General features: G+C 66.4%; 42 protein-coding genes and 2 riboswitches (2 of these 44 cut by a window edge). Of the genes, 15 read left to right on the forward strand and 27 right to left on the reverse strand.

Annotation, left to right across the window (positions count from 1 at the left end; translation table 11 throughout):
- Both F3I62_RS01285 and desA read right to left on the reverse strand, forming a co-directional pair.
- Nucleotides 1–1,255, reverse strand: partial view of an EAL domain-containing protein gene (locus F3I62_RS01285; RefSeq protein WP_160487881.1) — the 5' portion only. Its footprint begins 2,531 nt before the window's first position; 1,255 of the gene's 3,786 nt are visible here — the first part of the coding sequence; its start codon is at nt 1,253–1,255; its stop codon lies beyond the left edge, outside the window.
- Between the two features lie 190 nt (nt 1,256–1,445).
- Nucleotides 1,446–2,630, reverse strand: coding sequence for a delta-9 fatty acid desaturase DesA (gene desA / locus F3I62_RS01290; protein WP_160487882.1), 1,185 nt, complete (start codon nt 2,628–2,630; stop codon nt 1,446–1,448).
- Between the two features lie 176 nt (nt 2,631–2,806).
- Here desA and dibA point away from each other — a divergent pair, with 176 nt between their 5' ends.
- Nucleotides 2,807–5,065, forward strand: a complete 2,259-nt coding sequence (dibA, locus tag F3I62_RS01295; protein WP_160487883.1) for a phosphodiesterase DibA — start codon at nt 2,807–2,809, stop codon at nt 5,063–5,065.
- 46 nt (nt 5,066–5,111) lie between these two features.
- Here the strand turns inward: dibA and F3I62_RS01300 are convergent, their stop codons facing one another.
- The 4 genes from F3I62_RS01300 to F3I62_RS01315 all read right to left on the reverse strand — a co-directional run bounded on the left by F3I62_RS01300 (nt 5,112) and on the right by F3I62_RS01315 (nt 12,820).
- Entirely contained in the window at nt 5,112–7,700 is a 2,589-nt protein-coding gene (locus F3I62_RS01300; protein WP_256667580.1) for a LuxR C-terminal-related transcriptional regulator, read from the reverse strand.
- A 151-nt stretch (nt 7,701–7,851) separates the two neighbouring features.
- Nucleotides 7,852–9,216, reverse strand: coding sequence for a DUF1329 domain-containing protein (locus F3I62_RS01305; protein ID WP_160487885.1), 1,365 nt, complete (start codon nt 9,214–9,216; stop codon nt 7,852–7,854).
- Between the two features lie 17 nt (nt 9,217–9,233).
- A complete protein-coding gene (locus F3I62_RS01310; protein ID WP_160487886.1) occupies nt 9,234–11,021 on the reverse strand; it encodes a DUF1302 domain-containing protein in 1,788 nt (595 codons plus the stop codon).
- A gap of 434 nt (nt 11,022–11,455) precedes the next feature.
- Nucleotides 11,456–12,820 carry an MFS transporter gene (locus F3I62_RS01315; protein ID WP_160487887.1) on the reverse strand — a complete coding sequence of 455 codons (1,365 nt, stop codon included), beginning with the start codon at nt 12,818–12,820 and terminating at the stop codon, nt 11,456–11,458.
- Nucleotides 12,821–13,052: 232 nt separating this feature from the next.
- Between F3I62_RS01315 and F3I62_RS01320 the strand changes: the two genes are divergently transcribed.
- Nucleotides 13,053–14,600 (forward strand): FadR/GntR family transcriptional regulator, encoded by a 1,548-nt coding sequence (locus tag F3I62_RS01320; protein WP_160487888.1) that lies wholly within the window; start codon nt 13,053–13,055, stop codon nt 14,598–14,600.
- A gap of 93 nt (nt 14,601–14,693) precedes the next feature.
- Here F3I62_RS01320 and F3I62_RS01325 read toward each other — a convergent pair whose 3' ends face one another.
- Nucleotides 14,694–15,464: a general secretion pathway protein GspB gene (locus F3I62_RS01325; protein ID WP_160487889.1), complete on the reverse strand. Its 771-nt coding sequence runs from the start codon at nt 15,462–15,464 to the stop codon at nt 14,694–14,696.
- A 4-nt stretch (nt 15,465–15,468) separates the two neighbouring features.
- The gene (locus F3I62_RS01330; RefSeq protein ID WP_160487890.1) at nt 15,469–17,178 is read right to left on the reverse strand and encodes an ExeA family protein; all 1,710 of its coding nucleotides are present in this window, start codon (nt 17,176–17,178) and stop codon (nt 15,469–15,471) included.
- A gap of 181 nt (nt 17,179–17,359) precedes the next feature.
- Here F3I62_RS01330 and F3I62_RS01335 point away from each other — a divergent pair, with 181 nt between their 5' ends.
- The 3 genes from F3I62_RS01335 to F3I62_RS01345 all read left to right on the forward strand — a co-directional run bounded on the left by F3I62_RS01335 (nt 17,360) and on the right by F3I62_RS01345 (nt 22,207).
- Nucleotides 17,360–18,724, forward strand: coding sequence for a sigma-54 dependent transcriptional regulator (locus F3I62_RS01335; protein ID WP_160487891.1), 1,365 nt, complete (start codon nt 17,360–17,362; stop codon nt 18,722–18,724).
- A 137-nt stretch (nt 18,725–18,861) separates the two neighbouring features.
- On the forward strand, nt 18,862–19,092 hold the full coding sequence (locus tag F3I62_RS01340; protein WP_160487892.1) for a hypothetical protein: 231 nt from the start codon (nt 18,862–18,864) through the stop codon (nt 19,090–19,092).
- A 688-nt stretch (nt 19,093–19,780) separates the two neighbouring features.
- A riboswitch (cyclic di-GMP riboswitch) is annotated at nt 19,781–19,855 on the forward strand.
- A 63-nt stretch (nt 19,856–19,918) separates the two neighbouring features.
- Nucleotides 19,919–22,207: an Ig-like domain-containing protein gene (locus F3I62_RS01345; RefSeq protein WP_160487893.1), complete on the forward strand. Its 2,289-nt coding sequence runs from the start codon at nt 19,919–19,921 to the stop codon at nt 22,205–22,207.
- Nucleotides 22,208–22,467: 260 nt separating this feature from the next.
- Here the strand turns inward: F3I62_RS01345 and F3I62_RS01350 are convergent, their stop codons facing one another.
- Nucleotides 22,468–25,467, reverse strand: a complete 3,000-nt coding sequence (locus F3I62_RS01350) for a hypothetical protein (protein ID WP_160487894.1) — start codon at nt 25,465–25,467, stop codon at nt 22,468–22,470.
- 797 nt (nt 25,468–26,264) lie between these two features.
- Nucleotides 26,265–26,339, forward strand: a riboswitch (cyclic di-GMP riboswitch).
- Nucleotides 26,340–26,403: 64 nt separating this feature from the next.
- On the opposite strand from F3I62_RS01350, the gene F3I62_RS01355 reads away from it, so the two are divergent.
- The gene (locus F3I62_RS01355) at nt 26,404–28,671 is read left to right on the forward strand and encodes an Ig-like domain-containing protein (protein WP_160487895.1); all 2,268 of its coding nucleotides are present in this window, start codon (nt 26,404–26,406) and stop codon (nt 28,669–28,671) included.
- Nucleotides 28,672–28,769: 98 nt separating this feature from the next.
- Here the strand turns inward: F3I62_RS01355 and F3I62_RS01360 are convergent, their stop codons facing one another.
- The 13 genes from F3I62_RS01360 to F3I62_RS01420 all read right to left on the reverse strand — a co-directional run bounded on the left by F3I62_RS01360 (nt 28,770) and on the right by F3I62_RS01420 (nt 43,694).
- The gene (locus tag F3I62_RS01360; RefSeq protein WP_160487896.1) at nt 28,770–31,049 is read right to left on the reverse strand and encodes a hypothetical protein; all 2,280 of its coding nucleotides are present in this window, start codon (nt 31,047–31,049) and stop codon (nt 28,770–28,772) included.
- 915 nt (nt 31,050–31,964) lie between these two features.
- Complete coding sequence (gene gspD, locus F3I62_RS01365) at nt 31,965–34,160, reverse strand: type II secretion system secretin GspD (RefSeq protein WP_160487897.1); 2,196 nt, start codon at nt 34,158–34,160, stop codon at nt 31,965–31,967.
- 14 nt (nt 34,161–34,174) lie between these two features.
- Nucleotides 34,175–34,855 carry a hypothetical protein gene (locus F3I62_RS01370; RefSeq protein ID WP_160487898.1) on the reverse strand — a complete coding sequence of 227 codons (681 nt, stop codon included), beginning with the start codon at nt 34,853–34,855 and terminating at the stop codon, nt 34,175–34,177.
- Entirely contained in the window at nt 34,852–35,445 is a 594-nt protein-coding gene (gene gspM / locus F3I62_RS01375; protein ID WP_160487899.1) for a type II secretion system protein GspM, read from the reverse strand. Before gspM ends, F3I62_RS01370 begins: the two co-directional genes overlap by 4 nt.
- Nucleotides 35,442–36,551, reverse strand: coding sequence for a PilN domain-containing protein (locus F3I62_RS01380; protein WP_160487900.1), 1,110 nt, complete (start codon nt 36,549–36,551; stop codon nt 35,442–35,444). The genes gspM and F3I62_RS01380 overlap by 4 nt, the downstream gene beginning before the upstream one ends.
- A gap of 43 nt (nt 36,552–36,594) precedes the next feature.
- Nucleotides 36,595–37,452 (reverse strand): type II secretion system protein GspK, encoded by an 858-nt coding sequence (locus tag F3I62_RS01385; protein WP_160487901.1) that lies wholly within the window; start codon nt 37,450–37,452, stop codon nt 36,595–36,597.
- A gap of 22 nt (nt 37,453–37,474) precedes the next feature.
- Nucleotides 37,475–38,140 (reverse strand): type II secretion system protein J, encoded by a 666-nt coding sequence (locus F3I62_RS01390; protein ID WP_160487902.1) that lies wholly within the window; start codon nt 38,138–38,140, stop codon nt 37,475–37,477.
- Entirely contained in the window at nt 38,137–38,529 is a 393-nt protein-coding gene (locus F3I62_RS01395; RefSeq protein ID WP_160487903.1) for a prepilin-type N-terminal cleavage/methylation domain-containing protein, read from the reverse strand. Before F3I62_RS01395 ends, F3I62_RS01390 begins: the two co-directional genes overlap by 4 nt.
- Complete coding sequence (locus tag F3I62_RS01400; protein WP_256667585.1) at nt 38,522–39,073, reverse strand: GspH/FimT family pseudopilin; 552 nt, start codon at nt 39,071–39,073, stop codon at nt 38,522–38,524. The genes F3I62_RS01395 and F3I62_RS01400 overlap by 8 nt, the downstream gene beginning before the upstream one ends.
- Complete coding sequence (gene gspG / locus F3I62_RS01405) at nt 39,054–39,512, reverse strand: type II secretion system major pseudopilin GspG (protein WP_160487905.1); 459 nt, start codon at nt 39,510–39,512, stop codon at nt 39,054–39,056. The genes F3I62_RS01400 and gspG overlap by 20 nt, the downstream gene beginning before the upstream one ends.
- Before the next feature lie 14 nt (nt 39,513–39,526).
- Nucleotides 39,527–40,747: a type II secretion system F family protein gene (locus F3I62_RS01410; protein ID WP_160487906.1), complete on the reverse strand. Its 1,221-nt coding sequence runs from the start codon at nt 40,745–40,747 to the stop codon at nt 39,527–39,529.
- A gap of 2 nt (nt 40,748–40,749) precedes the next feature.
- The gene (gspE, locus tag F3I62_RS01415) at nt 40,750–42,471 is read right to left on the reverse strand and encodes a type II secretion system ATPase GspE (protein ID WP_160487907.1); all 1,722 of its coding nucleotides are present in this window, start codon (nt 42,469–42,471) and stop codon (nt 40,750–40,752) included.
- A 317-nt stretch (nt 42,472–42,788) separates the two neighbouring features.
- Nucleotides 42,789–43,694 (reverse strand): LysR substrate-binding domain-containing protein, encoded by a 906-nt coding sequence (locus tag F3I62_RS01420; protein WP_160487908.1) that lies wholly within the window; start codon nt 43,692–43,694, stop codon nt 42,789–42,791.
- Nucleotides 43,695–44,001: 307 nt separating this feature from the next.
- Between F3I62_RS01420 and F3I62_RS01425 the strand changes: the two genes are divergently transcribed.
- Complete coding sequence (locus F3I62_RS01425) at nt 44,002–45,426, forward strand: aspartate ammonia-lyase (RefSeq protein ID WP_160487909.1); 1,425 nt, start codon at nt 44,002–44,004, stop codon at nt 45,424–45,426.
- A gap of 257 nt (nt 45,427–45,683) precedes the next feature.
- On the opposite strand, the gene F3I62_RS01430 is transcribed toward F3I62_RS01425, so the two are convergent.
- Nucleotides 45,684–46,496: a helix-turn-helix transcriptional regulator gene (locus F3I62_RS01430; protein WP_160487910.1), complete on the reverse strand. Its 813-nt coding sequence runs from the start codon at nt 46,494–46,496 to the stop codon at nt 45,684–45,686.
- Nucleotides 46,497–46,673: 177 nt separating this feature from the next.
- On the opposite strand from F3I62_RS01430, the gene F3I62_RS01435 reads away from it, so the two are divergent.
- From F3I62_RS01435 to F3I62_RS01445, 3 genes are all read left to right on the forward strand, one after another.
- Nucleotides 46,674–48,125 carry a sodium:alanine symporter family protein gene (locus F3I62_RS01435; protein ID WP_160487911.1) on the forward strand — a complete coding sequence of 484 codons (1,452 nt, stop codon included), beginning with the start codon at nt 46,674–46,676 and terminating at the stop codon, nt 48,123–48,125.
- 103 nt (nt 48,126–48,228) lie between these two features.
- Entirely contained in the window at nt 48,229–48,675 is a 447-nt protein-coding gene (locus F3I62_RS01440) for a GNAT family N-acetyltransferase (RefSeq protein ID WP_160487912.1), read from the forward strand.
- Between the two features lie 4 nt (nt 48,676–48,679).
- Complete coding sequence (locus tag F3I62_RS01445; protein ID WP_160487913.1) at nt 48,680–49,672, forward strand: asparaginase; 993 nt, start codon at nt 48,680–48,682, stop codon at nt 49,670–49,672.
- A 100-nt stretch (nt 49,673–49,772) separates the two neighbouring features.
- On the opposite strand, the gene glsB is transcribed toward F3I62_RS01445, so the two are convergent.
- Entirely contained in the window at nt 49,773–50,696 is a 924-nt protein-coding gene (gene glsB, locus F3I62_RS01450) for a glutaminase B (RefSeq protein WP_160487914.1), read from the reverse strand.
- 136 nt (nt 50,697–50,832) lie between these two features.
- Here glsB and F3I62_RS01455 point away from each other — a divergent pair, with 136 nt between their 5' ends.
- The 5 genes from F3I62_RS01455 (at nt 50,833) to F3I62_RS01475 (ending at nt 55,721) form a co-directional block, all read left to right on the forward strand.
- On the forward strand, nt 50,833–51,828 hold the full coding sequence (locus F3I62_RS01455; protein ID WP_160487915.1) for an AraC family transcriptional regulator: 996 nt from the start codon (nt 50,833–50,835) through the stop codon (nt 51,826–51,828).
- A gap of 224 nt (nt 51,829–52,052) precedes the next feature.
- Nucleotides 52,053–53,084, forward strand: coding sequence for a histone deacetylase family protein (locus F3I62_RS01460; protein ID WP_160487916.1), 1,032 nt, complete (start codon nt 52,053–52,055; stop codon nt 53,082–53,084).
- A 24-nt stretch (nt 53,085–53,108) separates the two neighbouring features.
- The gene (locus F3I62_RS01465) at nt 53,109–54,221 is read left to right on the forward strand and encodes a polyamine ABC transporter substrate-binding protein (protein ID WP_160487917.1); all 1,113 of its coding nucleotides are present in this window, start codon (nt 53,109–53,111) and stop codon (nt 54,219–54,221) included.
- Between the two features lie 116 nt (nt 54,222–54,337).
- A complete protein-coding gene (locus F3I62_RS01470; RefSeq protein ID WP_160487918.1) occupies nt 54,338–55,144 on the forward strand; it encodes an alpha/beta fold hydrolase in 807 nt (268 codons plus the stop codon).
- Nucleotides 55,145–55,505: 361 nt separating this feature from the next.
- A complete protein-coding gene (locus F3I62_RS01475) occupies nt 55,506–55,721 on the forward strand; it encodes a DUF1127 domain-containing protein (protein WP_160487919.1) in 216 nt (71 codons plus the stop codon).
- A 74-nt stretch (nt 55,722–55,795) separates the two neighbouring features.
- Here the strand turns inward: F3I62_RS01475 and F3I62_RS01480 are convergent, their stop codons facing one another.
- The 3 genes in view from F3I62_RS01480 to oadA are tightly spaced (at most 29 nt apart) and all read right to left on the reverse strand, a layout consistent with a single transcriptional unit that may run on beyond the window.
- Nucleotides 55,796–56,098: a P-II family nitrogen regulator gene (locus tag F3I62_RS01480; protein ID WP_160487920.1), complete on the reverse strand. Its 303-nt coding sequence runs from the start codon at nt 56,096–56,098 to the stop codon at nt 55,796–55,798.
- A gap of 1 nt (nt 56,099) precedes the next feature.
- A complete protein-coding gene (locus F3I62_RS01485) occupies nt 56,100–57,059 on the reverse strand; it encodes a sodium-dependent bicarbonate transport family permease (protein WP_160487921.1) in 960 nt (319 codons plus the stop codon).
- A gap of 29 nt (nt 57,060–57,088) precedes the next feature.
- Nucleotides 57,089–57,671 carry the 3' end of a sodium-extruding oxaloacetate decarboxylase subunit alpha gene (gene oadA / locus F3I62_RS01490; RefSeq protein ID WP_160487922.1) on the reverse strand. Its footprint extends 1,226 nt past the window's final position, so only the last 583 of its 1,809 coding nucleotides appear in the window; its start codon lies beyond the right edge, outside the window; it ends in the stop codon at nt 57,089–57,091.

Below are 57,671 nucleotides of genomic sequence, written 5' to 3' on the forward strand. Positions count from 1 at the left end.
CGAAATGACTGACCTTGCCGCGCTCGTCGAGCAGCGGCGCGATGATCACCTCGTTCCAGAACTCCTCGCCATTCTTGCGGTAGTTGCGCAGCACCTCCTGGTGCGGCAGGCCGCGGCTGAGCGCCTGGCGCGCGCGCAGCAGGGCGCCATGGTCCTCCTTGCCGGCCAGCAGCAGGCGACTGGCGCTGCCGAGGATCTCCTCGCGGCGGTAGCCGCTGATCCGTTCCAGCGCCGGGTTGCAATAGATGAAGGGGTTGCCGGGGCGGCGCGCATCGGAAATCGACACGCCGAGCGGGCAGGCCTGCAACGCCAGGTTGGCCAGGGCCAGCTCCTTCTGCAGCGCAGCGCTGCTCTGCAGGGTGTGGCGCAGGTCGCTGAGGGCGCGCCCGACCAGCAGGGCGGCGACCACCAGCAGCAGCACGCTGAAGTGCATCTCCAGGCGCTGCGGGCTCTGCCAGTCGCCGCCCAGGCCCAGGCTGCCGACCAGCGGCAGGGCGAGCACCGACAGCGCGGTCAGGACTGCGCCGCAGAGCGCGCCGCTGAAGCCCCAGAGCAGCGCCAGCACCAGCATCATCACGCCGATCAGCGGCAGGACCAGCAGCGGCGGCAGGCTGAACAGCAGCAGCGGCAGGGTCAGCAACAGGCCGAGCAGCGCCCACCAGGGCGGCGCCGTCAGCGGGCTCGGCGCACTGGCCTGCGGCCCCGGGCGGGCCCAGCCATGCCGACGCAGCCAGGGCGTCAGCAGGGTCAGCAGGGGCAGGGCCACGCCGAAGCTGGCCAGGCTGTCGGCCAGCCACAGGGTCAGGGTGGCCGGCCACCACTGCCCGCCCGCCAGCACCCCGGTCAACAACAGATTGCCCTGCACGCCGAGCGCCACCAGGGCGACCGGCAGCAGCACGCCGAGCAGGATGAAACGCATCAGGCTGGGCACGCTGGCCATCGCGGCATCGAAATCGGGCCGGCGCAACAGCAGCCAGGCGAGGCCGACGCCCAGGGTTTCCGACAGCGCATACAGCGGCGCCCAGTGCCAGTCCAGGCCCCACAGGGGAATGCTGAGCACGGCATTCAGGTACAGCGCCGGCAACACCCGCGGCCCCCACCACAGCACGAAGGTCAGGCCCAGGGCGAACGGCAGGTACCAGAGCGCCGCACCACTGGCGAACTGGCTCGACAAGGACAACCAGGTTCCCAGGTGGAACAACGGTAGCGGCAACCACCAAGTCCACCCAGGCAGTCGATCCGAATCCACAGCCATGCTGACCTCGCGCCGATTCACTCAAGCAGCATAGATCAGCGCTACGCGCCCGGACCCAGGAGTTGACGGGCCCGGCAGCCGCCGATCGGAACAGCCTGGCAGCGCGCTGGAGCCCGGCGGCGCGCCGCCTGGGCATGGACGCCGGAACGAAAAAGCCCGCCAAAAGGCGGGCTGTTCGCTGCTGCCGGAGTCAGACCGTGGCCGGGCGCAGCGAGTAGGTCTTCAGCTGTTCGGCGAACTCGCGCAGCGACTGGATGCCGCTGGCCTCGGCCTCGTTCACCCACTGCTTGATCGCCTCGAGCATGTCGTGGCCGTTGCTGCTGGTCCGGACCCAGATCTGCTGCAGGGCCAGACGCTTCTCGTAGATCACCTTGAGTGCCTGGCTCTGCTCCAGCATGCGCTGGATGCGCGCCTGGTGACCCTCGTCGAGCAGGCTGGTCTCGCGCGACAGCAGGCGCTTGGCGCGGCGGAACTGGTGGCGTACCGACTCGTCGGCCTTGGCCAGCTCCTGCTTGACCAGCGGCGCGATGACCAGCTTGCGGTACTGCGCCATGATCTGGAAGCGGTTGTTGAGGATGGCCATGGCGGTGTCCATGTCCAGGCTGCGCTTGCCTTCGACGCGGTGGGCGATCGGCGCCACGCGCTGCACCTTGGCCAGGCGCAGGGCGCTGAACAGCTGGATCCAGGCCCAGCCCATGTCGAACTCCCACTTCTTCACCGACAGCTTGGCGCTGTTTGGGTAGGTATGGTGGTTGTTGTGCAGCTCCTCGCCGCCGATCAGGATGCCCCAGGGCAGCAGGTTGGTGGCGGCGTCGCGGCACTCGAAGTTGCGGTAGCCGACGGCATGGCCGAGGCCGTTGATCACCCCCGCCGCCCACACCGGAATCCACATCATCTGGATCGCCCAGACGGTCATGCCGAGCACGCCGAACAGGGCCAGGTCGATGATCGCCATCAGCACGATGCCGCCGGTCGGGAAACGCGAGTAGACATTCCGCTCGACCCAGTCTTCCGGGCAGTTCTTGCCGTAGATGCGCAGGGTCTCCGGGTTCTTCGCTTCCGCCTGGTAGAGCTCGGCACCGGTGCGCAGCACGGTACCCAGGCCCTTGATCACCGGGCTGTGCGGGTCATCCACGGTTTCGCACTTGGCGTGGTGCTTGCGGTGGATGGCGGTCCACTCGCGGGTGTTCTGGCCAGTGCTGAGCCACAGCCAGAAACGGAAGAAGTGCTTGAGCGCCGGATGCAGCTCCAGCGCGCGGTGCGCCGAGTAGCGGTGCAGATAAACTGTGACGCTGACGATGGTGACATGCGTCATCACCAGGGTGACCGCGACCAGCTGCCATACCGACAGGTCGAGAAAGCCGTTGTACCACATGAAGGGTGTTGCCTCGCAGGGAAGAGAGAGACGGCCCGCACGGCGAGCCTGGCCGCATTATCTCCTAGCGCCCGCAGAAAACCAGTGCGCCTTTAGACGGGAATACTCTGAATGACAACTCCCCTATAATGCGCACCAGTGCACACTTCCCCACCCCAGACCGAATTCCCCCCTTGATGAAATTCCGGCGCAGCCCGCTGCAACTGACCCTGTTCTATTTGCTGGCGGCCCTGCTCTGGCTGTTGTGCAGTGACGCCCTGCTGCTGTGGCTGGGGCTGGACCGCGACCACCTGGCGCGCTACCAGCTGCTCAAGGGGCTGGCCTTCATCCTCTTCACCGGCCTGCTGCTGTACGCCGCCCTGTGCCAGTACCAGCGCGAGCAACTGCTGATCCGCAACCATATCAAGCGCAGCGAGGAGCGCCTGACCCTGGCCCTGGACTCCGCCCAGGAAGGCCTGTGGGACTGGGACATGACCAGCGAGAAGGTGTTCTACTCGCGGCGTTACTGCAGCCTGCTCGGCTACACCCCCGAGCAATTCGGCGACAGCCGCGCGGCCTGGGAAGAACGCCTGCACCCGGATGACCGCGAGCAGGCCCTGCAGCGCCTGCAAACCCTGCTCGACGAGCGCACGCCCTACTACGAAGGCACCTATCGCCTGCGCCACCAAAACGGCGACTACCGCTGGCTGCTGGCCCGCGGCCAGCTGCTGCTCGACGAGGCGGGGCAGCCGCAGCGCTTCATCGGCACCAGCACGGACATCACCCAGCGCCGCGCCGACGAGGACAGCCTGCGCCAGGCCGCCGCCGTGTTCGACAGCACCCAGGAAGGCGTGCTGGTCACCGACCGCAACCAGCACATCGTCCACGTCAACCCGGCGTTCAGCCGCATCACCGGCTATGCCGCCGAGGAAGTGCTCGGGCAAACCCCGGTGCTGTTCAAGTCCGGGCGCCATGACCGCGCCTTCTACCAGAGCCTGTGGCATGCCCTGGGGCAACGCGGCTCATGGAGCGGCGAGATCTGGAACCGGCGCAAGAACGGCGAAGTCTTCCCCATGTGGCAGTGCCTGCGCAGCATCCACGACGAGAACGGCAACCTCAGCCACTACGTCGCGGTGTTCTCCGACATCAGCGCGCTCAAGCGCTCGCAGCACGAGCTGGACTACCTGGCCCACCACGACCCGCTGACCACCCTGCCCAACCGCCTGCTGTTCAGCGAGCGCATCGAGCAGGCCGTGCAGCGTGCCCAGCGCGGCGCCCTGCTGCTGATCGACCTCGACCATTTCAAGATCATCAACGAGAGCCTCGGCCACAACACCGGTGACCAGCTGCTCAAGCTGATCGGCGAGCGCCTGGCCGGAGGCCTCGGCAAGCAGCTGACCCTGGCGCGCCTGGGCGGCGACGAGTTCGGCCTGCTCAGCACCGACTGCGCCCAGGCCGAGCAGGCCTCGGCACTGGCCCAGCGCCTGCTCGACTGCCTGGCCGAGCCGTTCACCATCCAGGACGAGACCCTGTTCATCGGCGCCAGCATCGGCATCAGCCTGTACCCGGACGACGGCGACTCGGTCGAACAGCTGCTGCGCAACGCCGACTCGGCGCTGTTCCGCGCCAAGAGCAGCGGCCGGCAGACCTTCAGCTTCTACAGCCAGGACATGACCCTCCTCGCGCGCCAGCGGGTCAAGCTGGAAGCCGAGCTGCGCCAGGCCCTGGAACAGGGCCAGCTGCGCGTGTACTACCAGCCGATCCACCACCTGAGCGGCGACCGGCGCATGCTCGGCGTCGAGGCCCTGGTGCGCTGGCAGCATCCGGAGCGCGGCCTGGTGCCGCCGGGCGAGTTCATTCCGATGGCCGAGGACAGCGGCCTGATCGGCGCGATCGACGCCTGGGTGCTGGAGCAGGCCTGCGCCCAGATGTGCCGCTGGCAGGCCCGCGGCATCGAGCTGGAATTCGTCGCGGTGAATGTCTCCAGCCGCCTGTTCAGCCGCGGCGAGCTGGACCAGCAGGTGGCGCGGGTACTGGCACAAACCGGCCTCGACCCGGCGCACCTGGAGCTGGAAGTGACGGAAAGCGCGGTGATGGACGACCCGGATCGCGCCCTGGAACTGCTGCAGCACCTGCGCAGCCTGGGCGTGCGCCTGGCGATCGACGACTTCGGCACCGGCTACTCCTCGCTGGCCCGCCTCAAGCGTCTGCCGGTGGACAAGCTGAAGCTCGACCAGAGCTTCGTCCGCGGCCTGCCCTACGACCCGGAAGATGCCGCCATCGCCCGCGCCGTGGTGACCCTCGGCCGCAGCCTGGGCCTGCGCGTGCTCGCCGAAGGCATCGAGCAGGAGCAGCAGGCGCGCTTCCTCCTCGACCTCGGCTGCGACTTCGGCCAGGGCTACTGGTTCGGTCACCCGCAACCGGCCGAACAGCTGCTGCCGACGACGACCGCCTAGAACTCCGGGGTGCGCCGCGCGCCGGGCTTCGTCGTGACGGCGCCGCTCAGCCCAGCCAGCCCAGCGCCTTGGCCCGCGCCACCGCCTGGGTGCGGCGCTCGACGCCGAGCTTGACGTTGATCCGCCGCGCGTGGGTCTTCACCGTGTGCAGGGAGATGTACAGCTGCTCGGCGATCTGCTGGTTCGAGCAGCCCAGGGCGATCAGCTGCAGCACCGCCTCCTCGCGCTTGCTCAGCAGCGACTCGCTGGGCGTCACCCCCGCCACCCCCGCCGACGCCGGTTGCAAGCGGGCCTGCCACTGGGCTTCGGCCAGCACCGGCAGCGCCTGCTCCAGCCAGGCCGGCTGGCGCCGGTACAGCGCCAGCAGGGGCCGCAGCTGCTGCTGGCGTTCGGCTTCGGCCAGGGCCAGCTGCAACTCGGCAGCGGCGGCGGCCGGCTCGTCGGCCTGACGCAACGCCTCGGCCAGGCTGAAGCGGCATTCGCAGGCCAGGCCGCGGTGACCCAGGCGCAGGCTGTCGTCCAGCAGGCTGCGCAAGGCCGCGCTGGCCGCCTGCGCCTGGCCCTGGGCCAGTTCGGCCAGGGCCAGGGCATGCCGGCTGCGCAGCTGCAGGTCGTAGAAACCGGAAGGCGCCAGCAGGTCGTGGCCCTGCAGGCGCTGCTGCACCTGGAGGAAGCTGCCGCACGCCTGCTCCACGTCGCCCTGGCGCAGGCTGAGCAGCCCCGCGGCCATCTGCAGCACGCTGCGGTAGCGCACTTCCGGCACGCGCTGCCACTGCATCTGCCGCTCGGCCTTGCGCAGCAGCAGCTGGGCCTGGGCAAAGTCGCCGCGCTCGGCGGCCAGCTGGGCCAGGCCCTGGTAGCCGAACAGCACATAGGCATCGCTGCAGCTCTCGGCCTCGCGCAGGCCGGCGACAAACGCCGCCTCCGCCGCCTGGTCGGCCCCCTGGCTCGCCAGCAGGCTGCCGCGCAACAGCAGCAGGCGGGCCAGCACCGGGCCCTGCAGGCCGGCCTGCTGCAGGTGCTGCAAGGACTGCTCGACCAGCTCGGCGGCGCGCCCGCTTTCGCCGAGCATGCCCAGCAGGTGGATGCGGTCGACGCTGAGCAGCGCCTCGAACAGCACGCTGCCCTGCTCGCGCGCCAGCTTGAGGCCTTCCTGGCTGTAGTGCTGGGCCGCGCTCAGGTCGTTCTCGGCCATCGCCTGCTGGGACAGTGCCTGGTAGCACAGCACGTGCTGCGACCAGGCCGCCGGCGCCAGCACCGCCAGCGCCTCCAGGCAGTGCTGGCGCGCGCTGCGCAGGCCGCGCTGGCGCTGCAGCACGCCCTGGATCGCCTGGTACTGGGCCAGCCACTGCTGCTGGCGACGCGCATCGGGTTGCGGCAGGAAGCGCGCGAGATGTTCCAGGCAGGCAGCGGCCTCGTCGAGCCGGGCGCAGATGATCAGCGCCCAGGCCTGCTGGCTGACCAGCCGCGGCGTGCTGGAGAACAGGCTGGCCGGCAGCTCGTCGCGCCAGTGCAGGTACTGCGCCACGCTGTAGCCGATCAGCAGCTGCTCCTGGCCATAGCGTTGCAGGAAGTTGGCCGCCACCTCCGGCTGCTCGGCCCACAGCGCATGTTCCACCGCCGCCCGCACATCGCCGCGCGCGGCGAACCACTGGCAGGCGCGCACATGCGCCTGCAGCGGCACCGGGCTGTGCCGGCGCAGCATGGCGGCCAGCGGGCGCCACAGGCGGAACCATTCGCCGCAGCTGTCCAGGCCATGCAGGAACAGCTGGCGGCGGCGCAGCTCGGCGAGCAGGCCGAGCGCGTCCTCGCCCTCCAGCAGGTGCGCGCACAGCTCGGCGGAAAACCGCGGGATGTGCGCCAGCACCAGCAGCGCGCGCTTGAGCGCCGCGGGCAGGCCGTTGAGCACCTCGCGCTCGATGTATTCCTGCAGCAGCGCGGTGCCGGCGGCCAGGCGCTCCGGCAGGTTCTGCGCGGTGCCCTGGATCAGCAGCAGGCAGACCCCGGCCAGCCAGCCCTCGCTGCTGTGCAGCAGTTGCTGGCTGAGCTCGGCCGGCAGGCTCAGCTGACGCTGGTGCAGCAGGCCGTGCAGCTCCTCCTCGCGCAGCGCCAGGGCGTGCCCGTCGAGCTCCAGCAGGTCGCCCTGCAGCAACAGCCGCGGCAGGTTCCAGGCCGGCCGGCGGCGGCCGTTGATCCACCAGCGCAGGGTGTGCGGGGCGCGCTCCAGCAGGCGGTCGAGGCAGGCATCCAGCTCGGCGCAGGGCTGGCGCGGGTAGTCGTCGAGGACGATCCACAGCGGCTGCTCGACGCGGCCGAGCAGGTGCCCCAGCTCCGCGTCCGGCGCGCCGGCGGCGGGCGTCAGCTGCAGGGCCGCGGCCAGGCGCGCGAGCAGCTCGGCGGGGCTCAGTGCATGGCCGAGCAAGTCGAGCCAGACCAGGCGCGTGCCGGGCGGCAGCTGGCGCACGCATTCGTTGAACAGCACGCTCTTGCCGAAACCGGCCGGGGCGCACAGCAGGGTCAGCCGGCAGTCGCTGGCGAGCAGCGCCTGGGCCAGGCGCGGGCGCGCCACATGGGCGGCCGGCAGGCGCGGCAGCGCCGCCTCGGGCAACACGCTGCGCGGCGCGGGATGGAGCATACGAACCTTGTTCGGCATGGCGGCCTCGGCTCTTCTTGTTGTTGTCGGTCGGGCACTGGACGCCCGATCTTAACCAAGATCGGCGGCGCGCCGGCGCCCGGCGATAAAAAAGGCGACCACTGGGTCGCCTCAAGGGAGCAACCGGCCTGCCTCAGCGCACGCCGGCGTTGCGCAGGGCGGCCGGGGTGAAGTCGATGGCGGAGGCGGAGGTGCCGTACTCGACGGCGCGCTTCTCCTCGTTGCTCATGCCGATGGCCAGGTAGCGCCCGACTATCACGTCATACAGGGCCTCGAAGGCATACACCGGCGCCTGCACCTCGTAGTGCTGCATGAGCATGGCCTGGCCCACGCGCCACAGCTGGCCGCGGCCGTCGTAGTGCTCGGACACGGCGATCTGCCAGGTGTCTTCGTCGATGAAGAAGCGGCGCTTGCCGTAGATGTTGCGCTCGCCGGCCTTCAGCGTGGCCTCCACCTCCCACACCCGGTGCAGCTCGTAGCGCGCCAGGGCCTGGTTGGTGTGCCCGGCCTGGAGGATGTCGGCGTACTTCACCTCGGGGGTGGCGATCCGGTAGTTGTTGTAGGGGATGTACAGCTCGCGCTTGCCGACCAGCTTCCAGTCGTAGCGGTTGGGGGCGCCGTTGTACATGTCGAAGTTGTCCGAGGTGCGCAGGCCGTCGGCGGCGGTACCCGGGCCGTCGTAGGCCACCTGCGGCGCGCGGCGCACGCGGCGCTGGCCGGCGTTGTAGACCCAGGCCATGCGCGGTTCCTTGATCTGGTCCAGCGAGTCGTGCACCAGCAGCACGTTGCCGGCCAGGCGCGACGGCGCGGTGACGCGCTGCTTGAAGAACAGCAGGGCGTTGGCCGCCTTGGCCGGGTCGAGGTCGGGCATGCTGGTGGGCATCGCCACTTCGTCCTCGAAGTGCACCAGGGTGAAGTCGCCGTTGGTCTGCGGGGTGGCCTGGACGATGCTGCGGCGCAGGTTGCCGCCGCGATAGCGGGTGATGTGGTTCCACACCACCTCCAGGCCGTTCTGCGGAATCGGGAAGGCGTAGTAGCGGCTGTCGGCAAAGTTCTTCAGGCCGTTGCCGCCCTCCACCAGCTCGGTGCTCACGGCGCTGCGCTTGGCCGCCTCGTTGATCGCGGCCGGGACCGCGGCCGTGCGGTGGCTGGGGTAGACCGGCATGCTGTAGTCCGGGTAGCGCTGGAACATCGCCAGCTGGCCTTCGCTGAGCCTGGCCCGGTATTGCTCCAGGTTCTGCGCGGTGATGGTGAACAGCGGCTGTTCGCCGGCGAAGGGGTCGGCGAGGAAGCCGCGGGCGTCGACCGCCGCCGCGCCCTTGGCCAGGCCGCCGGTCCACTCCGGGATGCTGCCGTCGGCGTTGCCGGCGCGTTCGCCGCCCAGCGGGGTGAGGCTGCTGCCGAGCTTGGCCGCTTCCTGCGGCGACACGGCGGCCAGCACGCTGCCGGCGAGCAGGGACAGGGCCAGGGTGGAGATCAGGTGCAGGGTTGTTTTCATGGTGTGCGGATCCCGTCTTAGAAGTTCACGCCGAAGCTGAGGGCGAGGAAGTCGCGGTCGCTGGCGACGTTGTAATCGCCGCCGAAGAAGTCGGTGTACGACAGGCTGGCGCTGTAGGTGTTGCGGTACTCGGCATCGAGGCCGACGCTGACCGCCTTGGACCCTTCGTTGAACACCGGGCCGTAGCCGTCGACGTCATGCGCCCAGGACAGGTTGGGCTTGAGGTTGATGCCGGCGAACACGTTGCTGTAGTCCCAGATCGCCCGGGCGCGGTAGCCCCAGGAGTTGCTGGTGTAGTAGCCGTGGGTGTCGCCGTCGAAGCCGTACACGCCGTACAGCGAGTCGCGGCCGAAGTGCAGGCCGTCGGCCTCCAGGCGGGGCAGCCCGCCGATATGGGTCATCCCGGCCTCGCCCACCAGGGTCAGGCGGTCGGCGCCCATCACTTGGTCGAAGAAGTGGGTGAAGCTGGTCTGCGCCTGGCTCACTTCCTTGCGCAGGTAGCCCGTGTTCTCCGCCCCCGGCGCGCTGGCGATCGGCGAGGCGGCGCCGCCGGCGATGGGGTTGAGCAGGGCGCGGGTCAGGTCGGTGGTATTGAGCTGCAGCGGCATGTTCGGCCGGTAGCTCAGCTCGCCGGACCAGGCCGTGCCGTTGCTCAGGGTGGTGGAGAAGCTCAGGCCGTACAGGCGGATGTCTTCCGGGTACTCGAGGAAGTACTTGCCGTTGCCGAGCATGATGCTCTGCGCCAGACCCGAGCGGTACGGCGCCGGGGTCGCGCCGAGGATGCCCGGCAGGGCGGCCAGGGTGTCCAGGCCGGCGGTCTGGGTGCCGACCAGCGGCGAGCGGCTGTGGTAGTTCATGAAGTAGGCGCCGTACTCGGTCTCGTCGCCCAGCCAGCGCAGGGCCATGCCCCACTGCCCGCCGTCGCGCGCATCGCGGTCGCCGGAGCGCGGCACCACCACGCCCTCCGGGCCGACCTCGAAGCCCTGGCCGAAGGCTGCGGCAATCGGCTCAAGCGGCGCGATGGCGGCGCTGCCGACGTGGTAGCCGCTGTCGCAGCCATCGGCCGCCACATCGGCGCTGGCGAAGAAGGTGCCGCAGTTGTCGGCCACCGTCTGGTCCCACTCCAGCTGGTAGAAGCCCTCGACGCTGAGCTGGTCGGTGAGGCTCTGCGACAGGTAGAACATGTTCACCGGGATCAGCCCTTCCTTGATCTCCGCGCCGGGGCGGCGGAAGGCGGCGGCGTCGATCGGGTTGATCGAGTTGATGCTGTTGCCGATGAAGGTGCTCTCGCCCCAGCTGACCACCTGCTTGCCCAGGCGGAAGGTGCCGGGCAGCTCGGCCACGCTGTAGTTGTGATAGAAGAACGCATCGAGCAGCTGCGCCCCGGACGACTGCGCGCCCTCCTTGCGGTTGTGGTCGTCGATGTCCTTGAACAGGCGCTGCTCGTCCTTGAGCTCGAAGTCGTACCAGTACTTGCCGCGCACGAACACGCCGCTGTCGCCGTACTTCAGTTCGAGGTCGTGGATGCCCTTGAAGATCTTCGAGAAGGTCTCGCCCTTCTTGAAGTTCAGGCGGCCATCGTCGCCGGTCTGCGACTGGCCCTGACCACCGTTGTTCGGCCCGATCAGGTCCGGGTCGGCACCGCGCATCGACCAGCTGGCGCCGACCGACAGGGCCGAGTCGAGCTGGCCCTCGATCTCGCCGATATTGAAAGTGACGGCATGCGCCGGGGCAGCGAGGCCCAGGGCGATGGCGACGGCCAGAGTGCGTGGCTGGAAGATTCCGGGCCTTTTTGTTGTTGTCATGCGGCTCTCCGTTGTGGGTTGGAACTGCCTGCACGCTACTGACGGGATGACAGCCGGATAAGCGCTCCAAGGTGCGATTCGCGCTGTCGCCCGAAAGGATGAATGGCGCCGGCTGGCGGGCCCGCCGGGGATCAACACGGCAATGAATAGCGCGCCATCAGGCATGCGCGAGCGGGTATGAGTGGACATCCGCCAGGCGTCCAGCCGCGCGACACAAACTGGGGCGCCAGGGCCATACCCGAGCGCACGCGGTTCGGGCCTGCAGGCTTTTGTGGGAGCGAATTCATTCGCGATCAGGGCCTGCGCCGAGCTGCCTGTTTATCGCGGATAAATCCGCTCCCACTAAAGCTCGCTCACGGGTGCACTACGGAGGGCATAACCAAGCAAAAGCCCCGCACCAGACGGGGCTTCGACAACGGACAAGGTGCCGGAGATCAGGCGGTCTTCAGCTGCGCCCGGGCGCTCTCGGCCGGCGGCGTCGGCGCCCACTGCTGCAGGCGCAACAGGCTGTCGCGGTAGGGCTTGAGGCTCATCCCCAGCAGCACGACAGAGCTGAGCACCGCCAGGCTGCTGACCAGCAGCAGCGAATAGCGCAGCGCCTGGTCGTCGGCAAAGACGTAATCGGTGACCAGCGCCACCGCCGTCGGCCCCACGCCCAGGCCGATCAGGGTGATGACAAACAGGTAGATGGCCGAGGCCTGGCCGCGCATCGAATTGGGCATGATTTCCTGGATCGCCGCCGGCGCCACGCCGAACGGCATGCTCAGGCAGAACACCGTCGGCACCAGCAGCAGCGAGGCCCACAGGGCATTGCCCATCAGCGGGAACAGCGCCACCAGCGGCAGCGCGCCCAGCGCGGCAATCAGGCCGACGCGCATATTGGCGTCGCTGTGCCCGCGCTTGACCAGCCAGTCGGCCAGGCGCCCGCCGAGGACGATGCCCAGGCAGCCGCACACGGCGACGATGCTGCCGTAGACCACGCCGACCTGGCTGGCGTCCCAGCCGTAGGTGCGGATGTAGAAGGTCGGAATCCACGCCGCACTGCCGTAGCCGGCGAAGGCCAGGCCGGCGAAGCCGAAGTTGTGGCACAGCACGGTGCGCCGGTTGCTGCGGATATAGCGGCCGACCTCGGCCAGCGGCACCGCCACCCCGGCGCCGACGCCGCGCCGCGCCGGCTCGCACACGGCGAGCATGAGCAGGGTAAACAGCAGGCCGGCGACGCCGAGCAGGAGGAAGATCAGCTGCCAGGGGCGCACCTCGCCCAGCACCGGCAGCAGCACGTTGCCCTGGGCCGAGGCGAACTTGATCACCAGGCCGCCGAGCAGGAAGGCGATCCCCGAGCCGAGGTAGACACCCATCGAGTACACGCTGATCGCGGTGGCGCGGCGCTGCGGCGGGAAGCTGTCGGCGATCAGCGAATAGGCCGCCGGCGACAGCGCCGCCTCGCCGACGCCGACGCCGACCCGGCAGATGAGGAACTGCCAGTACAGCTTGGCCATGCCGCAGGCGGCGGTGGCCGCGCTCCAGAACAGCACGCCGAGGGCGATCAGGCCGCGGCGGTTGCGGGTATCGGCCAGGCGCCCGAGCGGGATGCCGCACACCGTGTAGAACAGGGCGAAGGACAGGCCCATCAGCAGGCTCATCTGCGTATCGCTGATCACCAGGTCGCGGCGGATCGGCTCGACCAGCAGGTTGAGGATCTGCCGGTCGATGAACGACAGCACGTAGGCCAGCATCAGGATGACCACGGTGGTCCAGGCGGACAGGCTGGAGGGATAGCCATTATTGTTGTTGGGCATTGGCAGCTTCCTCGACACCGCAGGCACGGCGCACGACGGGTTGGGGGAAGGCCAGAGTAGGTCGGCGGCGGCGCCGCTGAATATCGCCCTAAGGTGTTATCAACGAACTGAATTGGCGTGATGGCCTTGCGCGAATGGCCCCGCCCGCACCGCCGCCGGGCGCGGCAAACACCTTACAAATTCACTGAAAAAGCTCTACTGTGTCGCCTTCCTGAAGGACCAGGTAGACAACATGTCGAGTTTTATCTCTGCGCAAACGCCCCTGGCGGAAGCCTCCGTACATGCCTGCCGCGAGGCCGCCAGCCAGGCCCGCGGCGGCGGGCGCCCGGCCAAGCTGGCCGAGCGAGTGGCCGCCGCCATGCAGCAGGACATCGCCAGCCTGGGCTGGCCGGTCGGCCTGGTGCTGGGCTCCGAGGCGCAGCTGATGGAGCGCTACCGGATCAGCCGCGCCACCCTGCGCGAGGCGATCCGCCAGCTCGAACGCCACGGCGTGGCCAGCATGCGCCGTGGCGCCGGTGGCGGCCTGGTGGTGCGCCAGCCGGCCAGCGACTCGGCGGCGCTGGCCCTGGCCACTTACCTGGAACTCACCGATGTCAGCTTTGCCGAGCTGTTCGAGGCGCGCGAGCTGGTCGAATGCCTGGTGGTCGAGACCGCCGCCCGGCAACTCGCCGACAGCGATATCGCCCAGGCCCGCGAGCTGATCGAGCTGCTGCTGCATACCCCGCCCAGCCCGTTCAACGAGGAGCTGCGCCTGCACGGGCGCATCCGCGAGTTTCTCTGCGCGGTCGCCGGCAACCCAGCCATCAGCCTGATCTACATCACCCTGTGCTACGTCACCATCAACGGCCACACCCCGCGTGACGCGCAGGCCCGCGCCAGCCTGGAGCAGACCTTCCGCAACGGCCGCGAACTCAAGCGCCACCTGCTCGAGGCTATAGTCGCCGGCGATGCCCAGAAGGCCCAAGAACGGGTGCGCGAATCGCTGCGGCAGATCCGCCAGCTGATCGAGGAACTGCGCGGCAGCCTGCGCCAGGGCCCGACTTCGCGCATGAGCAGCCTAGAATCGGCGCCGGACTTCGCCATTCGCCAGGTCTACGACAAGAGTGCCCACCGCCTGGCAGTGGTCATCGCCCGCGCCATCGCCAACTCCGGCCTGCGCGCTGGCGCCCACCTGGGCGCCGAGCCGGAGCTGCAGGCCATCCACGGGGTCAGCCGCGCCGTGCTGCGCGAGGCGCTGCGCACCCTGGAGCTGCACGCCATCCTGCGCAGTCGCCGCGGCCAGGGCGGCGGCCTGATCGTCGAGACACCGGACCCGAGCTACACCATCCGGCTGGCGATCGACTACCTGCGCCACAGCCAACTGCCACGGTATTACTTCTACCAGGTGTGGAAACCGCTGCAGCTGGCCGCCGCCAGCCTGGCCGCGCAGCACCTCGAGCCGGGCGGACGGGTCCGCCTGCAGCAGGTGCTGTTGCGGGCGCAGGGAGCCGGCCCGGCCGAGTGCCTGGCCGGCACCCGCCAGCTCGACCTGGCCATTGCCGAGTTGAGCGGCAACCGCGCCCTGGCGCTGTTCTCCCATGTGCTCGGCGCACTGGCCGAGAGCTACCCCAGCGGCCCGCCGCCCGATAGCGTGGCGGACAAGTTGCGCGACTGCCAGGCACAGCTGGTGCAGGCCATCCTGGCGCGCGACCCCAGCCTGGCGCGGCGCGGCATGCTGCGCTACTTCCAGCTGATCGAAGGGTGGTTTGGCGAAACGCCGCTGGATGGCTGGGCCGAATGAAGCCGCTCCAAGGGCGCCATGCGCGCCATGGGTTCTCGCAGGCTTCCCTGTTGCGCACGGCACACCCTGCGGAGCGCCGCCACCCCAGAGCGCTCAGTTCAGGCGCATCCAGTACGGCGCGCCCTGGTAGGTGAAGACGATGCCGTCGCTGGTGATCTGCTGCAGCTGCAGCTCGTCGGTCAGGCGGTCGCCCTCGCGCAGGCTGCGGCCCTTGGCGCGGATGAAGCGGGCACGGCTGTCCGCGGAGTAGACATGGGCGTTGATGCCCAGCTCGCGCACCTGCCGCTGGATGCCGGAAGGCAGGTCCTTCCAGTGGCTGACGCCGTTGAGCTGGGCGCTCTGGCCCTGCCCCGCGTCCTCGGCGCCGCGCTGCGGGATCGGCGGCGGTGGCGCCTGGCGCTCGCGCGTCAGCGCGGCCTGCGGCGGGGTCACCCGTCCGGCGGGCAGCGGCAGCTCCAGCACCACCGGCGCCGCGGGGCGGGCCGGGGGCGGCTGGTCGTCGAGCTGGATGCGCGTGCCGGCCATGCTCTGCAACTGCGACAGACCAGGGGCCTGCGGATCGGCCGGGGCAGGCGCCGCAGCGGGCACGGCAGCGACCGGGGCGGGCGGCGGCGGGCTCGGGGCGACTACGGCGGGCGCTGGCGGGGCGCTGGGCGGTTCGGGCTGGCGGTTCATCATCACCCAGCCGACCGCCAGCACCGGCAGCAGGCCGGCCAGCATTGCCCAGCCGCGGCCGATGCCGATGCCGCGGCGCCGCGCCGGGCGGTAAGGGCTGCTCGGCTCCTGAGCCGTGTCGATATGGGGGATCTCGCCCAGGTTACGCTGGCTTTCCGACTGTTTCAGCGCATTGAGGATGTAGGACATAGCCTCACTCCCAGTCCGCTTCGGCGGCGGTCAGCAGGGGAATACCGGTTTCGGTCAGGGCGCTGAGGCGGATCAGGGTCTGCGGGCCCAGCACCGCATCGGTGGCCAACTGGTATTGGTGCTGGAAGGCCAGCACCTGCATCTGCAGGGATTCGTCGTAGCGCTGGCGCTGGCCACGCGGCGGCTCGAGGCCCTGCAGCTTGGCCAGACGGGCTGCCAACCACTGCACCACCGGGCTGCTGGTCTCCGGGCGCAGGGGTTCCTGGTAGCCCGGCGGCAGGCGCCAGAGCAGCAACGCACCGGCGTCCAGCCAGTTGCGCAGGTCCTCCAGCTCGACTTCGCGCGGCTCGCCGGCGACGTCCAGGGTGGCGCGCCCGGTCTGCTGGTCGAGGCCGACCAGGGTGGCGTGGAAGCGCTGCCCGCTGGCATTGCGCAGGCGGATCACCGCCGGCAGGTTGAAGCCGAGCAGTTCCTCGAGCTGGCCGGGCGTCTGCAGGCAATCCAGCCCGTGCTGGCGGGCGAAGCGGCAGATCACCGGGGCCTGCTGCGGGTCATAGTCGAGTCCCCAGAGGTCGAACAGGCGCTGGTAGGCCAGCACCTCGGTGGCCGTCAGGTCGGTACCCGCCGGCCATTGCCACTGCGCCGGGCTCGACGGCAGCAGCGCGGGCTGCAGCCGACCGTCGGCCGGCAGCTCGATGGCCTCCGGCTCGGCCGCCGGGGCCAGGACCGGTTCCGCCACGGGCACCGGCAGCGGTGTGGCCGGCGGCGCCTGCACCTGCTCGACCGGCGCGGGGCGCATCCAGGCCAGCAGCTCGCGCCCGCCGGGAATCAGGAAACCGCCCAGCAGCAACAGCAGCACCGTCAGCGGCAGCAGCGCCCAGCGCCAGGACGACGCGGGCGCGGCGAGCTGGCCGCGCACTTCGCGCGCCGCCCGGTTGAGCAGCCACCAGTTGACCCGTGGCCGGCGCTCGACATAGGCACCGAGCAGGGCGCGGTCGCAGATCACATTGATCATTCGCGGCACCCCGCCGGTCAGGCGGTACAGGCGGTGCAGCGCCGCCCGGCTGAACAGCGGCGCATCGCGCCCGCCCACGGCCAGGCGATGGCCGACATAGGCCGGCAGCTCCTCGCGGGACAGGGCGTGCAGGTGGTAGCGCGCGGTGATGCGCTGGTCGAGCTGGCGCAGCTCGGGGCGGGCCAGGGTGGCGAGCAGTTCCGGCTGGCCGATCAGGATGATCTGCAACAGCTTCTGGCTGCTGGTTTCCAGGTTGGTCAGCAGGCGGATCTGCTCCAGCACGTCGAGGCCGAGGTTCTGTGCCTCGTCGATGATCAGCACGGTATTGATCCCGCGCCCGTGGGCCTCCAGCAGGTGCTGGTTGATCGCGTCGATATAGCCCTTGATCCGGTGGCTGCTGTGCGGGCGGGGGATCTTCAGCTCGTCGCAGATAGCTTCGAGCAGCTCGGTGATGCTGTACTTGGGATTGAGGATCACCGCGACTTCGGTGTTTTCCGGCAGCTGTTCGAGCAGGCAGCGGCACACCGTGGTCTTGCCGGTGCCGACATCGCCGGTCAGCAGAACGAAACCGCCGTTGCAGTTGATGCCGTAGAGCAGGCTGGCCAGTGCCTCGCGGTGCTGCTCGCTCAGGTACAGGTAGCGCGGGTTGGGCGCGATGGTGAACGGCAGTTCGGAGAAGCCGAAATAGTTGCTGTACATGGACGTCTGACCTCGCAGTCTACCTGTGACTATAGAAGTCGACGGGGCACTTTCCAGTCCGGTGCGGGCAGACGTCCTTTCGTCGGCGGAACAGCCAAAACGCCGCCCCGATCTACACTGTGTAAAGAGGATCGCCTGTTTGAAGTAGCAGATACACGCTACTGTATCAAAGGCTTAACACATGTCCGCGATAGTCTCCGACGTGCCCGGCGCTCCCCGCCGCGCGCTGCTTCTCGATCTCTCCAGCGAAGAGACCCCGCCGCCTCTGCAGCACCTGCAGGACTGGGTATTCGACCGGGTCACCACCCTGGACAGCGCCCAGGGCCTGCTGAAGTTCCATCAATACCGGGTCGGCATCGTCATGCTGCCGGCACTCGCCGAGGAGCAGTACGAGCAGCTCGAAGCCCTGCTCGACCACGACGAGCACCTGTCCTGGGTCGCCCTGACCCGGTCCGGGCTGCTGGAACAGCAGAATTTCCGACGACTGATCTACGAGCACTTCTACGACTACTTTTCCCTGCCGCTGCAGGGCAACAGCCTGGATCACCTGCGCCACGCCCTCGGTCATCTGGACGGCATGTCGCGCCTGCGCGCCCTGGAGCAGGAAGCCCTGGTGCCGCTGGCCGAGTTCCAGATGGTCGGCGGCAGCCGACATTTTCTCGCCATCTTCGACCAGATCCGCCGGGTCGCCGGGGTCGAGGCGCCGGTGATGATCCGCGGCGAGACCGGGGTGGGCAAGGAGATGATCGCCCGCGCCATCCACCAGCGTTCGCCACAAGCCGAGGGGCCGTTCGTCGCGGTGAACTGCGGCGCCCTGCCGGAGACGCTGATCAATGCCGAGCTGTTCGGCTACGAGAAAGGCGCCTTCACCGGGGCCTACAAGCGCAAGATCGGCCGAATTGAGGCGGCGCAGAACGGCACCATCTTCCTCGACGAGATCGGCGACCTGCCGCCGCAGATGCAGGTCTACCTGCTGCGCTTTCTCGAACAGAAGACCATCGAGCGCCTGGGCGGCAACCAGAGCATCCAGGTCAATGCGCGGGTCATCGCCGCCACCCACGTCAACCTGGAACAGGCGGTGGCCGACGGCACCTTTCGCGAGGACCTCTACTACCGCCTCAACGTGCTGAGCATCTATGTGCCGCGCCTGGCCGAGCGCGGCAACGACATCGAGCTGCTGGCGCGCTACTTCCTGCACAAGTTCGCCAAGGAGTACGGCACCAGCTCGCGCGGCCTGACCCGCCAGGCCATCGGCGCCCTGCTCAGCCACAGCTGGCCGGGCAACGTGCGCGAGCTGATCAACCGCATCCGCCGTGCCCTGGTGATGAGCGAGAACCGCATGATCAGCGCGGCCGACCTCGGCCTCGAGGAATGCGAGAGCCTGGACATGGTCATGCCGCTGGAGCAGGCCCGTGCCCACGCCGAGGAACTGGCCGTGCGCAGCTGCCTGAGCCACTCGATGAACAACGTGTCGCAGGCTTCAAAACTGCTCGGCGTATCCCGTGTAACCCTCTATCGGATGATGGACAAATACGGCATCCGTTAAGCGCAGCTGTAACGGCCGAGCAACAGTTGACCGCCCCGGCGCCCCGCCTTTAACGCGGCGCCCCGCCTGGGGCGGGCCTTTCAGGGCTTTGGCGTGCTATCTGCATGCTTTCTCCAGTCAGTGCGGAGGTAAGCAGCATGCCTGAACGCGGTCGCCGAGCCACCGATCTGCAGACGCCGGAAAGAAGAGGCAGCGGCGCCGCGGAAGTGGTCGGCGCATGCCCGGAAAGCGGCATGCTGGCCTTCCCCCTGTTCAGCGAGCCGCCCTTCGTCAACTGGTACCACTACCGCAAGCAGCGCATCCAGCATCGCCAGCATCCCTCCAGTTCGCCGCCGATCCTGCTGTGGGACGAAGCGGAAGATCCCTGAGCGTCCGCTCACGCCTCGTAGGGTGTGCCGTGCGCACTGCAAACCACGAGCAGGTCGCCGGTGCGCACGGCGCACCCTACGCAAGAGTCACCCAGCCCTGAAATCACTGGGTCCGCCCCTTCGTTGGCGGAAGCAGGAACATAGCGTGACCCGCTTCTGAGCCGCGCCCTCCTGCACCGCCCCTTCCGCCATCTCGACCAGCCCGCGCCACGCGCCGGTAGCGCCGTGCGCGCCATCCTCCCCGGCGCAAGGCTGGCATCCGGCCATGATTTTAAAGCGCCATTAGTGGCCGAAAGCCAGTGTGACAGCGGTCGCGTTTGCGCAAATGGTTCGATGAACGGTAGCCAACAGCCGATGGTTGGCTCACCTTGCCCGCACGCCTCTAGCACGCCCCTTTCGCCAGCCAGGCCAAAAAGTTCCAGATCATTTTTTAACCAAACCTCTACAGCCTTATGCCTCGTTTGTATAAAAAACGAACAAATCGCGTGCTAGATTCCGCTCCCGTAACAGCTGTACAGAAAATGAACAGAACATCCCTGGCATCTGTTACAGGAAATACCCCGCTGCATTGCGCAGTGAACAGTGAGGTTTGCCGATCCACGCACTGGCATTACGTGTCGTCGCCGATCGAGGGGCTTTAATCGGGCAGCCGCGGCTGCCCATGTTGTACCGCTACAGAAAGCTCCTCTCCCGACAAAGGCATAACCAGGGCAACCTGGCGACGCAAAGTCACGGGCCCTCCAAGGGTCGCCGGACTGCCGAAGGAGACATCCCTCATGGACAGCCGTGAAGAGGAACTTTTCTGAACCTGATTCAGGAGAGCCCCATGCGCTTGTCCAAGCCTTACGCCACATCCTTGCTTTGTATGCTGGCGCTCAATGCCGGTCTGACCTTCGCCGCCCAACCGGCCAGCGCGCCCGGTGCCGTCCAGACCGACATGCGCAGCCTGCCGGCTGCCCGCGAGGCCGCCAGCAGCCAAACAACGGAACTGCTCGGCTTGCACAAGCGCCTGCAGAAAGCCGCGACCAGCGAGCGGGCACAACTGCGCGAGCAACTGCTCGGCAAGGCCGAACAGCGCCGGCAACTGCTGCTCGAACTGGCGCAGAGCCATCCCGAGGAAGTGCTGCGTGTCGCCATCCCGGAGGACAAGCAGAAGGGCATGCCCGCCGAGGTGGTAGCCAAGCTGGAACAGCGTCTGGAGCTGGAAGGCGAGCTGCAGGTGGTGTACGAGGACTATGAGGACGCGCCAGCCAAGCTGCGCCACTTCCTCAAGACCCCCTTCGGCGAGCGCTTCGAGTTACGCCTGGCCAACGCCCAGCGCGAATGGCGCAGCGGCCTGAACGTGCGCGCCCAGGGCGTGCTGCTGGAACATGCCGACGGTGCCAGCGAGGCTATCCAGGGCGACCTGGTGGTCAACGACGACGACAACGGCCTGCTCCTGCTCGCCGATGGCACGACCACCAGCACCAGCACCGGCGAGCTGGCCTACGACCTGCCCAACACCCTGGGCGCCCAGCGCACCCTGGCCATCCTGGTCAACTTCCAGGACAAGCCGAGCGACAAACCCTGGACCGCCACCCAGGCCAGCAGTCTGGTGTTCGGAGACGTCAGCAATTTCTTCAAGGAAAACTCCAGCCAGCAGACCTGGCTGACTGGCAGCGTCGCCGGCTGGTACACCATCCCGATCAGCAGCACTGTTTGCGACGGCTTCGCCATCCAGGATGCTGCCAAGGCAGCAGCCCAGGCCGGCGGTTACAACCTCAGCAACTACGACCGCTTCCTGTTCATCTTCCCGCAGAACAGCGCCTGCGGTTACAGCGGCATGGGCCAGGTAGGCGCCTTCCCCTCCAGCGCCTGGATCCACAACAGCCTGACCCTGCGCACCGTCGCCCATGAGATGGGCCACAACCTCGGCCTGTACCACGCCCATGCCCGCGACTGCGGCAACACCACCCTGGGCAGCACGTGCACCAACCAAGACTATGGCGACACCGTCGACACCATGGGCTACTCCGGCACCGTCGGTCACTTCAACGGCTTCAACAAGGAGCGCCTGGGCTGGCTGGCCAGCGGCAACATCACCACTGTAGCCAGCAGCGGCAGCTTCTATATCAAGCCGAACAGCGTCGCCAGCAGCGCGGCCAAGGTGCTGAAGATTCCGAATGGCATCGACTCCAGCGGTGCAGCCAGCTACTACTACGTCGAGTACCGCCAGCCGGTCGGCTTCGACGCGAAAATCACCGAACGCGGCGTGATCGACAGCGCCAATATGTTCAACGGCGTCACCGTGCGCCAGGCCAGCCCGAGCAACGGCAATAGCGGCTACCTGCTGGACATGACTGCCGGCAGCGACTTCGTCGACATGAAGGACGCCGCCCTGATCGGCGGGCGCAACTTCACCGACAGCGGTATCAGCATCACCACCCAGTCGACCGACTCCAGCCAGGCGCTGGTCACCGTCGACCTCGGCGCAGCCTCCGGTGGTGGCCAAACCTGCACCCGCAGTGCGCCAGTCGTCAGCGTCAGCCCGGGGCAAAGTACCTGGCTGGCGGCCGGCAGCGGCTATACCTTCACCGTCAGCGTGACCAACAAGGACAGCAGCGGTTGCGCCAGCAGCAGCTTCAGCCTTGCCGCCAGCAAACCCAGCGGCTGGAGCGCCAGTCTGGGCAACGCCAGCCTGAGCCTGGCACCGGGCGCCAGCAGCAGCACCACGCTGCAGGTCACCTCGCCGAGCAGTGCGGTCGATGGCTTCTACAGCGTCGGCGCCAGCGCCACGGCCAACGGCCTGACCGCCAGCGGCAGTGCCAGCTTCGTGGTCGACAACCCGACCAGCGTGACCAACCAGGCGCCCAAGGCACTCAGTGACAGCGCGCTGCTCACCAGCCTGACCGCGGTGAACATCGCCGTGCTGGCCAACGACAGCGATCCGGACGGCGACGCCCTGAGCATCGTTACCTTCACCCAAGGCAGCAAGGGCAAAGTCAGCCTGAACAGCAACGGAACCCTGAAGTACAGCCCGGCCAAGTCGCTGAAGAGCACCGACCAGTTCAGCTACACCATCAGCGACGGCAAGGTCAGCGCCAGCACGACGGTGAACATCAGCCTGAAGCGCTAGCAGAAAGCCCAAGCCGAGATTAAAAGGCGCGGAGCCCAGGCTCCGCGCCTTTTTTATTCCGGTCGGATCCGCTCCCGTAGGATTTATCCCCCATGAGAACCGCCAGCCTGCGCGCCTGCCACAGCTATCGCCCCTCCCACAAGAGCAGCACAGGGTTCATTGCGCAAAGAGCAAGGCAGCACACAAAAAAACGCAGGGCCACGCCCTGCGTTTTTCGTTTTGCGATAGCCGGGTCATCCCTGACGCCGGCGGGTTACCCCTTAGAACGAGCTATCGTTCGGCAGATCGCAACCCAGGTTGTTGTAGCCATCCAGCGTCGAAGCCAGAGCCAGGATGGTGCCACGATCCTTGGTGGCCAGAGCCGCATTGACCTGCGAGATCACCTCAGCGGTCGACAGCGGGAAGTCCACATCATCATGGCCGGCGTTGAGCAGCGAGGCCACTGCGGCGCGCAGGAGAATCTGCGCAGCACCGACCAGGTTGGTGCCGCCCGGATAGCCCAGAGCCTCCAGCAGGGTATCGTCACCCAGTTGGTTGCTCAGCACGCCACTCGGCAGGCTGAACACCGAACCAACCAGCTGATCCGGGCTGTAGCCCGTCCAGCTACCGGTGCTGTTCTTCCAGAAGCCGGGGGTGCAACCCTCGAACTCCGGCGGCGGCGGCGGCACATCGCAGGTAGCGCTGGCGGTGGCGCTGTAGGAGCCACTCACGATCGCATCACTGCCGCTGGCCAGCACGGTGTTGGTGAAGGTACCGGTGCCCGGGCTGTAGCTGCCGTTGTAGTTGGCGGAAGCCCCCGGAGCCAGATCACCGATGGGGAAGGTCACGTCATCCGAGGTATCCCCCGGAGTGCCGTTATCATCCACCACCGACACGCCGAGCAGCGCCACGTTGCCGGAGTTGCTCACGGTACCGTTGAACAGGATCGGCTGATCGTGGGCCGTGGCGTCGGTGCACTGCTTGGTCACTGCGATCGCCGGATTCACATCCGCTGCGCAGCTGGCCGTCTCGGTATCCGACACCGCCTGAGCGGTCAACACATCCTGACCGTTTGCCGTGACCACATCGGTGGAGCTGATGCTGCCGGTGCTGAAGCTGCCGTTGAAGGGCAACGAAGCCCCAACTTGCAGGGTGGCACCGCTGATCAGCGTGACGTCGTCACCCGGGTTGGCCGGAGTGCCGTTGTCATCCACCACACTGACGTTCTCCAGATCCACGTTGCCGGTATTGGTCACCGTGCCGTTGAACAGCACATCGATGGCCGTACCGCCGCTGTTGACACTGGCCGCGCACTGCTTGGTCACCAGGATGGCCGGATTCACATCCGCTGCGCAGGTGGCCGTCTCGGTGTCCGACACGACATCGCCGGTCAGGGCATCGGAAGCCGTTGCCGAGACCACATCGGTCGAGCTGGAGCCGCTGCCACCGAAGCTGCCACTGAAGGGTAGCGAAGCCCCGACCGCCAGCGTGACGTTGTCGATCAGCGTCACATCGTCGCCGGTGTTGCCCGGAGTGCCGTTGTCGTCGACCACGGTGACGTTGTTGAGGATCACGTTGCCGTTGTTGGTCACCGTGCCGTTGAAGCTCACGTCAATACCGTCACCGGTATCGTTGACTTCGGCCGTGCACTGCTTGGTCAACACAATGGACGGATTGGTATCCGCCAGGCAGGTTGCTTCGGCAGTATCGGACACTTCAACATCAGTCAGCACATCGGTACCGCTGGCAACCACATGGTCGGTGGAGGTATTGCTACCCGTGACCCCGAAGCCGCCGCTGTACGGTGCCGAAGCACCAGCATCGAGATTGCCGATGCTGACAGTCACGTCATCCGTGGTGTCTGCCGGAGTGCCGTTATCATCCACCACGCTGACATCCTTCAGCGCGACGTTGCCGGTGTTGGTCACTGTGCCATTGAACAGCACATCGACACCCGAACCGTCACCGCTGAGCGTCGCAGTGCAGACCTTGTCGACCTCAATGGCCGGAGTGACCGTCGCCTCGCAGGTGGCATCGGCGGTCGCGCTGACCGAGGTGCCGTTGCGATGACCTTCGGCGGTCACCGTATCGGTGGCCGGAATAGCCGTGGTCTCGTAACTGCCACTGTACGGCTGGGTTTCACCCGGTTGCAGGGTGGCCGGACCAAAGACCTGGATATCGTCAGCGGTGTCGCCCGGGGTGCCGTTGTCATCGGTCACGGTGACATTGTTCAGCGCCAGGCCGCCATCGTTGGTCACCTCGCCACTGAAGTTGACCACGACGCTGTTGCCGCCATCCTGATCGTTCACCTCAGCTTCGCAGTTTTTGGTCACGGCGATGCTGCACAGGTCGAAGTCGCCCAGCACGAAGTCCTTCAGCTGTGCGGTTTCCGAACGCGAGGAACGGGTCTCGGCGAGGAAGCTACTGAAGCAGGGCGCATCGCCGCCGAGCAGCTTGGACACGTTGATGCCACCCTCGTAGAAGCTCTCGAAGGGAATCCCCGCGAAGCCGTTCTTCGGCGCATAAGGCCAGGCCGGTTCACCACCCAGGTTGTTGTGGTTGGTAATGGCGCAAGCGAGCTTGTCACCAGGGCCACCGCACTGGGAGTTAGTGGTGAAGACATGCTCCAGATTTTCCGCGACGTCGCCGCCACTAGCCACCCACTTGTAGACCTTGATCTCCGGTACGGCGTTGGCACCCTGGGGATACTCCACCAGAACCAACAGGTCGCCCACCATGTGCTCGCCGATAAACTGCTTGTTCGGCCCCAGGCCGATCTGATCCTGGAAGAACCAGAAGCCGGCGAAGGCGTCGCCGTTGTTGGCCAGGCGGTCGAGGCCGAAGTAGATGATCAGGTCGCCCGGATCATTCTCCGTGTCGCCTTGGCCAGCCGGCACCGTATAGGCGGCCGCATAGGCGTTGGTGATGTCGTCCTTGTCCGGCACGTTGCCATCGGTATAACGCCACTCGGTGACATCGTTGATGTCCTTGGAACCACCCTGGGTAAAGATGGTCAGCGGTGCCGGGTCGTCGATGATGACGTTGCCGGTGTCCGGATCCTTCGTTGTGGCTGCCGGTGTGCCCAACTGGTTGCCTGCGTACAGGCTGCCCCAGTCATCGCCACCGCCCGGCTGCACATCCACCGTATTGCCATCCAGTTCAAACAGTCCTGGTGCGGCGCCATCCACGGCATAAATCGCCGTGGTCGTGACGCCCGCCACCAATGCCGCAGCCAGCAAACAGCGCGGCAGCGTTCGCAGAAAAAAGTTGTGCGTGCGCATAACCCTGCTCCTTCGCCCTGCCAGCCTGCCCTGGCCACAGGAACGGTAGAGCCCTGACGCCGCCGATGCGGACATCCTCGACCCGCCCGGAACCAAGATTCCAGGTGACGACAAGGCGCTCTTACCTTGGCTCCCCGCAACGACTGCACTCCGGGCCAGAGCCACACCGGAAACCCTCAGGCTTCCTCGGGAGACATTGATTCAATAACCGCGCCACAATCATATCTATATGTTTTTAAAGGGTTTAATGGCAGGCACCCAGCCTGATGGTCAGCCACGTGCGGCGCAAATCTGATTTCTTGTACAGGCCCTGAAACAGCCCGCTGCGAGTTGCGCCGTGAAGTGCAGGAAAAACCCTCGAAGGGCCCATGCCCAGGCCTCCCAAGGGAAACGGCGCCGATTGTTCAGAGGGCGTAACAGCGGTGTTCATGCAACGCCATCCGTCGGCTGCTGCCCCGTTCGGGAGCGTTTCGCCAGCCTGCCATGAACTGATGAAAGCGCTCTAATACGGGCCTTGCAGCCAGACGGACAGGTCCCCTTCTGTGGCTCGGCCGGGTAACGGCCAGCCTTATGCCACTTCTGTATAAAAAATGAACAGTTGTCGTGTTAAATTTCACCCACGGTACAGCTGTTCAAAAAACGAACGATCAAACAGCGGTGCCGTAACAGGAAATATCCGCCCACTGCATCGCGCAGTAGACATTGAGGTTACAGATCACCGCCCGTCGGGCAGTGCATCGGGGGCTTTAACCGGGCAGCTGCGGCTGCCCCTGTTGTATCGCTACAGAAAGCTCCTCTCCCGACAAAGGCATAACCAGGGCAACCTGGCGACGCAAAGTCACGGGCCCTCCAAGGGTCGCCGGACTGCCGAAGGAGACATCCCTCATGGACAGCCGTGAAGAGGAACTTTTCTGAACCTGTTTCAGGAGAGCCCCCATGCGCCCGTCCCGGCCCCGTTTCGCCCTTGCCTTGGCCATGCTGCTCGGCAGCCTGGCCGCCACCCCCGCTGCTATCGCCGCCAGCGAACAGGCCAGCGACCGCCAGCAGGCCGCTGCCCTGACCGAGCAATTGCTCAAGCTGCAACAACGCCTCGACCAAGCCGGCAGCGCCGAACGCCCAAGACTGCTGCTGCAGCTCGAACAACAGGCCGCACAGCGCCAGCAACGGCTCACCGAACTGGCCGAACGCGACCCGGCCGCCGCCCTGCGCGCCAGCCTGCCCGAGGCCCAGCAGAACCAGCTGGATCGACAACTGCTGGACAAGCTGGAACGCCCGCTGCAGGTGGAGGGCACCCTGGAGGTGAGCTACGAGGACTTTCCCGACGGCAGCCAGCGCCTGCGCCACTTCCTCGAAACGCCGTTCGGCGAGCGCTTCGAACTGAGCTTCGCCCAAGACGCGCCGCGCCATGGCAACGGCAAAAAAGTGCGCCTCGACGGCGTGCTGTTCGGCCAGGCCCAGGCCGGGCGCGACGGCCTGCTGGCGCTGGAAGATGGCGACAGCAGCCTGGTCTGGTTGGACGCCGGCGGCACCAACACCACGCTGGACGGCAGCCTGGTTCCGGCGGTCGAGTACAGCCTGGGCGAGCAGAAAACCCTGATGATCCTGGTCAACTTCAGCGACAAGCCGGAGCAGCCGTGGACGCCGACCGCAGCCAAGGGCATGTTCGACACCCTGGATGCCTATATCCGCGAGAACTCCGCCGGGCGCACCTGGCTCAGTGGCCGGGTGGCAGGCTGGTTCACCATCGCCCAGAGCAGCACGGTCTGTGACACTTATAACCTACGCAACCTGGCCCGCTATGCCGCCAGCCAGAGCGGTATCGACTTGAGTGCCTACAATCGCTTTATCTATGCCTTCCCGAAGAATGCCTGCAGCTTTTCCGGCTCTGCCTCGGTTGGTGGCATGACGACCGAGGCCTTTATCAACGATCGCTTCGTTCTCAACACCATCGCCCATGAATTCGGCCACAACCTGGGCCTGGATCATGCCCACGCGCTGGAATGTGGCACCACGGCGCAAGGCGATAGCTGCAGCAGCTATACCTACGGCGACACCCTGGACGTGATGGGTGACCAGCTCGGCGAGGGTCACTACAACCCCTTCAACAAACAGCGCCTGGGCTGGCTGAAGGCCAGCGAGGTGCTGGAGATCAGCAACTCCGGGCGCTTCGACCTGCTGCCCTATACCGACCTGGCCAGCAACGGGGTGCGGGTATTGAAAGTGCCCAAGGTCAATGACCCGGGCAACTGGTATTACGTCGACTTCCACCAGCCAATCGGCTTCGACGCCCAACTGCTCGATGGCAGCAAGGTCAATGTGGCCAACATCACCAACGGCGTGACCATCCGCCAGGCGGGAACCCGCTCCTACAGCCAATTGCTCGACATGACCCCGAGCAGTGCGGTCTCTTCCTATGACCGTCTGGACCCTGCGCTGGAACAAGGCAACAGCTTCAGCGATGCGGCAGCCGGAGTGACCCTGACCACCAGCTGGGTCGACGGGCAGAAGGCCCAGGTCGACGTGCAACTCAGTGGCAGCGCCACTTGCGTGCAGAACGCTCCCAGCGTGCAGGTCGGCGCGCCGGTGACCCAGTGGGGCGGCGCCGGGCAGACCCTGAACTACCAGGTGCAGCTGACCAACAACGACAGCGGCTCATGCAGTGGCCGCAGCTTCAACCTGCAGGCCAGCCAGCCGAGCGGCTGGAACAGCCAGTTCGCCAGTACCAGCCTCAGCCTGGCGCCCGGACAGACCAGCAGCACCAACCTGGCGGTGACCTCGGCCAACAGCGCGGCGCCCGCCTACTACGACCTCGGCGTCAGCACCAGCCAGGCACCGACCAGCAGCGCCAGCCTGACCTATGTGGTCGAGGCGAGTGCCGGCAACAGTGCGCCCGTGGCGGTGAACGACGCAGTCAGCCTGAGCAGCATCGCCCCGATCACCATCAGCGTACTGGCCAACGACAGCGATGCCGACGGCAATGCCCTGAGCATCGTCACCTTCACCCAGGGCGCCAAGGGTTCGGTAAAGCTGAACAGCAACGGCAGCCTGACCTACACCCCGACCAAGGCCTTCAAGACCGGCGACCAGTTCGGTTACAGCATCAGCGATGGCCAGAGCACCGCTAGCGCCACGGTCACCATCAGCCTGCAGACGTCCGGTGGTACCAGTGGCGGCAGTACGGGTGGTGGCAAGGGCAATCGCTAGGCCAATCCACCTCAGCGCAAAAGAAAAGGCGATGGGGATCTCTCCCCATCGCCTTTTACGTTACGGCTCGACCGAGCCTTTCAGACTAGCGTACGCCCTCAGTCCGGAGTCGGGCACAGCGGGCAATCGGCATCATCCGAAGCCGTCGGATCGCCGCTGCTGAATGCCCCCACTGCTTCCACGCTGGCGGTATCACTGAATTGCAGCGGGGTGAGATCGGTCAGGTCAATGGCCGAGGTCGGATAGTAGTAGCCATCGACGGTGAACGAAGCCGCCGGGGTCTGCCCCCCCTCCAGGGTGGTCGGATAGGACTCGAAGACCACCGCCGGGTCATCGCTCAGCACGATGCCGGTCAGGTCTTCCTCGCCCAGGTTGGTCACGGTCGCCGTGACTTTCACCTTGACCACCAACTGACCATCCTCGTTGGGCTCCAGGATAACGTCATCGCAGTCCTTCGCTACCCCAATGCCATAGGTGAAGCTGCCATCGCAATCGGCACCATCGGTGTTTGACGCATCGTCAAACGCCGTCCCCTGGCTGTTGAGCACTTCGCCAGCGGCCGTTACCGTATCGCTATGGCTCAGCGCCACGGTGCTCACACCGTCGACAGGGCCAGTGACAATGGCACTCAGGTCGGCATAGGGCACAGAGACGGTCTTGGTGAAGCTGCCGGTTTCACCGACTCCCAGCTCGGTCACCGCCACGCCGCCGACCTCCAGCACGAGGGCGCCGAAGTCGCTGTCGCTCACATCCATATTGCTCAGCAGCACATCCCCGGTATTTTCCACGGTGCCGGTGATGGTGACCTCGACGGTATTGCCGTTGATGAAGGCGATGGAGCAGTCCTTATCCACCACCAGACTTGGATCGGTCTGGTAACTGCACTCGGCACCATCGCTGTCGCTGACTATGGCCTCTTGCGGGTTGGGCTCCTCACCCGAAGCAGGAACATCCGCCACATCGCCGAAGGCCAGAGCCATCACGGTATCGGTCAGCGGATTCGGCACTAGGCCCGTCAAGCTATAGCTACCCTCGAAGCGCACGGTCACACCACCGAGCAACGGGAAGTAGGCACTGCCATCGGCCTGCAGAACCAGATCGTCGACATTCGGGTCATCGTCAGCCGTGTTTAACGGCGTGCCGTTCTGGCACCCCTCAACACCAACGTCGATACATACACGGTCGATACTCGAGCCGTTCTGATCGTCCTTGAGGTAGGCGATATACGAGGATCCGCCGCTATTTTCCAGGGAGCCGAAGAAGGTCACGTCGACGTCTTCGCCGTTATCATTCAATTCGGCGGCACAACTCTTCTCGACATCGATCCCGCACACCGGGAACGCGCCAAACACGAAGTCCTTCAGCTGGGCGGTCTGCGAAGTGGACGAACGGGTCTCGGCCAGGAAGCTGGCGAAGCACGGGGTGGAGCCCAACAGCGCAGTCACGTTGATGCCACCTTCGAAGATGCTCTCCTGGGGCAGAGTAGTGGCAAGACCACTCTTCGGCGTGTAGTCCCACTCTGGGGAGTTCGCTAGGTCGGCCGAGTTGGTAATGGCACAGGCCAACTTGTCGCCTGCTCCGTCACACTTGGCTGCAGCATCCGCGAACACCAGATCCAGAGGGCTGGACAGGGTCTTCGGCGGTTTGGTCTGCTCGCTCGAATCGAAGTTTTTGTCAGCGTCCGCATCGTTCGGGTCCCATTGGTAGATCTTGATTTGCGGCTCCGCGTTGGCACCCTGCGGGTAGTTGACGATGACAAACATGTCGCCCGGGAGAAACTTGAGCTCGATCGGATCGCCTTGAACCCAATCAGGATTGAGACGCATCGCCACATGGTTGCCGGTGAAGTCACCGGTTCCCTGCGCACTTGGCTCGGTCTGCCCCACCTCGCCCTGGAAGAACCAGAAGCCGGCGAAGGCATCACCGTCGTTGGCGAAGCGGTCCAGGCCGAAATAGACGATCAGGTCGCCTTCCTTATGCGGGCCGGTGTCGGCAGGCATGTTATAGGCTGCCGCATAGGCGTTGGTGATCTCGTTCTTGTCGGGAGTCGAGCCGGTAGTGTATTTCCACTGGTCGACGTCAGAGACGTCCTTCGACCCGCCTTGGGTAAAGACCCTGTCCCCCACATCCGCAGTCGCTATATCAGGCACGATACCGGTGAAGGCGAACGGGCTGCCCCCATCGTTGTCGCCAAAGTTGTAAAGCACTTCCCAGTCGTCACCGGCGGCTGCCTCCCCTTCGGGATTGCCCTCCAGTTCAAACAAGCCGGGTGGGTTGCCGTCGACCGCATTGACCGTGGTCGAGCTGGCGATGCCAGCCGCCAAGATCGCGCCGAGCAGACAGCTCGGCAGCTTCTTCATCAAGTGTTTCGTGTTCATCTGTCTGCTCCTTCACCACCGCTCGAGTGTCGACGAGACAGCGGTGTTCAGACGCCCAGCCATGGCGCATGGAATAACGCCGGCGCCGGGGCTTACCCTTGAGCCGACTGGGACGCTGTGTTTTTGTGCAGGGTGCTAGCGGATCCCGATTGCGGTTGTTCTCGCTTGCGATGCCATCGAAATCCCTCTCCGGAGGACGACCGACTCTCCTCGTCGCTTAGGTAATCAATTGCCATGCCAAATTTATAACTCTATGTTTTATAGATGTTTTTTTGAAAAATAGAGCACAGCCCTGCGCTGCTGGTACGCAGGAGGGGTGATTGCAGAGGGGGATTGTTAAGGCGGACTGACAGCAGGCGCTCGGCACTGACGCCGAACCCTATTAATTTCAGGGGCTTGGCTACTTGCTCGGACAATTGCAGCTGTACAGCCGGTGAGACAAGCAGCGATGACAGCTGATAACCAGCACCTGTGAAATTGTTAAGGCAGACTGACAGCAAGCACCGGGCACAGCTGCCGTACCCTACCGATTTCAGGGGATTGGCTGCCTACTCTGACAATTGCGGCTGTACCGCCGACCAGCCAGGTGTCGCTGGCGCCTGGTGGCCAACGCCGAAGGGATCAGGCTTTGCGCCTGTCGCATACGAGCGAGCCGGCGCTTGCCAAAATGACGGGGGGCCCGCTGAGGATGCCATCCAGTGGTTCCGCAACATAGCCCTAAGAAGCCACGGAAGCCACGATCTCTCGTAGGGTGCGCCGCGCGCACCACAAGCCATGCACAGACCTCTGGTGCGCACGGCGCACCCTACGCGGAGCCGCCCAAGCCTGGAATCCGCGCGTAGGGTGGAAAACTGCGAAGCATTTTCCACCGCTGAGCCGAAGCAGGAGCCTTACCCATGATGCGTAAACAGGCTCTTATTCGAACTGACGCCCCTGGCCCTGCCAGGCATCCTGCGGCAAGGTCACGCCCTTCAGCTTGTTGCGGTACTCCTGGGTGACATCTTCGGCCTCATCCGTATTGGTGACTGCGGTCGGTGTAATCAGCACCACCAGTTCGGTGCGCTGGATCTGCTTGCCCTGGCTGCCGAAGGCCCAGCCCAGAAAGGGAATGTTGCGCAGGTAGGGCAGGCCCTCGCTGGTGCGGCTGTTGTTCTCCTGGATCAACCCGCCAAGCACCAGGGTCTCGCCACTCTGCACCGCCACGTTGGTATTGATCCGGCGCTGGGTGATGGTTGGCGAGTCGATGCCGGAGGTGGTGGTGGGTTTTACATCGTTGACTTCCTGGGTGATCTCCATGGAGATCATGCCACCCGCGTTGATCCGCGGCTTCACCTCCAGCAGAACCCCGGTGTCCTGGTACTGGATGGTGCTGGTGACCAGCGCGGAAACACCGGTATCGGGGTCGGTGACTGCCCCGCCGGTATCGGTGGTTTCCGAGGTGCGGATCGGCACCCGGTCACCGACGCGAATGGTCGCGGCGCGGTTGTCCAGCACCATCAGGGTCGGCGAGGAAATCACATTGATCTTCGAGTCGCGGGCCAGCAGGTCGAGCAACAACCGGGCGCCGGCCGCATCGAACACGGTCAGCGAACCGGTGGGGGTCAGATCGGCCGGTGTGGTCAGAGGAAAGCGACCGAGGGTGCCACGTACGTTCTTGCCGTCGATCTCGCTCTTGAAGAACCACTGCAGGCCATAGCGCAGTTCGTCCTCCAGGGCGACCTCGACGATGGTGGCTTCAACCAGCACCTGCAGCGACAGCACGTCGAGCCGCTCGATCGCCTGCAGCACCCGCTCGTAATCGCTGGGCGTGGCCATCACCAGCAGGGTGTTGGTCTCGTCATCGGCGATGATGCTGACTTCGCCCACGTCCAGGCTGGCGCCCTGGCCATCCGGGCCAATCAGCACGGGCTCACGGCCGACCTCGACTTCGCTCTCACCATCTGCCGCCGGCGGTGGTGGCTCGTCTACGGGGTTAATCTGCCCACCGTCCTGCGGCTCATCCTCGGTCGTACTGCGCCCCTCGAACAACTGAGTGAGGATATCCGCGATGGTTTCCGCCTTGCCGTGCTGCACATGATAGACATGCATGCTCACGCCCTGGCCGCCCTCGGCACGATCCAGGCGTTCGACCCAGGCACGGGCATCATCCAGATACTTGGCCTGGGGGGTGATCACCAACAGTCCGTTGAGCCGCTCGATCGGCAGGAAGCGCACCATGCCGGCCAGCGGCCCGCCGGCCGAATCGCCAAAGATGGCCTCCAGCTCCTTGAGCACCACTTGCGCCTCCACCGCCTGCAGGCGGAACAGGCCGACCGACATGCCGCGCAACTGATCGACATCGAACACCCGCACGGTCTCGCGGATGTTGTTCAGCTCATCCTGAGTGCCGGCGACCAGCAACAGGTTGCGCGTCTCGTCGACCCGCATCAGGCCCTTGACCGGCTTGAGCGGCTCGAGAATCTTCTGCAATTCGGCGGCGGAGATGTAGAGCAGGGGAATGACCAGCAACTGGTAACCGCGCAGCTCCGCCGGGCTGAGCCGCGGCACCAGAGCACCCGATGAAGCGGCGTCGATGGGCACCACTTCGTAGAAGTTCTGCGACTTGACCAGCACCGCGCCATTGACCTGCAACAGCGCTTCCAGGGTCGGCAACAGCGCCTCGCGGGTGAGCGGCCGGCTGGTCTGCAGGCTGACCGTGCCGCTGACGTTCGGATCCAGCATGTAGTTCAAGCCGAGGATCTCGCCGAGGATGATCTTGACCACCTCGGCGATCTCCATCTGCTGGAAGTTCAGGGTGATTTCGCCCTCCTTGGCCACGGGCTGCTGGGGCACGCTGCCGAGAGCGACCATGCTGCCGGAGCCGCGGTAAATTTCGGCGCGGGGCGCCGGCAGGGGGGTGGCGGGCACCGGGGTCGCCTCGCGGTGCAGCGGTGCGCCCTCCGGGCGCGGCTGGCGCACGCTGCTGGGCGGCGCCGGCTCGGCCTGCTCGGTCTTGCGCCCCCAGGGGTTGTCGAACGTGGCCCGATCACCTCCCGGAATAGCCGCGCAGGCCGCCAGCAGCAGATAGCCGCCGAGCTGGGCAGGGCGAGCCAGGATCCTGAGCATCTTCATCTGCGTGTTCTCCTCTACCCCTGTTGGGCCGGCGCGGCAGGTGCCGGCGTGTCCGCAGGGGGGGTTGTCTTGTCCGCCGGCGCCGCAGGTGCTGCGGGCTTGCTCTTCTTATCCTGTTTGTCCTTCTTGTTCTGTTTGTTCTGCTTGTCCTCCGGCGACCCGGCGACGATGGGCTCACGCAGCGGCATGCGCACCTCGCTGGTTCCATTGCTGAGCAGCACATGGTCGCTGCCGATGAAATCCAGTCGCCATTCGTCAACCAGCACCATGCCCTGCTCCAGCAGCAAGCGCAGTTCGCCCTGGCGTTCGCTGAAACTGGCCAGCTGCCGGCCTTGCTGCATGGCGATACCAGTCAGGCGCCAGGTCTCGCGCAGTTGCTGCGCATCGAGGTTGACCTGCGGCGCATCCTTGAGCACCGGCGGCCGCCGCGTGTTGCTGAACAGCGGACGCTCGATCATCTCCCGGTACGCCTCCAGGGGTTGCGGCTCATCCGGCACGCTTGCGGGTACCGGCGCGGACTCGGGAATGGGCTCGGGCGTCGGTTCGCTGACTTGCTCTGCGGGTACCGGAGCGGGTGCCGGCTCATCCCCGGCAGCCACCAGCGCCGCAACCACCGCCGGCAACAGCAATAGCACGATCAGCACCAGCACGATCAGCCGCCAGTGCGTGCGCAGCAGGTGCAGCAGCCCGTTCATTGCACCTCCCCGCGGGCGATGAAGCCCCTCAGGTCGAAGGTAATATCCAGCGACGGTACGGCCTTGAGATCCGCCGCCTGGCGGATGCGTTGCATGTCGACCCGCGGGTTGCTGAGTACCACGATGTTTTCCACCAGCAGCAACGGTTCGTGATGCGCCAGCTCATGCAGCAGGCGCACCAGTTGCTCGGTTTCGCCGCGCAGGTGCACCTTGATACCCACAGCCGGCAAAGGCGACCCGGTATCCTCCAGACTGAGAATCTGGGTACTGATCACCTGGGCGCCGATCTGCTCGATCAGCTGACCGATTTGCTGTTGCAGCTCGGCGCTGGCCAGCGCCGGACGTGTCTCGGCGATGACCAGCCGGGCCACCGGGTCGCTGCTCTTGAGTTCCGCCAGGCGTGCCTCCTGGGCGGGCAGCTCGGCGACCAGGCGCTGATAGACCTCCAGCCGTTGCTGCAGGTCGGCGATAATCTCCTCATCGGACTGGAAACGGCTGAGTAAGGGGCCGATCACCAGCCACAGCAGCAGGCTGACCGCGCTCAGCAGGATCAGTACGGCGAGCAACTGGCGCAGGCGCAGCGGGATCATGGCGCCTCCTGCACAGGGCGGCGCTCGGCCAGCAGGCTGAAACGATCTTTCTGGGTACGTGGGTTGCTGGTGATCGGTGAGGCATAGCTGACGTTCTGCAGGGTCTTGGATTGCTCGAGCAGGCCGATCAAGGCCGACGCCTCGGCCGACTCACCCTCCAGGCGCACCCGCTCGCCGCTCAGTTCGAAGCGGCTGAGCCAGGTGGTGTCCGGCAGCAGGGTCGTCAGCTCCTTGAGCATGCCCAGCACCTCGCCGGCATGAGCCTGCTGCTCGCTCAAGTAACGCCGCCCGGCTTCCAGCTGCTCCAGTTCGGCGCGCACTGCGGAGGCTCGCTCGGCCGCCGCCTTGGGCGCATCCAGCTCGGCAGCCAGGCGTTCGGCGCGCTGCTGTTGTTGCAACAGTGGGAACACCACCAGCGCGAGCAGTACCAGGCCTGCTGCGATCTGCAGTCGGCGGTTGCCGCGCAACCTGCTACCACGGCTGCGCTGCCGGCCACCCGGCAGCAGGTTGATCGACTGGCCGCTGCCACGCTCCGCGCCCTCGTCCAGGGTGACCAGCGCAGGGTGCACGCCGAGGCTGTCGAAGCGGTGAAGCAGCTCATCCAGGTATTCGCGCAGCACCACCAGCAGTTCCACCTGCAGGCGCTGATGGCGGCGGTCGCGCTCGAGAATGCGAAAGCCGAAGTACACCTGCTCGCCGGTAAACGGCGTGTGTCGGTCCATCTCGAAGCGCAGCACGTTGCCCATCCCCGACTCGGTGGCGGCCGGCAGGCTGAGCACCTTGCACAAGACCTGTTGTGGCGGGAGCAGCAGGATCACCTTGGCCGCCGAGCCCAGGCGCTCGAGAAGCACCTCAAGCAGCTCCGGCGGCAGTTCGCCCTCGCTGCTCAAGGCGCCGCTGACCAGCGTTTCGCGCTGGTCGAGGCTGCCAAAATCGAGACTGCACTGGCCCTCGCGCAGGACGATAAACAATAGATTGCCGCGCCGCCGCAGACGATCGCGCCAGTGCTCTGGAACAAGGCCGAGCAACTCCTGGCTCCACCACTGCCAGAAGCGTTGCGCCAAGGCGATCAGGGAATCCGTCGCCACTTGCAAACGGTTGTTCATTGATTGTCCCTTCGCTCAAGGACACTTCAGCAGCAACAAGACCTCAGGGCTGGAGACCGTTCTGTAACACCTGTATGCCCTGTGTACTGCCAATGCCACGTCGACGTATCACCAATTGTTGCCGAACCTTTACCCCCGTCCCCACCGATGTATCCGTAACGATAGAGTAGTTGACACCCGGGGCATTGGGAGACAGCAGTAGCGGATCCACGCCGGTCAACAGCGGCGGCCGCTCGCCAGCGGCGTAGTTGCGCCGGCGCTCTTCGATATAGCTGTCGATGCTTTCCGGACGTATCCCCGGCAGCGCCAGCAAAACCTCGCGTGGCGCCACCATGGGGTTGACCTCGGCCTTGTTCGAATACAGGGTCAACGCCGGCAATACCTGCTGGTAAAGCCCCTCGTTCATGCCCAGCACCTGACGCAGTTCCTGCAGGCGCTCGAACGGCTGGTTGGCTGGTCCCAACAGGCCCGCCACACGGTATTGCTCCTCTTCGGCCCCGGTCGGGTGCAGCAGGTCATCCTCATCGCGCCAGTCAAGAATGACTTCGGCCTGGGCCAGCGCCGCCTTCTCGTCCAGCCCCACCGATTCGAACAGCCCCGCCAGCAACTCTACGCCGGCCTCGTTCAGGTCGATCTTGCCCTGCTCGTCGAACAGGGCCACCTCGACCCGGATGCCATCCAGCTCCAGGCTGCGCGTACTGCCATCGGCCAGCCAGCCGGCGGTATCGGTCTGCATCAGACTCCACATCCCCCAGTTGACCCCGGCCTCGGTGACATGCCGAGCGCTTGCGGCCAGGCGCGCGTTACCCGCCAGCTGCAGTTCGGTACGGCTGCCAGCCGACAGATTGAGGACGATCAGCGACAGCAGCACCAGCAGCCAGAGCACGCCGACCAGCGCCACTCCGCTGCCGCGCCGGCGGACCTCAACGGCTCCTGAAGATGGCATAGGCCATGTCCCTCGGTGCCACCAGCAGTTCGGCCACCCCGGCCTTGCGCTGCCGCGGCGGAGTCAGGCGCAACAGCACCGGCAGGCCGGATTGCTGCTGCCATTGGCTCTGCCACTCCAGCTCACCATCGTCGCGGCGCCCCAGGTAGGCGAAGTTCCACGCCCTGGGTAGCCCCTCGGTCAGTACCTTGCGCCCCCCCTCACTGGCCAGGGTATCGGCCAAGAGGGTCCAGTTGAGTTCTTCCATCTCGACAAAGGGCATGTAACGCAGCTCCAGTTGCCAGGCCAGGCCTTTGGCCGTGACCTGCTTGTCCTGCAGCAGATGCACCCAGTACAGCTGCTCGTCGTTGTCCAGTGCCGGCAGATAGGCGACAAAGATGACCTGCTCCTCGTCGCCGAAGAAGGCCACCTGCTGCATGCCCTCGTCGTCGTTCACCGAGAGCTCCTGCGGACTTTCCAGCAGGCGGCGTAGCAGGGACTGGGTCAGGTAGCTGCGCTCCATTTCCTGCTGGCGCAATTCGGTGCTGCTCCAGCTGCGCAGGGCGACATGCAGGCCACCGTAGGCCAGCATCGCCAACAGGCCGGCGAGCATCATCGCCACCAGCAGCTCGATCAGGGTGAACCCCCACGGCCGGCACGTCATGGCGTTTCCCGCAGCAGACGGATGGTACTCAGGCTGACCCGATCGGCCGGACGCGAGCCCCAGCTGACCGAGACGCGGATCAACAGGGGCGTGACGCTGTAGCGCATGCCGGGCTCCTGATTTTCGAATTGGTAGGGCTCGACCTCGCTTTCCCAGTCGTAGCGACTGTCCAGGCGCCCCTCATCCTTGCCCTCGCTGCTGCCATCGAGGTGGATCAGCACGTCCGCCAGCTTGGACTCGGCCAGTTGCAGGGCGACCTGGTGATGGTCGGCAGCATCCAGGGCGTTCAACGACTGCGAGACGATGCGCATCAGCACGCTCATGCTCAGGCTGAGGATGAGGAAAGCCACCAGCACCTCGAGCAGGGTGAAGCCGCGCGAACTAGCCATCGGCCTCATGTTCGTCCTCCGCTGGCTGCTCCTGTTCCTTTTTCTTTTCCTGCTCCTCGTCGAGCAGCGGCGGCGTCTCCAGCAACAGACCGCGCTGTACTCGCCCGCTCAGCCAGTCGACACTCACCACCTCGCTGCGCCCATCGTCCAGCGCCAGGCTGAGGCTGCCGCCGGAAGAATCGCCTCGCGGGTAGAAGAGAATCTGCGTCGACCCCATTGCCACGTCAGTGGCACCGGGCCCGGCCTCCAGCGCCAGGCTGAACTGCTCGGGGACCATATAGGGTTGTTCACGGTAGCTCAGGCGCAGACCGCCGCTCTCGGCATCCTGGCTGATCGCCACCGGGGCTCCGCTGAGGATCGCCTGGCTGCGCGCGTGGCGCAGCAGCGCCGCCAGTTTGCGGCTCTCGGCCTCCAGGGTGAGGCCCGGCAGGAGGCGCTGGAAGGCCGGACCGACCAGGCTGACGGCCAGGCTGGCGATCACCAGTACCACCAGCAGCTCCATCAGGGTGAAGCCTCGCGATCCCCTACTCCCAACTGCGCACATCCCGGTCTTCTCCCTCGCCTCCCTCGCGGTTGTCGGCTCCCAGGCTCCACAGGTCGAAATCGCCGTTCTGCCCCGGCGCGCGGTACTGGAAGTCGTTGCCCCAGGGATCCTTGCGGATCACGTTTTTCTTCAGGTACGGCCCGTTCCAGCCATCGACGTTGCGCGGCTTGGTGATCAACGCCTCGAGCCCCTGCTCGCTGCTTGGGTAGCGACCCAGCTCCAGGCGGTAGAGGTCCAGGGCCGAACTCAGCTCCTGGATCTGCAGCGCCGCCGCCTTGGTCTTCGATCCGCTCAGCTGCTTGAACACCTGCGGGCCCACCAGGCTGGCCATCAGGCCGAGGATCACCAGCACCACGAGGATTTCCAGCAGGGTAAAGCCCGCAGAATGCCGGTCTGTAGCGACGATGAATGAGAATGTACGGCTGCGTCGACTGTGCATGAGTTTCTCCCGGATCAAATCGGTATTTCGGTAATGCTCATGATGGCCACCAACACCGAAAGGATGATGCCGGCGATCAGCAGGCCGAGACCGACAATCAATGCCGGCTCCAGCACCGCCAATAGCCGCTGGATGGAGACCTCGACCTCGCGGTCGTAGGTGTCCGCGACTTTCAGCAGCATCTCGTCGAGATGCCCGGTTTCCTCGCCCACCTGGATCATTTGCAACGCCAGCACCGGAAACACCCCGGCCGCCAGCAGCGGCGCCGCCAGTTGGCGCCCCTGTTTCAGGCTCTCGGTGGCAATGCCGACCTGCTCCACCATCAACTGGTTGCTCAGGGTCTGGCGGGCGATGCTCAGCGCCTGCAGCAGTGCCACCCCGCCCGTCAACAGGGTGCCCATGCTGCGGGCGAAGCGTGCGGTTTCGATGCGCTGGCGCAGCGCGCCGAACAACGGCAGGCGCAGCATCAGGCGATCCCACTGCAGACGGTAAGCCGGCTGCTTGAGCAGCCGCCGCCACAGCCAGACCGCAGCGATCACGGCCAGCACCATCCAGCCCGCGGCGCTGCGCAACAGTTCGGCCACGCCGATGACGATCTGGGTCGACAACGGCAGCGCCGCGCCCATGTCGTCGAACAGCTGGCGGAACTGCGGAATCACATAGGTGAGGATCACCAACAGCGAACTCACCGACACCAGCAGCAGAATCACCGGGTAGATCAGTGCCGACACCAGGCGGTCGCGCAGCGACTTGCTGCGCTCCAGGTAATAGGCCAGGTTGGCCAGGCCTGCGGCCAGGTCGCCGCCCACTTCCGACGCCTGCACCATGCTGATATAGAAGCCGGAAAACAGCTCCGGGCGTTCGCCAAGAATGCGCGACAGGCTGACCCCGCGGCGCACCCCTTCCTGAATCGGCGTGATCAGTTGTTGCGCCAGCGGATCGACACTGACCCGCAGCATGATTTCCAGCGAGCGATCCAGCGGCACGCCTGATTGCAGCAGCGAGGCCAGGTGCTGGGTGAACAGGATCACCAGCTTCTTGCTCCGCGAATGCCGCAGCAGGTCGTTGAAGTCGAAATGCAGCCAGCTCTGCCAGCCAGGCTTGGTGCCGATTTCGAGCGCAATCAAGCCACGCGCACGCAACTGCTCAAGCACCGCCTGCTCGTCGGCGACCTCCAGCTGGCCCTGCTGGATCTCGCCGTTGTCGGCTACCGCGCGGTAGTAGAAGAGTGGCACGTTCAATCCTCCTGCGTGACGCGCAGCACTTCTTCGATGTTGGTGGTACCGTCCAGCGCTTTCAGGCAACCGTCCTCGTACATGCTCAACATGCCTTCCTCACGCGCCACCTGACGCAGCGCACCGGCGTCGGCATGCTTGAGGATCAGGCTGCGGATGGCATCGCTCATGGTCAGCACTTCGATGATGGCGATGCGGCCGTGGTAGCCGGTGCCATTGCAGGCACTGCAGCCCTTGGCCCGGTAGAGCGTGACCGGGCGCCCGCCGGCCAGACGATCCAGATGCAACTCGCGGAGCATTTCCGGCAACGGCTGGTAGGGCTCGCGGCACTCGGTGCAGAGCATGCGCACCAGACGCTGGGCCAGCACGGCATTCAGGGTCGACGTCAGCAGGTAGTCCTCCACGCCCATCTCCAGCAGGCGGGTGATGCTGCTCGGCGCGTCGTTGGTGTGCAGGGTGGACAGCACCAGGTGGCCGGTCAGCGCCGACTGGATGCAGATGCGCGCGGTTTCCAGATCGCGCATCTCGCCGACCATGATCACGTCCGGGTCCTGGCGCACGATGGAACGCAGGGCGCTGGCGAAGGTCAGGCCGATGCTCGGCTTGACCTGGATCTGGTTGACCCCCTCGAGCTGGTACTCGACCGGGTCTTCCACGGTGATCAGCTTGCTCTCGCTGGTATTCAGGCTGTTCAGCGCGGTGTACAGGGTGGTGGTCTTGCCGCTGCCGGTGGGCCCGGTGACCAGCAGCACGCCATGGGGAATCTTCAGCACGCTGTGCAGGCGCGCCAGCGGCTGTGCGCTGAAGCCCAGGGCGGTGAAGTCGAGTACCACGTTCTCGCGGTTGAGCAGGCGCAACACCACGCTTTCGCCGTGCATGGTCGGCACCGTGGACACGCGGATGTCGAGGTCGCTGCCCTGCACGCGCATCTCGATGCGGCCGTCCTGGGGCAGACGCCGCTCGGCGATGTTCAGCCGCGCCATCAGCTTGACCCGCGAGATCACCGCCGGTGACAGCTGCACCGGCGGCGCCTCGGTTTCATGCAGTACGCCGTCGATGCGGTAGCGCACCTTGAGGCGGCTCTCGAACGGCTCGATGTGGATGTCCGAGGCGCGCAGCTCCACCGCGCGCTGGATGATCAGGTTGACCAGGCGGATCACCGGCGCCTCGCTGGCGCGGTCGCGCAGCTGCTCGACGTCGGCCACCTCGTCCTGCTCGTTGCTCTCGACCCGCGCCAGGATGCCGCCCATCTGGCTCTGGCCCTGGCCGTGCATGCGTTCGATGGCGGCGTCGATCTCCGAGCCGAGGGCCACCCGCGGGCTGATCCGGCAGCCGCTGGCCAGGCGCAGGGCGGCCAGAACGAAGGCATCCTGTGGGTCGGCCATGGCCACCCGCAGCTCGCCGTCGACCAGTTCCAGCGGCAGCGCGCGGCATTCCTTGAGGAAGCGGAAGGACAGGCGCTCGGCCAGCAGCGGCTCGCCGGGGAAGTCTTCGCCGGCGATCAGCGGCAGGTCGAGCAGTTGCGCCAGCTGGGTGGCGATGTCGCGCTCGGAGACCAGGCCCAGGCGGTTGAGCAGGTTGACCAGCGAACCGGCCTCGGGCTGCGCCGCCTGCATGCGCAGCACGCGCTTGTGGTCGGCCTCCGACAGGCAGCCGGACTTGACCAGCGCCAACCCCAGATCCACCGGCTCGGGATCGGGCTCAATGCGTTCCGCGGCAACCATGGTGCCAATCCTGTCAGCATGCCCTAAAGCGCACGGGATCCCTGTGACAGGTACATGTCGCATCCATCCGCTTCGATTCCAGACCTTGCCACCCGGCGTTGCGCGCGAAGATCTGGCGAGGCGCACGCAACGTCACGGCCACAGCCAGCGGCTGGGCAAGCTGCGAACGGGTACACGCGGCGGGGGATGCTCCTGACGGCCTGAACAGGGCTCACCGGCGGGCCGGATTCGCAACTTGTTTCACTATAGACGCTGGTCTGCGGGGCGTTGTTTCAGCGCTGATACAAACGGATCGACGGCAGCTCCGCGACAACCGCTCAGGCCTGGCCGACGCCCGCCCCCAGCTTGCGCCAGAGCAGGCGCACCATCGCCTTGCGCGACAGTTCGCAGCGGTACAGGCGGATCTCCAGCGGCACCTGCCAGTGCTCGCCGCCGCAGATGACCAGCTCGCCGCGGGCCAGTTCGGCGGTCACCGACAGGCGCGGCACCCAGGCCACGCCCAGGCCCTGCATGGCCATGCTCTTCAGGCTGTCGGCCATCGCCGTTTCGTACACCGTGCTGGAACGCAGGGCGCGCTGGCGCAGCAGCAGGTTGACCGAGCGACCGAGGAAGGCCCCGGCACTGTAGGCCAGCAACGGCACGCTGTGCCCGCTGTCGAGGTCGAACAGCGGTGCGCCGTGTTCGTCCACCGCGCACACCGGCAGCATCGAGGTGGCGCCCAGGTGCAGCGAGGGGAAGATCTCCGGCGCCAGTTGCAGTACCGCGTCCGGGTCGTAGTAGGCGAGGATCAGGTCGCAGGCGCCTTCGCGCAGGGCATGCACCGCCTCGCCGACGTTGCTCGCCACCAGCCGGGTATTCAGCGGCAGGCCTTCGCGGCGCAGGCGGGCGATCCACTCGGGGAAGAAGCCCAGGGTCAGCGAGTGCGCCGCGGCGATCTGCAGCACCTCGCCCTGCTGGCCCTCGAGGTTGTGCAGGTGGCGCACCACCTCGCCGAGTTGCTCGACCATGCTGCGCGCGGTGACCAGGAACAGCTGGCCGGACTCGGTCAGTTCCACCGGGGTGCGCGAGCGGTTGACCAGGGTCAGGCCCAGTACCGCCTCCAGGCTACGGATGCGCCGGCTGAAGGCCGGCTGGGTGACGAAGCGTTTTTCCGCCGCCTGGGAAAAGCTGCGGGTGGCGGCCAGGGCGACGAAGTCCTCCAGCCATTTGGTTTCCAGATTCATCGCATTTCCCTTGTGCTTGCCGGCGGGCGGCCTGCGTAGGGTGGATGACGCTCTGCTCATCCACCGTGTTCACCCCAGGTGGATGGATAAAGCGTCATCCACCCTACGCTTGGTTCGGCATATGAGTCCCGTGATGGGCGCGCCAAGCGTTTGAAATTATGCACGCGCGACATTCATGGTGAGTCACTGCGACATTATGCCGTTTGTGCATACCATAGCGGTTAACAGCATTAGCCGACAAACGGACTCAGGCCTAGTCTATTGGGCATCGCGGCACTCGCCGTATCTACCAGAGATAAATCTCATCATGTCCGCTGCTGCATCCACCCGCGTCGAAAAAGACCTGCTCGGTAAACTGGAAGTTCCGGCCGATGCCTATTACGGCATCCAGACCCTGCGCGCCGTGCAGAATTTTCGTCTCTCCGGTGTACCGCTGTCGCACTACCCGAAACTGGTGATCGCCCTGGCCATGGTCAAGCAGGCCGCCGCCGACGCCAACCGCGAGCTGGGCCACCTGTCCGCCGCCAAGCACACCGCGATCAGCACCGCCTGTGCGCGCATCATCCAGGGCGAGTTCCACGAGCAGTTCGTGGTCGACATGATCCAGGGCGGCGCCGGCACCTCGACCAACATGAACGCCAACGAGGTGATCGCCAACATCGCCCTGGAAGCCATGGGCCACGAGAAGGGCGAGTACCAGTACCTGCACCCGAACAACGACGTGAACATGGCGCAGTCGACCAACGACGCCTACCCCACCGCCATCCGCGTCGGCCTGCTGCTCGGCCACGACTTCCTGCTCACCGCCCTGGACAAGCTGATCCAGTCCTTCGCTGCCAAGGGCCTGGAGTTCGGCCATATTCTCAAGATGGGCCGCACCCAGCTGCAGGACGCCGTGCCGATGACCCTCGGCCAGGAGTTCCGCGCCTTCGCCGTGACCCTCGGCGAAGACCTGCAACACCTGAAGATGCTCGCCCCGGCCCTGCTCACCGAAGTCAACCTGGGCGGCACCGCGATCGGCACCGGGATCAACGCCGACCCGGCCTACCAGCACCTGGCCGTCGAGCGCCTGGCGATCATCAGCGGCCACCCGGTCAAGCCGGCTGCCGACCTGATCGAAGCCACCTCGGACATGGGCGCCTTCGTGCTGTTCTCCGGCATGCTCAAGCGCACCGCGGTCAAGCTGTCGAAGATCTGCAACGACCTGCGCCTGCTCTCCAGCGGCCCGCGCACCGGGATCAACGAGATCAACCTGCCGGCGCGCCAGCCGGGCAGCTCGATCATGCCGGGCAAAGTCAATCCGGTGATTCCGGAAGCGGTCAACCAGGTGGCCTTCGAAGTGATCGGCAACGACCTGGCCCTGACCATCGCCGCCGAAGGTGGCCAGCTGCAGCTGAACGTGATGGAGCCGCTGATCGCCTACAAGATCCTCGACTCGATCCGCCTGCTGACCCGCTCCATGGACATGCTGCGCGAGCTGTGCATCGACGGCATCACCGCCAACGAAGCCCATTGCCGCCAGCTGATGGAGAACTCCATCGGCCTGGTCACCGCGCTGAATCCCTACATTGGCTACGAAAACGCCACCCGCATCGCCAAGGTCGCCCTGGAAAGCGGGCGCGGGGTGCTGGAGCTGGTGCGCGAGGAGAAGCTGCTGGACGATGCCACCCTGGCCGACATCCTCCGTCCGGAAAACATGATCGCCCCGCGCCTGGTGCCGCTCAAAGCCTGAACCGGCAGCGCGCTGTAGCGCGCACTGAACATCGACCGAGAGGCGCCCCCGCCTCTTTACCCTCAGGGATGGCTCCGGCCATCCCTTTTTTTGTCCGGGGGAAAGCTGCGGGGTCCTGATGACGTAGCCCGGATGCAATCCGGGGAAAACAGGCGGATCCTGATTGCGGATTACATCCGGGCTACGCGCGGCGCGGCGTAGGGTGCGCCGTGCGCACCTGGCCAGCCCGCACAGCGTCTCGGTGCATGCGCCCCCCCCTACTCGATCTCGAACAGGCCGTTCTTCAGCGGTTCCACCGTCAGACGCTGGCGGATGTCGGCATCGATGCGCGGGTCGTCCGGGCGGTACAGCATGATCTGCCGGTAGGCGTTGACCCGGTTGATCTCCGGTCCCAGAAATTCCCAGACCACCCGGGTGCAGGCCGGGTTGCGCCCGTCGCCGCTGGAAACCCCGGTCTTCAGGCCGTTGAGGCGGGTGATGCGGCTCTTGTAGCTGGGGATGAGGATGGTCTGGCTCATCTCGTTGACGGTCAGCGACTCGTAGTCCATCAGGAACAGCCGGTCCTGCAGGGCGAAGGCCGCGCCCAGGTAGCGGCAGCGCACCCAGTCCTCGGCCTCGCCGGCCCGCGTGCGCTCCTGGCGTTCCTGGCGCTCGAACAGGAAGGCGCCGCGTTCCTCGCGCAGGTGCACCAGCGACAGCAGGATGAAGCCCGGCACCGACATGCAGTTGGAGTATTCGAAGTAGTAGCCGCAGTAGCGCCGCAGGTCACCGCTGCTGTCGCGCAGCGGTTGCAGCAGCTCCAGCAGCGGGTCGCCTGCGCTGGCCTTGCCCGGCGCGGCGCCACGGGCGCCGATCAGGCGGGCGAACTGCTCGGCCGGCTGACCCAGCTCGTATTCCTCGACGCCGAAGAAGTCGCAGATGCGCTTGAGGTTGTAGGGCGTCGGGCGGCTCTGGCCATTGAGGTACTTGTTGAACTGGGCGCGATTGATCGCCAGCTTGCGGCAAACCTCGGCGATCGAGCGGTAGTGACTGCACAGCAGCTTGAGGTTGTCGCCGAGATGCTCAGCCATGGCGCCCCTCCTGATGATGAGATTGCTGATGAAGCGAGTGATGCGATTCTAGCATCAACTCGCGTCAATTCGCCGCGATCCGCGAAATTGCCTCGCCGCCCCCATTGGCCAACCATGCCGGGGCCGCACGGTGGCGCGGCCTCGCCCATCCAGAACAACAAGAGAGACAACCTCATCATGCTCGATCTTCTTAACGACCTGCTCTGGAGCAAGGTCCTCATCGTCGCCCTGGTCGGTCTCGGCCTGTACTTCTCGATTCGCTCGCGTTTCGTCCAATTCCGTTACTTCGGCGACATGTTCAGCATCTTCGCCGAAGCCTTCCAGCGCCAGCCGGGCCAGCTCAGCTCGTTCCAGGCGCTGATGCTCTCCGTGGCCGGCCGCGTCGGCGCCGGCAACATCGCCGGTGTGGCGGTGGCGATCATGCTCGGCGGCCCGGGCGCCGTGTTCTGGATGTGGCTGGTTGCCCTGCTCGGCATGGCCACCAGCTATTTCGAATGCTCCCTGGCGCAGCTGTACAAGCGCCGCGAGGCCGACGGCACCTACCGTGGCGGCCCGGCCTTCTACATCCTGCATGGCCTGGGTCAGCGCTGGCTGGCGGTGATCTTCTCGATCCTGCTGCTGGTGACCTTCGGCTTCGGCTTCAACGCCGTGCAGTCCTACACCGTGGCCACCTCGCTGCACGACACCTTCGGCGTGCCCACCTGGGCCAGCGGCCTGGCCCTGGTCGGGGTGATCGCTCTGATCATCTTCGGCGGCATCAAGCGCATCGCCAGCATGGCTGACGTGCTGGTGCCGATCATGGCCTTCTCCTACATCGGCATGGCGCTGGTGGTGATCGGCATGAACGTCAGCGAAGTGCCGGCGGTGCTGAGCCTGATCGTCAAGAGCGCCTTCGGCCTGGAGCCGGCCTTCGCCGGTGGTATCGGCGCGGCCATCCTGATGGGGGTGAAGCGCGGCCTGTTCTCCAACGAAGCGGGCCTGGGCAGTGCACCGAACGTCGCCGCCGTGGCCGAGGTCAAGCACCCGGCCGCCCAGGGTATCGTGCAGTCGCTCAGCGTGTTCATCGACACCATCCTGGTGTGCACCAGCACCGCGCTGATCATCCTGCTCTCGGGCGTGTACCAGCCGGGCAGCGAGATGGCCGGTGTCGTGCTGACCCAGACCGCGCTGGCCGCCGAAGTCGGCGAGTGGGGCCGCATCTTCGTCAGCACCGCCCTGCTGCTCTTCGTCTTCACCACCCTGGTGTACAACTACTACCTGGGTGAGAACGCCCTGGGCTTCTTCAGCAGCAAGCGCGCCCTGTTGCAGGTCTATCGCGTGCTGGTGATCGCCCTGGTGCTGTGGGGCTCGATGCAGGACCTGTCCACCGTGTTCGGCTTCGCCGACGTGACCATGGGCCTGCTGGCACTGGTCAACCTGGCGGCGCTGTTCCTGCTGTTCAAGACTGGCCTGCGCCTGATGCGCGACTACGACAGCCAGCGCAAGGCTGGCGTGCAGTCGCCGGTGTTCGATGCGAAGGCCTATGCCGACCTCGACCTGGACCCAGCCGCCTGGCCGAGCAAGGCCCGGGGTGAAGGCGAAGCCGCTGGCGACCGCGCCGAGATCGGCCACAACGTCTACCAGCGCTGAGTCAGCGCACTCAGGGAAGAGGGGGCTTAGGCCCCCTTTTTCTTGCCCAATCGCCGCCGTTTCGCCGTTACACTCGGGCGAAACCTCGTGCAAGGAGCCGCCGATGTCTCTGCAAATCCGCCCCGTTACCGCCGCCGATCACGCCGCCTGGCTGCCGCTGTGGCAGGGTTACCAGCGCTTCTACCAGGCCGAGATCCCGGCCGCAGTCAGTGCCGTGACCTGGCAGCGCTTTCTCGACCCCAGCGAGCCGATGCATGCCGCGCTGGCCTGGCAGGACGGCGTGGCCATCGGCCTGGTGCACTGGATCTTCCACCGCTCCTGCTGGACGGTCGGCGACTACTGCTACCTGCAGGACCTGTTCGTCGCCGACGGCGTGCGCGGCGGCGGCATCGGCCGCGCGCTGATCGAGCAGGTGTACGCCGCGGCCCAGGCCGCCGGCGCCAGTCGGGTGCACTGGCTGACCCAGGAAGACAACGCCCAGGCGCGCCAACTCTACGACCGGATCGCCAGCCGCTCCGGCTTTATCCAATACCGTCAGTTGTTTGGTTGACCCCATGAATCCGACCCAGAAGCTGCTGGTGCTGTATACCGGCGGCACCATCGGCATGCAGATGAGCGCCGCCGGGCTGGCCCCGGCCTCCGGCTTCGAGGCCCGCCTGCGCGCCGAACAGAACGCCCACCCCGAACGTCCCGTGCCGGCCTGGCAGTTCGCCGAGCTGCTGCCGCCGCTGGACAGCGCCAACATGACCCGGGCCAACTGGCTGGCCATGCGCGACGCCATCGTCACCGCCGTCGACAGCCAGGGCTGCGATGCCGTGCTGCTGCTGCACGGCACCGACACCCTGGCCTATAGCGCGGCGGCCCTGAGCTTCCTGCTGCTCGGCCTCGACGTGCCCGTGGTGCTGACCGGCTCCATGCAACCGGCCGGCGTGCCCGGCAGCGATGCCTGGCCGAACCTGTTCGGCGCCCTGGCCCTGCTCGCCGAAGGCGTGGCGCCCGGCGTGCACCTGTATTTCGACGGCCAGCTGCTGCACGGCGCCCGCGCCAGCAAGCTGAAGAGCGAGGCCTTCGATGCCTTCCAGGACACCCGCCGGCCGCGCCACGGCGAGCGCCTCGACGCATTGCCGAGCGCCCTGCACTACCGCCAGCTGCGCCGTGAAGTGGCGCTGGCCGTGCAGCCGCTGTTCCCCGGCCTGAGCGCCACGCAACTGCGTGCGGTGCTGGCCAGCGGCGCCGAGGCGCTGCTGCTGGAATGCTATGGCAGCGGCACCGGGCCATCGGACAACCCGCAGATTCTCGCCGCCCTGCGCGAGGCCCATGAACGCGGCGTGGTGCTGGCGGCGATCAGCCAGTGCGCCCAGGGCCATGTCGAGTTCGGCGTGTATGCCGCCGGCAGCGCCCTGGCGCAGACCGGCCTGGTCAGCGGCGGCGGCATGAGCCGCGAGGCGGCGCTGGGCAAGCTGTTCAGCCTGCTCGGCGCGGGCCTGCCGCAGGCCGAGGTGGAACGCCTGTTCGCCCTCGACCTGTGTGGCGAGCTGGCCGAGTAGGCCGCCCGGCGGGCAGGCATTCCCGTGGGAGCGGCTTTAGTCGCGATGCTCTTCAGGTTAACGGCATCGCGGCTAAAGCCGCTCCCACAAAAGCCAGCTGCTATGCATTCAGCGGTGAGAACACCGACCAGCCGATCCGTTCGCTGAGCAGCTCCAGCGCCGCCATGCCGGCCAGGGAGTTGCCGGCGGCGTTCAGTTCCGGCGACCACACGCACAGGGTGAAGCGCCCCGGCACCACCGCGACGATGCCGCCGCCGACCCCGCTCTTGCCCGGCAGTCCGACCCGGTAGGCGAAGTTGCCGGCCTCGTCGTACAGCCCGCTGGTGGCCATGATGGCATTGACCTGCTGGGTCTGCCGCGGCGTCAGCAGCTGTTCGCCGCTGTGCGGGCACAGCCCCTGGTTGGCCAGGAAGCCAAAGGCGCGGGCCAGGTCGACGCAGCTCATGGCCAGCGCGCAGTGGTGGAAGTAGCTGCGCAGCACCGTCTCGACATCGTTGTGGAAGTTGCCGAAGGCCTGCATCAGGTAGGCCGCGGCGGCGTTGCGCGCGCGGTGCTGGTACTCCGAGTCGGCGACCTTGCCATCGGAGTTCAGCTGCGGGTTGCCCGCCAGGCGCCGGACGAAGTCGCGCATGGACAGCGCCGGGGCGGCGAAGCGCGACTGGTTGATGTCGCAGATCACCAGGGCGCCGGCGTTGATGAACGGGTTGCGCGGCCGGCCTCGCTCGAACTCCAGCTGCACCAGGGAATTGAACGGCTGGCCGGACGGCTCGTGGCCGAGGCGCAGCCAGATGTCCTCGCCGCAGTGCTGGATCGCCTGCACCAGGCTGAACACCTTGGAGATGCTCTGGATGGAGAACGGCGTATCGGCCGCGCCGGCGCGGTACAGGCTGCCATCGACGCCGTACACGGCGATGCCCAGCTGGTTGGCCGGCACCTCGGCCAGGGCCGGAATGTAGTCGGCGACCTTGCCCCGGCCCAGCAGCGGGCGGACCTGATCCAGAATCTCGTTCAACACCGCTTGCATGGCCTGCCTCCGCCTATCCACGAGGCCAAATAGACGCCCGGCGCACGCCGGCCATCACAGTTGGCGGAGACCACCCGCCGCCTGCCGGGGCATGCTTCTTGCGTCGAAATTGGCCTCATCCACTGGCGGTGTCGCCATGCTGCATTCCCATCTCACCACCCTGCACAGCGTCGCCCTGATCCTGCAGATCCTCGGCGACCACCCCGGCGTCAGCGCCGAAGACCTGCTGGCCGGCAGCGGCATTCGCCTGGCCGACCTGCAGCACCCGGATATCCGCATCAGCACCGCCCAGGAAATGCGCGTGTGCGCCAATGCCCAGGCGCACTGCCAGGAGCTCGGCCTGCTCATGGGCCGGCGCATGCACGTTTCCTCCTACGGCTCGCTCGGTTACACCCTGCTGGCCAGCGCTACCCTGGGTGACGCCCTGCGGCTGGCCCTGGAGTACCCGGCGCTGCTCGGCACCTACTTCGAGCTGAGCCTGGTGGACGACGGCGACAGCGTCTGGATGCAGGCCGACGGCTACCGCGACCAGGCCGACCTGCAAACCTTCAACGTGGAATTCTGCCTGGCCTCGCTCAAGCTGATCTGCGACGACCTGCTCGGCCAGCCGCTGCCCCTGATCGGTGCGCAGTTCCGCCATGCCGCCCCCGCCTACCAGGCGCAGTACGCCGACAGCTTCGCCTGCCCGCTGCAGTTCGATGCCGCGCGCAACGCCTTCGGCTTCTCCCGCACCTGGCTGGAGCGGCGCCTGCCCCTGGCCAACCCGGTGACCGCGCGCGACATGCGCGAACAGTGCCGCCAGCTCAACGCCACCTTCGTCAGCCGGCAGGCCCTGGTCATGCGCTGCCGCCAGCTGCTCGCCGCCCAGCTGCAGGCGCCGCCTGGGCTGGAGGGCCTGGCGGCGCAGCTGCACTGCTCGCCGCGCAGCCTGCGCCGGCACCTGCACGATGCCGGCAGCAGCTACCAGAACCTGCTCGACGAGTTGCGCTACGCCCGCGCCCGCCAGCTGCTGGAGCAGCAGGAACTGCCCATCCACCAGATCGCCGAGGCCATGGGCTACAGCGAAACCGCCAGTTTCCGCCACGCCTTCCAGCGCTGGAGCGGGGTGCCGCCGAGTCGCTTCCGCGCCTGAACACCTGGAGGACAACGCCTGCGTAGGGTGCGCCGCGCGCACCATGAAGCCTATGCGGCCCTGTCGGTGCGCACAGCGCACCCTACGCCAGCGTGAACAGCCTGGAACCCAGCGGGGCACAACAAATTGGCCACATCTATCCCCTTGTGGCCGCTCCGGTCGTTTTCTCCCGGCCACGGCACTGCCAACAATGGCGCCAGATGCATTGCCAGGAGAACAACAAGATGCTGACCCTCTACAGTGACGACCACCGCCTGCACCACGGCCGCTGCGAGCTGATCGACGGCGAGCTGAAGCCCTGCTTCGAGATGCCCTCGCGCGCCGACCATGTGCTGCAACGGGTCAAGGAGCGCAACCTGGGCGAAGTGCGCGGCCCCAGCGACTTCGGCATGGCGCCGATCGAGCGCATCCACGGCGCCGACTACCTGACCTTCCTCGAAGGCGCCTGGGCGCGCTGGGCCGCCGAGGGCAACCCCAACGGCGACCTGCTGCCCTTCACCTGGCCGGCGCGCACCCTGCGCCACAAGCTGCCGGACAGCCTGCACGGCCAGCTCGGCTACTACAGCTTCGACGGCGGCGCGCCGATCACCGCCGGCACCTGGCAGGCCGTGTACAGCTCGGCCCAGGTCGCCCTGACCGCCCAGCAGCAGATCAGCCAGGGCGCCCACAGCGCCTTCGCCCTGTGCCGGCCGCCGGGCCACCACGCCGCGGCCGACCTGATGGGCGGCTACTGCTACCTGAACAACGCCGCCATCGCCGCCCAGGCCTGCCTCGACCAGGGCGCCCTGCGGGTGGCCATCCTGGATGTCGACTACCACCACGGCAACGGCACCCAGTCGATCTTCTATGCGCGCAACGACGTGCTGGTGACCTCGATCCACGGCGACCCGAGCTTCGAGTTCCCGTTCTTCCTCGGCTATGCCGACGAGGTTGGCGAAGGCGCCGGGCGCGGCTTCAACCTCAACCTGCCGCTGCCCGCCGGCAGCGCCTGGGACGTCTGGGGTGCGGCGCTGGAGCAAGCCTGCCGGCGCATTGCCGCCTACGCCCCGGACGTGGTGCTGGTATCGCTCGGCGTCGACACCTTCAAGGACGACCCGATCTCCCAGTTCAAGCTCGACAGCCCGGACTACCTGCGCATGGGCCAGCGCATCGCCGCCCTCGGCAAACCGACCCTGTTCGTCATGGAGGGTGGTTACGCGGTGGCGGAAATCGGCATCAACGCCGTCAACGTACTCGAAGGTTTCCAGGGCGCCTGAAGCGCCCCGCATGAGGAGCACACGATGAACAAACTCCACCAGCTGATCGCTACCACCCTGTGCGGCGCCACCCTGCTGGCCGGCGCGACCCAGGCCCAGGCCGCGGACCAGCAGCGCGAGCTGCGCGTATACAACTGGGCCGACTACATGCTGCCGGCGGTGCCCAAGGACTTCCAGAAGAACAGCGGCATCCAGCTGACCTGGGACGTGTTCGACACCAACGAATCGCTGGAGGCCAAGCTGCTCACCGGCAACTCCGGCTACGACCTGGTGGTGCCGACCAACACCTTCCTCGACACCCAGATCAAGGCCGGCGTGTTCCAGAAACTGGACAAGAGCAAGCTGCCCAACTGGCAGCACCTCGACCCGGGCCTGCTCGAGCTGATGACCGCCAACGACCCCGGCAACCAGTACGCCGTGCCCTACATGTACGGCACCGTGCTGATCGGCTTCAACCCGGCCAAGGTCAAGGCCGTGCTCGGCGAGGATGCGCCGGTGGACAGCTGGGACCTGATCTTCAAGGAAGAGAACATCAGCAAGCTCAAGCAGTGCGGCGTGGCCATGCTCGACTCGCCCGGCGACATCCTGCCGATCGCCCTGCACTACCTGGGCCTGGACCCGAACAGCGCCAAGCCCGAGGACTACACCAAGGCCGGCGAGCTGATGCTGAAGATCCGCCCCTACGTCGCCTACTTCCACTCGGCCAAGTACATGACCGATATCGCCAACGGCGACATCTGCGTGGCCATCGGCTACTCGGGCAGCTTCTACCAGTTCGCCAACCGCGCCAAGGAAGCCGGCAACGGCGTGGTGGTCGACTGGCGCCTGCCCAAAGAGGGCGCGCCGCTGTGGTACGACTCCTTTGCCATTCCGAAAAGCGCGAAGAACGTCGCCGAAGCCCACGAGTTCCTCAACAACCTGCTCGAACCGAAAGTGGTGGCGCCGATCTCCGACTTCCTCGGCTACCCCAACCCGAACCGGGACGCCATGCCGCTGGTCGGCACCGAGATCCGCGACAACCCCAACCTGACCCCGACCGCCGAGGCGCAGAAGACCCTCTACGTGCTGCAACCGCTGCCGCAGAAGATCGAGCGCGTGCGCACCCGCACCTGGAGCAAGATCAAGACCGGCAGCTGAGCCCCGGCCGACCCGGCGCCGACCGCCTGGCCGGTGCAGGGGCGGCGGTATGGACAAGGCGGCAGGCAGCTGCTTAGTTTCAGGAACCGCCCGTCTCGTCCGCACCGGAGGTTGCCATGCCCGCGCCCAGCCCCTTCTACCGGGAAGCCGGCGCCGGCCCGGCGGTGGTCTGCCTGCACGCCAATGCCAGCAGCGCCGCGCAGTGGCGCCCACTGCAGGAGAGCCTGGCGGAGCGCTTCCACGTGCTCGCCGCCGACTCCTACGGCGCCGGCAAGAGCCCGCCCTGGCCGGGTGAGCGGCAGATGACCCTGAGCGACGAGGTCGCCCTGCTGGAGCCGGTGTTCCAGCGCGCCGGCGACGCCTTCGCCCTGGTCGGCCACTCCTATGGCGCCGCCCTCGCCCTGCGCACCGCCCTCAGCCGGCCGCAGCGAGTACGCGCCCTGGTGCTGTACGAGCCGACCCTGTTCAACCTGCTGGATGCCGAACGCCCGGCGCCAAACGCGGCCGACGGCATCCGCGCCACCGTGGCCCGGGCCGTCGCCAGCCTGGCCGCCGGTGATCCGGACGCCGCCGCCGAATGCTTCATCGACTACTGGATGGGCCCGGGCACCTGGGCGGCCACCGCCGCCAGCCGGCGCGGGCCGATCCTCGCCTCGATCGTCAATGTGCGCGGCTGGGCCGACGCCCTGTTTGGCGAACCGACCAGCCTGGATGCCTGGCGGCAGTTGCAGGTGCCGGTGCTCTACCTGGTCGGCGGGCAGTCGCCGGCCTCGGCCCGCGAGGTCGCCCGCCTGCTCGCCGGCGCGCTGCCCCAGGCGCAACGGGTGGAGTTCGCCGAGCTCGGGCACATGGGCCCGATCACCCACCCAGAGCGGGTCAACCCGCTGATCGCCGACTTCCTCCAGCGCCACTGCGGCGCCTGACGCGCGCTCAGGCGCCGCCGATGCACGGCCCCAGCAGCGGCCAGCCGCGACGGCCGCAAAGAGCATGATCCGGTCAATAACAGATCACCGATTATTCGGCCCTTAAAACAACTGTACCGCCACGAATCTGCCGCCAGGCGCATCCGCAGTAGTGGAAAGTCTCGCCATGGTGTCTGCAACCTGACTTTTCACGGATGACCAGTACAGTTGCCGACAAAAAAGCAGAACAGTTACCAAGCTGGCTAACAAATAGCCCCGCAATTGACCGCAGCTGTGCCTACAAAATCGACCGTTTAGTCAGGAAAATACTTCTACAGACGAACACACTCTCACCCCGCCACAAGCGGAAGGAAGCACCACCATGGAACGTACCCTCAGTTCCGACTCGCTCTTTCAAGACAGCTCCAGCAACGCCCGCGGCAGCCTGCCGCTGCAGGTCATCGCCACCCTGTTGCTGTGGAAACGCCGCATCATCAGCCGCCACCAGCTGGCCCGCCTGGACGAACGCCTGCTGGCCGACGCCGGCATCAGCCTGTACGAACGCCAGCTCGAGGTCAGCAAGCCGTTCTGGCGCTGAGTTCGCTCGATAGGAACAAGGGGAGCACTGGCTCCCCTTTTTCTTGCTCATGTGAGCCGCACCGCAACGGCTTACTAGAACTTATCCGGACGCAGCACCTGCACTTCGGATAGATAGCAAACCATTGCAAAGTTGGCGTAATAGCTACGCTGCAGGTGCTCGGCGATGCGCTCGGCCAGCTCGCGCGCACAGATCACCTCCAGGCGGATGTTGCCTTCGGTGTCCCAGCCGGCACTGCGCACGCCGCGGCCGCCTCGGCCACGGGCGTCGGAGACGGTCCAACCGGGTGCACCGAGCGTTTCCAGGTCCGCCAGCAGTTTCTTTTCCAGCGCCGCCTCGCCGATAACGGTGAGCAAGGTGCGAGTGTGTGCGTTCATCTCAGAGCCCCCAGGCGATCAGCTGTTCGGCCAGTGCCAGATAGAGCGGTATGCCGACCAGGATGTTGAACGGGAAGGTAATGCCCAGCGAAGCCGTCAGCGACAGCGAGGGGTTGGCCTCGGGCAGCGCCAGGCGCAGAGCGGCCGGCACGGCGATGTAGGACGCCGAGGCCGCCAGGGTGGCAAGCATCGCCGTGCCGCCCAGGCTCAGGTCCATGCCCCGCGCCAGCAGCGCGCCAATCAGCGCACCGAGCAGCGGCATGAGCAGGGCGAAGGTCGCCAGGCGCAGGCCGAACTGCTTCAGCGCACCCAGCTGGCCGGAAGCGATCAGCCCCATCTCCAGCAGGAAGAACGCCAGCACCGGCTTGAACATGCTGGTGTACAAGGGCTCCAGCGGCTTGATCGCCTCCTTGCCGGCGATGGCACCGATCAGCAGGCCGCCGAGCAGCAGCATGATGCTCTTGCCGAGGAAGATCTCGCGGCCCAGTTCGCGCCACTGGGTATTGCGACTGATGCCCTTGGCCAGGACGATGCCGACCAGAATCGCCGGAATCTCCAGGATCGCCACGAACAGCGGCATATAGCTCTCGAAGTGGATCTCGCGCGACACCAGGTAAGCCACCACCACGGCGAAGGTACCCGCGCTCACCGAACCATAATGCGCGGCCACCGCCGCGGCATTGACCCGGTCGAAGCGCAGCCCGCGCAACAGGGCGAAGGCCAGCAACGGCAAACCGACACCCAGCGCCAACACCTGGGCCACCTGCCCCAGCAACTGCAGGCTGGCCTGCTCGGCCAGCTCCACGCCACCGTGCAGGCCGATGGCCAGGAGCAGGATGATCGACAGCGTCTCGTACAACGCCGCCGGCAACTTGAGCTCACTCTTCAACAGTCCCGCGACCAGACCGAAGACGAAGAACAGCACTACCGGATCCACTCCACACCCCCTTCTTGCAGACAAAAAAAGGGGCACTTACGTGCCCCTGGGACTCAACCTTCGATCTCCACCAGTACTTCACCGGGGGTCACCCGGTCGCCCTTGGCCACGTGGATGGCCTTGACGGTACCCGCGATCGGCGCCTGCACCTCGGTTTCCATCTTCATCGCCTCGGTGATCAGCACGGCCTGACCGGCTTTCACCTGGTCGCCCTCCTTGACCAGCACCTCGACGATATTGCCCGGCATGGTGGTGCTGACATCGCCCGGGGCGCTGGCGCTCTTGCGCTTGCTGCCGCCGCCGCCGACGAACTGGTTGAGCGGCTCGAACACCACCTCCTCCGGCATGCCGTCGATGGACAGGTAGAAGTGGCGCTTGCCGTCGCCCTTCACGCCGACGCCGGTGATGTCCACCCGGTAACTCTCGCCGTGCACGTCGATGACAAACTCGGTCGGCACACCTTCGCCACCGACCGGGGCCACGCCGCCGGCCTCGGGAATCGGCAGCAGCACTTCCGGGGTCAGGGTGCCGGCGGCGCGTTCTTCGAGGAACTTGCGCCCGATGTCGGGGAACATCGCGTAGGTCAGCACGTCTTCCTCGGACTTGGCCAGGGCGCCGATTTCCTCGCGCAGCTTG

Source organism: Pseudomonas sp. R-28-1W-6 (assembly GCF_009799925.1).
GTDB lineage: Bacteria > Pseudomonadota > Gammaproteobacteria > Pseudomonadales > Pseudomonadaceae > Aquipseudomonas.

Bases quoted from the DNA above. Each gene is read 5' to 3' on its own strand.
- F3I62_RS01355 (WP_160487895.1), top strand. From the start codon at position 26,404: ATGCGCCCGTCCCGGCCCCGTTTCGCCCTTGCCTTGGCCATGCTGCTC.
- F3I62_RS01465 (WP_160487917.1), top strand. From the start codon at position 53,109: ATGAACAAACTCCACCAGCTGATCGCTACCACCCTGTGCGGCGCCACC.
- F3I62_RS01425 (WP_160487909.1), top strand. From the start codon at position 44,002: ATGTCCGCTGCTGCATCCACCCGCGTCGAAAAAGACCTGCTCGGTAAA.
- F3I62_RS01335 (WP_160487891.1), top strand. From the start codon at position 17,360: ATGTCCGCGATAGTCTCCGACGTGCCCGGCGCTCCCCGCCGCGCGCTG.
- F3I62_RS01435 (WP_160487911.1), top strand. From the start codon at position 46,674: ATGCTCGATCTTCTTAACGACCTGCTCTGGAGCAAGGTCCTCATCGTC.
- F3I62_RS01310 (WP_160487886.1), bottom strand. From the start codon at position 11,021: ATGACAACAACAAAAAGGCCCGGAATCTTCCAGCCACGCACTCTGGCC.
- desA (WP_160487882.1), bottom strand. From the start codon at position 2,630: ATGTGGTACAACGGCTTTCTCGACCTGTCGGTATGGCAGCTGGTCGCG.
- gspD (WP_160487897.1), bottom strand. From the start codon at position 34,160: ATGAAGATGCTCAGGATCCTGGCTCGCCCTGCCCAGCTCGGCGGCTAT.
- dibA (WP_160487883.1), top strand. From the start codon at position 2,807: ATGAAATTCCGGCGCAGCCCGCTGCAACTGACCCTGTTCTATTTGCTG.
- F3I62_RS01330 (WP_160487890.1), bottom strand. From the start codon at position 17,178: ATGTACAGCAACTATTTCGGCTTCTCCGAACTGCCGTTCACCATCGCG.
- F3I62_RS01445 (WP_160487913.1), top strand. From the start codon at position 48,680: ATGAATCCGACCCAGAAGCTGCTGGTGCTGTATACCGGCGGCACCATC.
- F3I62_RS01315 (WP_160487887.1), bottom strand. From the start codon at position 12,820: ATGCCCAACAACAATAATGGCTATCCCTCCAGCCTGTCCGCCTGGACC.
- gspG (WP_160487905.1), bottom strand. From the start codon at position 39,512: ATGCACAGTCGACGCAGCCGTACATTCTCATTCATCGTCGCTACAGAC.
- F3I62_RS01360 (WP_160487896.1), bottom strand. From the start codon at position 31,049: ATGAACACGAAACACTTGATGAAGAAGCTGCCGAGCTGTCTGCTCGGC.
- F3I62_RS01300 (WP_256667580.1), bottom strand. From the start codon at position 7,700: ATGCTCCATCCCGCGCCGCGCAGCGTGTTGCCCGAGGCGGCGCTGCCG.
- F3I62_RS01440 (WP_160487912.1), top strand. From the start codon at position 48,229: ATGTCTCTGCAAATCCGCCCCGTTACCGCCGCCGATCACGCCGCCTGG.
- F3I62_RS01305 (WP_160487885.1), bottom strand. From the start codon at position 9,216: ATGAAAACAACCCTGCACCTGATCTCCACCCTGGCCCTGTCCCTGCTC.
- F3I62_RS01470 (WP_160487918.1), top strand. From the start codon at position 54,338: ATGCCCGCGCCCAGCCCCTTCTACCGGGAAGCCGGCGCCGGCCCGGCG.
- F3I62_RS01400 (WP_256667585.1), bottom strand. From the start codon at position 39,073: ATGTGCGCAGTTGGGAGTAGGGGATCGCGAGGCTTCACCCTGATGGAG.
- F3I62_RS01380 (WP_160487900.1), bottom strand. From the start codon at position 36,551: ATGAACAACCGTTTGCAAGTGGCGACGGATTCCCTGATCGCCTTGGCG.
- F3I62_RS01350 (WP_160487894.1), bottom strand. From the start codon at position 25,467: ATGCGCACGCACAACTTTTTTCTGCGAACGCTGCCGCGCTGTTTGCTG.
- F3I62_RS01460 (WP_160487916.1), top strand. From the start codon at position 52,053: ATGCTGACCCTCTACAGTGACGACCACCGCCTGCACCACGGCCGCTGC.
- F3I62_RS01390 (WP_160487902.1), bottom strand. From the start codon at position 38,140: ATGACGTGCCGGCCGTGGGGGTTCACCCTGATCGAGCTGCTGGTGGCG.
- F3I62_RS01370 (WP_160487898.1), bottom strand. From the start codon at position 34,855: ATGAACGGGCTGCTGCACCTGCTGCGCACGCACTGGCGGCTGATCGTG.
- F3I62_RS01455 (WP_160487915.1), top strand. From the start codon at position 50,833: ATGCTGCATTCCCATCTCACCACCCTGCACAGCGTCGCCCTGATCCTG.
- F3I62_RS01480 (WP_160487920.1), bottom strand. From the start codon at position 56,098: ATGAACGCACACACTCGCACCTTGCTCACCGTTATCGGCGAGGCGGCG.
- glsB (WP_160487914.1), bottom strand. From the start codon at position 50,696: ATGCAAGCGGTGTTGAACGAGATTCTGGATCAGGTCCGCCCGCTGCTG.
- gspM (WP_160487899.1), bottom strand. From the start codon at position 35,445: ATGATCCCGCTGCGCCTGCGCCAGTTGCTCGCCGTACTGATCCTGCTG.
- gspE (WP_160487907.1), bottom strand. From the start codon at position 42,471: ATGGTTGCCGCGGAACGCATTGAGCCCGATCCCGAGCCGGTGGATCTG.
- F3I62_RS01430 (WP_160487910.1), bottom strand. From the start codon at position 46,496: ATGGCTGAGCATCTCGGCGACAACCTCAAGCTGCTGTGCAGTCACTAC.
- F3I62_RS01420 (WP_160487908.1), bottom strand. From the start codon at position 43,694: ATGAATCTGGAAACCAAATGGCTGGAGGACTTCGTCGCCCTGGCCGCC.
- F3I62_RS01475 (WP_160487919.1), top strand. From the start codon at position 55,506: ATGGAACGTACCCTCAGTTCCGACTCGCTCTTTCAAGACAGCTCCAGC.
- F3I62_RS01395 (WP_160487903.1), bottom strand. From the start codon at position 38,529: ATGGCTAGTTCGCGCGGCTTCACCCTGCTCGAGGTGCTGGTGGCTTTC.
- F3I62_RS01325 (WP_160487889.1), bottom strand. From the start codon at position 15,464: ATGTCCTACATCCTCAATGCGCTGAAACAGTCGGAAAGCCAGCGTAAC.
- F3I62_RS01320 (WP_160487888.1), top strand. From the start codon at position 13,053: ATGTCGAGTTTTATCTCTGCGCAAACGCCCCTGGCGGAAGCCTCCGTA.
- F3I62_RS01340 (WP_160487892.1), top strand. From the start codon at position 18,862: ATGCCTGAACGCGGTCGCCGAGCCACCGATCTGCAGACGCCGGAAAGA.
- F3I62_RS01345 (WP_160487893.1), top strand. From the start codon at position 19,919: ATGCGCTTGTCCAAGCCTTACGCCACATCCTTGCTTTGTATGCTGGCG.